This is a genomic window from Alicyclobacillus suci, from assembly GCF_017329615.1.
Taxonomy (GTDB): domain Bacteria; phylum Bacillota; class Bacilli; order Alicyclobacillales; family Alicyclobacillaceae; genus Alicyclobacillus; species Alicyclobacillus suci.
In genome coordinates, this window is the sequence record NZ_JAFMTW010000004.1 from 57,672 (window position 1) to 115,342 (window position 57,671).

The following is a 57,671-nucleotide window of genomic DNA, read 5'->3' on the forward strand; positions in this document are numbered from 1 at the left end:
CGGAACCGCTGGACTAATTCGCGGCTGGATGCCCTACGCCCGCTTATCGACAACTCAGCCCAAATGCTGAGCGTAAAAATTACAAACTGGGGATAATATGGTCAGACTTTACGGCCTTGTCCTGAAAATTTTACGATGTTCACAAAAACAGTGTCGAAGGCAGTAGGAATTGTGCCACTTTATGTCGAAACATTGACCGCTCATAAGTGGAAGTGGATGAACCAGCAAAAATCAAGATCTCACTTGTAGGGGGTAAAGGAAATGAAAAAGAAATTGTTGTCAACCGCAGCAGCAGCGATTGCCCTAACCGTCCTCGTCGCAGGTTGTGGAACCAATTCAACTGGAGGTTCGACCTCTGGAGGAAACGCAACCGGGTCTGGTGGCGCAGCAAGCGGTAACAAAAGTGATTTGAAAGTCGGTCTCGTCACCGACACCGGCGGTCTCAACGACAATAGCTTCAACCACCTGGCAGACGTCGGCCTGCAGAACGCTCAGAAGCAGTTAGGTGTGACTGGCAGCGTCGTCGAGTCAACTTCTGAATCCGACTACATCCCTAACTTGACCCGTTTTGCACAAAACGGTTACGACTTGGTCATCGCCGTCGGCTATCTGATGCACGACGCCGTTGAACAGGTCGCGAAGCAATACCCCAAGACCCATTTCTTGATTATTGACGACACCATCACGGACAGACCGAACGTTTCCAGTGCAGTATTCAAGGCCGAACAAGCAGGCTATCTCGCCGGCGCCATGGCAGGTCTGCTGGAGACGGGCAAGTCGCTTCCAAACCTCAATAGTCAAAACGTCGTGGGCGTGATTGGCGGACAGAACATTCCGCCCGTCAATGACTACATTGCCGGTTTCCAACAAGGGTTCAAGAAAGAAGACCCAAATGGCAAGGTATTACTGCAATATACGAATAGCTTTACGGACCAGGCGCTTGGCAGCCAGTACGCCCAAAACGAAATGGCACAAGGGGCAGATATCGTCTTCCCGGATGCCGGCGGTTGTGGGCTCGGTGCCATCAACGCCGTCAAGAGTGCGAATAAATACGCGATTGGCGTCGATACAGATCAGTCTTATCTGGCACCCAAGAACGTCTTGACCAGCGCGACAAAGGGTGTGGATACCGCCGTCTTTGATACCATCAAGGACCTGCAGACAAACAACTTCCACTCCGGTGTCACCAATTTCGATTTGAAAGGCAACGGCGTCGGCATCGGTAAGGTCATGAGCGGCGTGCCCCAATCGGTCATTGACCAAGTGAATTCCTTGAAACAAGACATCATCAGCGGCAAGATTCAAGTTTCGACAACGATTCAAAAGTAAGGTCTGCCGTTTTGTCGTGGGTGGACCGCGGTCACCAATGTAGTGGCGCCGCGTCCACCCTGTTTGCACGTCGGATTCGTCCAGCCACTCGTGTTTTAGGGTGGACTGCATTCGATGGCTGAACGCAAGTCCACAAAAAGGAGGTCTATCGGCATGGAAGACTTCTTGGAAGTAATTGATTTAAAAAAGTGGTTCCCCGGGGTGAAAGCCAATGACGGGGTAAACCTGACATTGCGACGTGGTGAAGTACACGCCATCCTCGGGGAAAACGGCGCTGGCAAGTCCACGTTGATGAAGATGATTTACGGCCTTTTGGAACCGACCTCGGGTGAAATTCGGCTCGCCGGACAACCCGTACACTTCCGCAGCCCGCGCGAAGCCATTCAAGCAGGTATCGGCATGGTGCACCAGCACTTCATGCTGATTCCGGCGCTGACTGTGGCCGAAAATGTCGTCCTCGGCGACGAGCCCGGCGGCGTGAATTACAATCGCCGAGAAGCCGTACGGCACGTGCGGGCGTTGTCCGAGCGGTATGGACTTGATATTGACCCGACGGCAAAAATATCGCAGCTGTCCGTTGGGCTGCAACAGCGAGTCGAAATTCTGAAGGCATTTTATCGCAAAGCCCGTTTGATTATCCTCGACGAACCCACCGCCCTGCTGACGCCGCAAGAGACGCGCGAGTTATTCAACATCGTGCGCAACCTCAAGGCCGAAGGCATCCCGGTGCTGTTCATCAGCCACAAGTTGGACGAGGTCAAGGAAATTAGTGATCGGGTGACGGTCATGCGCGCCGGCAAGACGGTTGACTCCGTTCGGACAGCGGACGCCACCCCACAAGATCTCGCAAACATGATGGTCGGGCGCGAAGTCGTCCTGCGCATCCAAAAGGAAGTTGCGAAGCCAGGCGCACCTGTCCTCCAACTCGAGGACGTGAAGGTCCGCGACAAGGCAAAAAACCTGCGCGTCAAAGGTATCACGCTCGAACTTCGCAGAGGTGAGATTTTGGGACTCGCCGGAATTGACGGGAACGGGCAATTCGAACTGGCTGACGCGATTGCCGGGCTGCTTCGCCCAGAAGACGGGCGCATCATCTTCGACGGGCACGACATCACGCACATGACGCCTGCACAGCGGACGGAGCGCGGAATTGCCTACGTGCCACAAGACAGGCACGCAGATGGACTGGTATTAGAATTTGATCTTGTGGAAAACACCATTCTTCGCGATTTTCATAAGCGCCCGTACTCGTCCGCCGGTATCCTTCGTCGCAAACCTGCAGAGGATTACACGAAGCGGTTGATTGAGGCGTTTGACGTGCGCCCACCGCAACCGGCTCGCAAAGCTGCCGAACTCTCCGGGGGCAATCAACAAAAGGTGATTCTAGCGCGCGAAGTATCTCGCGACCCAATCATGCTGATTGCCGCGCAACCGACGCGCGGCTTGGACGTCGGAGCGATTGAAGGTATCCATCGCCAGCTAGTGCGATTGCGCGACGAAGGCAAAGGGGTGTTGCTCGTGTCCCTTGAGATGGACGAAATTTTAAGTTTGTCTGACCGGATTGCGGTCATCCACGATGGTCGGATTGTCGACGTGATTCCAGGAGATACCGCCACGCGTGAACAAATCGGTTTGCTCATGACAGGGTCACGTACGAATTCGGAGGTGGCATCGAGTTGAAGGCACTGCGCTCTACCTTTCTAGGCCCTATCGTGGCGACGCTGTTGGCCATTGTCATCGGCGGCATTTTGGTTAGCGCGATGGGATACAACCCTTTTTCCGTATACGGCTCCCTCATCTCAGGCGCATTTGGCAACATCCCGAGTTTGGGGAATACCATCACCGCGAGTATCCCGTTGGTGCTCTGCGGCTTAGGTATCGCTATCGCGTTCCAATCTGGCTTATTCAATATCGGCGCCGACGGCCAATACTGGGTGGCTGCGGCCGCAAGCGTCTGGGTCGGTTACCACTTCACCAGCCTGCCAGGTTGGCTGCACATTATCTTTTGCTTGGTCGTCGGAATGCTGGTCGGTGCGATTTGGGGCGGGATTATTCCAGGCTTGACCAAGGCCTACGTCGGATCAAGTGAAGTCATCACCACGATGATGCTCAGCTACATCGGCATCTTGCTGGCACGTTATTTGATTGAAGGCGGCCCGATGCAAGAACCGGGTTCCAATCCACAGTCGCCGGAAATCGTACAAAATACGCAACTTCCTTACTTCAATCAGACGCTGATGCAATCTCAGCTGTCGCTGGTCGCCGTGGCGATTACCATCTTGGCAGCCGTCGTGGCGTGGTTCTTGCTGTATAAGACGACAATTGGGTACCAACTCCGCGCGGTAGGCTTCAATCAGCGAGCCGCCCGCTACGCAGGCATGCGCGTCACGCTGTACACGGTGATTGCATTGTGCCTGTCTGGACTGTTTGCGGGTCTAGCTGGATCCGTGCAGATGCTCGGCGTCGATCACCGCCTGATGGACGGTTTCTCGTCGAACTATGGGTACACGGCTATTGTCGTCTCCTTGCTCGCGCGCAACAACCCACTTGGCGTACTGCTAGCGGGCCTGTTCTTCGGCGCGTTGACGACAGGCGGACAAAACATGCAGATTATCTCCAACGTCCCTGCAGCCTTAACGGATGTCCTTCAGGGTCTCATTATTTTCTTTGTCGCATGTGAACGCATTGTTCCACAAATCATCCAGTGGTACCGACGCCGTCGCAGTTTGCGTTCGGGCGTCGCTGCATCCTGATGTCGGGGAGGAAGTGAGTCTGTGAGTATTTTTGCCGACGCGCAAATCTGGAATTCCACACTATCCATGGCTGTTCCCCTCGCCCTGCCAGCTATCGGCGGCACGTTCTCCGAGCGAACTGGCGTGGTCAACGTCGCGATGGAAGGTATCATGTTAATGGGTGCCTTTTTTGGGGTTGCGTTTTCCTATTGGACAGGCAGCGCCTGGATTGGACTATTGATGGCACTCATCATCGGCGGATTGACTTCAGCAGCCTTTGCCTGGGGCGCCATCCGCGTCTCCGCTGACCAAGTTGTTTTAGGAATGGCCATCAACATCTTTGCTGCGGGATTGACCGCGTTCTTGCTCGACACGGTATTTGGCTTTAGCGGAACACCGCCAACGACGCCAAAACTCCCGAATGTAAGCTTGCCGGGAATCGACAAAATCCCATATGTCGGGCAGATTTTCACCAACCAGAGTATCCTCGTCTACGTGATGATTGCCATCGTCATCTTGTCGCACTGGTTTCTGTTTCACACTCGCCTCGGACTACGTATGCGATCCGTCGGCGAAAACCCCCTAGCCGCCGACACCGTCGGTATCAACGTATGGCGTTTGCGCTATGCCGGGGTCATCATCGGCGGACTGCTATCGGCTTTAGGCGGCGCCTACTTGTCGATTGGCGTCCTCAACAGCTTCTCGGTCAACATGACCAACGGCCGTGGTTATATCGCCCTGGCCGCCATGATTTTCGGCAAGTGGACGCCGCTGGGTTCGTTCGGCGCAGCGCTTCTCTTCGGCTTCTCCACGGCGCTGGGTATTGTCCTACAGGGCAACGGCGTATCGTCAAACCTACTACAGATGATTCCGTATGCACTCACGATTATCGCGCTCACGGGACTCGTGGGCCGTTCGATTCCACCCGCAGCGGATGGTCTGCCGTATGATCCAAAACGCTGAAGAAGTGTAGCGGTTCAGTGAACATATCTCATAAATGGGACAGGGCGTGCGCAAAGATGTCAATGACGCACGCCCTGTCTATCTATGCGTCGTTTCTCGAGCAACGTACCCGCCGTCGCCCCGACCACTGCACCGAAGACCATTCCGACATTTCCGAGCTGCGCCATATCTGCCAGACAGGCGAGCAGAGCCCCGACCATGGCGGCAACGAAGTAGGACAGCGAGCGCTTCCCCGCCATTAATAGTGCGAGAAACAGTGCAGGCAAAGCGAATCCCAACGCATCGGAAACCGCGACAGGAACGCTCTTGCCAATGGTTGCCCCCACAGCGGTACCTGCCAACCACGAGCCATAACACGAATAGACAAACGGTATCTGGTAGCCGACGACAGGGCGTGCTTGCTGGACTCGGCTACTGGTCACGGCATACACCTCGTCGGTCAACCCAAACGCCATCATCCAGCGCTGGGCCTCCGACCACTTGCTGAACGCGGGCCCGAGTGACGTACCATAGAGAAAATGCCGCAAATTCACCAGTAAGGTGGTCACAATCACGGAGACGGGGGATGTGCCGGACAATGCGAGGCTGAGCAGCATAAACTGCGCACTGCCCGCGTAGACCCATGCAGAAATCAAAAAGACAATCAGCCAGGGAACACCGTTACTGGTGGCGATCACGCCGAAGGTCGCCCCGACTGGAAAGTACGCAAAAATAATCGGCAGCGCATCACGCAGGCCTTTTGCAATCGATGGTCGTGTCATCTACGAACCCCCGTGTCAGACAAACTGGCGAATGAGCGCAAAACATCCCACCCCGACGGCAACCGTCAGGAGTAGATTCCGACTCACAGCCCCGACAATCACAGTGGGCACCGCCGCCATCCAGGTTGGATTGTGGAGCAGGGGTACCCAGTGATTTCCCGACAGAAACACAAGTGGTCCGAGCAACGCCCCGAGGACTGCCGGTGCCACAAAGGACAACCAAGTCTTCGCGGCATCAGGCCAGCGAATTCGACTACCGCCACTCAATGACAACGCGCGAATCAGATAGGTTCCCGCGCCAATGGCGACGGTTTCCCAAAAAAGCCACCCCACCTGTCCACCCCCTGACGAAATCCTCGCAATCATAACATAACATATTTTTGTATGCTATAATATACTCCGAAAGAGGGGGCGCGAATGGAAGCGGAGAAGCTCACACAGCATATTGGAAATGTTCTGAGGTCGTTGCGAAAAGACCGGCGTCTCACGCTGGATGGCTTGGCCAATTTGACGGGTGTCAGCAAGCCCATGCTGAGTCAAATTGAGCGCGGAGAATCGAACCCAACCGTTGTCACACTGTGGAAGATCGCGAGTGGCTTGCAGGTTCCGTTCTCCATCTTTCTCCAAGGCCACGAGGAACCACACGCCACGATTATCCGTCACGCAGACCAACCGATTGTCCACGATGATGGCGGCAACTATATCGTCCAAAATCTGATTGCCATTCGCCATCCACAGCCGACCGATTTATTTGCTTCGCGGCTCCTCTCAGGCTGTACCCATATAGCAGCGCCACACGGTGCCGATGTCACTGAAGGCGTCTGGGTGAAACATGGGGAATTGACGCTGATCCTAGGCGATGAACGCATTGCGTTACACGAAGGAGACGCAATTCACTTCCAGGCCAATCTGGAGCACACCTATGTGAATCCCGGCAATTCCTCCTGTGAGTTCCTCGTGTTGCTGGTGTATAAAAACAGACCCGACGCGTCACCAAACCATTAACGCCGGGTCAAACCGATACTAAGCGCTTGCTCAATTTCATCCCATGTCAAGTACCGCCGGACGATGTCCTCTTCGACCAGTTTCGCACCGCGTTGCACTTCAATAAACTTCAAACCCTTGTCCGTACGAATCGCGTGCCATTGATCTGCGTACACCCGCACGACGTCGCCGGGGCCGACGACAAATCGAGTCGTATCGAGGACGACTTCCCCATGCCCTTCAATGACCGTCCACACCTCGCTGCGAAGCATATGCTTTTGGTAGCTAATGTTTTGCCCTGGATAGAGCTCAATACTCTTGGTGAGTACTTCCGTATTATCGTTCAATTTCTGATAATCAAGCACCCGATATGTACCCCAAATCCGCTCCTCGTACATGGGGCGACTCTGCAGATGAGAAACGACGTCCTTCAACTGCGTCGCCGCTGACTTATCGGCCGCCAAAATGCCATCCGGCGTCGCCACCAAGACTGCGTCGGTCAATCCCAAACTAACCACCGGGATGCCTAACTCGTTAATTATGTGGGTGTTTTCGCACGCATGCGCGATGCCCTGGCCAACGACCGGGGTCGACATCTGCTCCGATAACGAGGCCCACGTCCCCAAGTCCGTCCACGTCCCTTTGTACGGGTGTACGATGATGGATTCTGCATGCTCAACCACTTCGTAGTCGAAACTGCGCTTTGGTAGGCTGTCAAACGCCTCCAGGCATGTTTGATAGGTGGTGGGCCCTCCCCTGCGGCTCAAGTGCGCGCGCAGCCAGCCGCCGGTAAAGCAAAATACGCCGCAATTCCACAGCGCACCTCGTGCAATCAATGCTGCAGCGACTGCGGCGTCCGGTTTCTCCACGAACGATGCGACATACTTGACTCCATCAAAGCCGACTGCGGCATCTGGAACGATATATCCAAACTTACTGGTCGGTGTGGTCGGTTCTACGCCCATGAGCGCAAGCTGTGCATTTGCTCGAACCAATAGCGCGCCCAAAGCCTGAATCTCTTGGAAGTAGTGGTCGTCGACAAAGTGATCGACCGGAACAATTACAATCGGCTCATCCTCAGCCATCCGGGCAACATCGAGGAGGTACAACGTCGACAGCGCAATCGCAGGAAAGGTATCTCGGCGCGATGGTTCCTCAATGCATTCGACGCCGTCGCCGAGTTGCGCGTGAATCATCTCAATCTGCGCCTTTGACGCACAAACGAACGCATCTGACTGCAATCCACACCGTTTAAGCTGTCCCCAGACACGCTGCAGCATCGACTCAGGCTGCTTCTCGGTAGGAAGTACTCTGAGGAACTGCTTGGAACGGATATCGTTTGACATGGGCCATAATCGTTTCCCCGAGCCCCCACTCAGCAATACCAGCTTCAAACTCCATTCCCCCAAACGGCGGTACACTGCCGATGTCTACTTTCCCACGAGAAAATCACCGCTGATTCATCAACCGGTTATCACTCATCATACAGATTCGTCATCTGTCCTCTATCCACCTTCAAACCCAAACAGCCAGGTCTGTAAAAAAACAACAAACAGTCTAGCTTAGGATGGGCTGTACCGGTCTAGACATACCGTCGTGAAATGGTTTTATTTGGGGGAAAAAAGCCGCCCCTCGAATTTGCCGCCACGGGCCGTTCAAGGGGCGATGTCTTGATGGAAAATCCGAGTCAGGGGCAAATCAGTGTACAGGTGAGCTACTTTGCTCTTCCTCCTCGTGATAAACAAATCGTTGACCGCGGAAAAAGGAAGCGACCGCCCCAATGACAAGCAAAATAATGGAGATACCAAACGCTAACTCCAAACCATGGTGAAACGGCCCCGAGATCAGATTCGGGAAGAACTCTTTGCCTGTTAATGTATGTGCCTGATTGGCAGGTAACGCGTTTAACACCTTTTGACCCAGCATGCTCTCAAGCGGATTGTATCCCAACAGCGCAGCGAACAAGGAAGCTGTCGGCGGTGTGCCTGCCACCGCTTGAGCCGTCTGCGTTGGCACTTGGTGTTGCACCAGCCCTTGATACATGGCAGTTGGCAGCGTCCCTGCCAACCCGGCGATTACAAGCGAGAAAAAGATTCCCATACTCATCATCATACCGGCGTTCATAAAAGTGGCACGCATCCCGGAAGCGACGCCTCTGTACTTAGCTGGAACTGCATTCATAATCGCGGCGCTATTCGGCGATGAGAAGAGTCCCATGCCGGCGCCAATCAAGAAGATATAGAACCAAAACAGCCAATGGTTAAAATTAGATGGCAAGGTTTCTAAGCAGGCAAAACCAAGCGCTGCCAACAACAGTCCTCCCGTCGCGAAGGCGCGTGCGCCAAATTTATCAGAAAGATAGCCGCTGATAGGCCCAGCTAGTAGAAAACCGACCATCTGTGGGATGGTATAAATTCCGGCAATGAGTGGTGTATGGGCGAACGATACCCCATGAAGCGGAAGATAAATCCCCTGCAACCAAATGATTAACATAAACTGCAACCCGCCACGAGCGAGCGCTGACATAAAAGAAGCGATATTGCCAGCCGTAAAGGCACGACTACGGAAGAGGTAGAGGTGAAAGAGCGGTTGTGGTACACGTGACTCGACAACAACAAACAAAATCAGCATGACAACGCCGACGACAAGTGATCCGATGACGGTCGGACTCGTCCAGCCCATCGTGTGCCCACCATAGGGCATGATGCCATAAGTCAAGCCCATCATAATGCCAAGGATTCCGAGACCAAGTGTGAGATTCCCGAGCACATCCAACTTCTGATGTTGCTCCCGACTACTGACCTCTTTCAGCGCAAAATAGCCCCAAATGGTTCCGAATAAGCCGACGGGTACGTTAACGAGGAATACGTAACGCCAATCACCTGTCGCGGCCAGCAGTCCCCCCACGACCAATCCGACGACACTACCGCCAATGGCGGCTATCTGATTTAATCCGAGTGCGAGCCCGCGTTGATTTTCCGGGAAGGCATCTGTGAGAATCGCGGCGCTGTTCGCGAACAAAAATGCGCCGCCAATGCCTTGCACCACCCGAAACACAATCAACTGAATTTCGCCCGATAGCCCAGTTCCCCATGTGATGGCGCAAAGCACTGAACCGATGGTGAAGACGAGGAATCCCATGTTGTAGAGGCGAACGCGACCAAAAATGTCCGAGAGTCGGCCAAACGTCACGAGCAGTACAGTCGTTGCGACGTTAAATCCAAGCAATACCCACAGCAATAATCCCGTTTGACCTGGTTCCAATGGATTGACTTTCAAGCCATCGAAAATCACAGGAAGAGCAATGATAAGAATGCTACTGTTAATCGACGCCATTAAGATACCGAGCGTCGTATTCACCAGGGCAATCCATTTATAACTGCCAGATCTACCCGTCGAATCATTCATAAGGCCCCTCACTCCCACGCAGCAAATTCGGATTATCTTGACAAACGGATACCGCAATTGCGGACATCAGGCATGGTCGGTTGGTCGGTCGTCAATGCCCCGAACGGCTGTTGCCCGCCAATGATTACGCCTGAAGTGCGCGCACAACCTCTGCGGTCGACCGAATGCGCCCCATTCTCGGCATCAAGTATTTCAGAGGATGGCGATGTTGTTCTTCGGTCATCGCTGTCATGGCATCTTCCACAAAAATTTGGTGATAGCCGAGTTGATACGCCTCGCGCGCAGTTGTTTCAACGCCGATGTCCGTCGCAATCCCACATAAAACGATGGTGTCAATCCCACGGCGCCGCAGTTGCAAATCCAGTTCGGTGCCAAAGAACGCACCCCACTGCCGTTTCGTGACGAGCAAATCACCAGACTTTGGCCCTAACTCAGGTGCGATGACGCTAGCGTCCGACGACCATGCGCGGTGGGTCGCGGGTTCTTCATCCGTTATCGGGTGCAACGCGTCGCGCCCATCATGAAAATCCACATTGACCAATACCACAAAGCCCCCTCGTTCGCGAAACGCGTCTGCCAAAGATACGGTCTTTGCAAGCACATCTGTCGTCGAATACGGTGCGCAGGGAATCGCTAACACACCTTTTTGCATGTCAATCACGACCAACGCAGTCTTGGATACATCTAGTGTCATCGTTTTCACACTCCGTTTACAATCATTTCGTGTCCGAAACTTTCCACACCCGAACTATTTTACGTCTACACGTGAATGACGTCAACGCTTCCCATGTTAAACGCCTACGAAAAAAGGGCCTGGAACAGTATTCCAGGCCTCACTGTATGAACAAAACCATTTCTCGAGTGATTATGCGCTCCCCAATTCCAAGTGTTTTTCTTTACGAACGAGGAACAAGAAATAGCAAGGGTAATACGCAAACAAAATAAAGATAATACCCGATGTCCATGGGTCTCCAATGTATGGATTTTGTGCGACCGGAGAACCTGCCCCTGGATGGACGGCTGCTGTGTGATATGCGTAATAGAATGCGTACACAATGCGCGCCAAAAACATCACAATCACAATACTGCCCACCCAGACGTTCGGCCGATAGGTCCAACGCTCATTTTGATACTGAAACTGCGTCGTGCGAATGGCAAAAAAGGCGAGTACCAAACCAATACAAATCCCGATAGCGTCCGATATATAACAGATAGGATGTACAATTGTCGCAGCCAACAACAAGACGCCAATGACCATAAATATGATGGACCGCGTCATCATCTGCCGCGTGCGCAGCACCTGGAAACCGATGTTGCGGCGAATCCGTCGGTAAAAAATAAACAGAATGAGCAACGCGAAAATCAATAGACTAGCATGGTTTCCCATAATTCTCTCCTCCGAGTCAGCAGTCAAAGTGTCAGATGACGGTCTAGTACACGCGCCGCAACGCGGATGAGCAAATATGCCAAAATCCAGCTGGCTAGGAGTAGATACACCAAATTTGGCGATAGATTCAGGTATAAAGCATGTGTGTCACGCCGGTACCCAGTTTGGATAAATCGACTAATTTGTGAGAAGGCCACCCACCAAATTGCGACAAAGATAATCCAAATCAGTGGCACAGCAGGTCTGACCTTCGATGAACGAGCAATGACGAACAACATCCCGAAAGCTGACGCAAAAGGGGCCGCAGCCATTGCAAGCATTACCCATTGCACGCCAGTCAACAAGAATTGACCTGCAACATCCGTATGGAATGGTCCCTGTAATGCCATTGTATATAAACCGAGAACCCCAATTACGCAATACAAACCGCATCCAATCAGCACCACGCGAAACAACGCTGCCACAAATTTCGATGTCAGAAGCTGCAATCGTGAAATGGGAAGGCTCAGCCACCATCCAACCGTGCCATTCTTCCATTCGTGCTTGACCGACGCAATCGATGTGCCAAATGCTATCCATGGCAATGACAACACAATATACCAAGCGGCGCTAATAAGTGTATGGCCGACAAGACTGCCATAAGTCGTCAATCCCACGATGACCATGGTGATGGCAATCGCATACGCAATTCGCCACGGCCTTGACATCCGCACTCTGTCCGACTTATGCTGCCATTTAAAATCCTGTCTGACGAGTGGCCAAAAAATGTGCTTCACAGGCATTCGTCATCGCCTCCTATCGATACAACGTTTGCTGAATAGAATGGATGGCCCCATACTGGCTGCGCAGTTGCTCTGCGTCACCTCCAAGCAACACCCTACCCTCATCGAGGAAGACAGCATAATCAAACAATGCCTCTGCCTCATGAATTTCGTGAGTGCTAATGAGAACCGTCCTATCCCCGCCGCTCATGTGGTCAATCAGCCCCGCAATAATGCGCTCGCGTGAAATGGCATCAATTCCGGCGAACGGCTCATCTAGGATAATGATTGGCACATCGCGCGCAATGCAGAGAATGAGCATTAAACGTGCCTCCTGTCCCCGCGACATGCCACCCGCGCGCATATCCAGTTCGAGGTGCATTTGCTCAGCAAGGCGCTCCGCCGTCGCTCTATCGAATCCCGGCAGAAATTGCTCAGCCCAGCGAAACGCGCGCTCTACCGTATGATTCGCATACCAACGCGCCCGATCCGGTAGGTAGGCGATGTCACAATTTGTCCGCCACCCTGGTAACTTTCCCAGTACGTGGATAGACCCCTGCTCGGCCCGCGTGAGCCCGGTAATTAACCGAAACAACGTAGATTTCCCAGAGCCATTTGGCCCCAATATGCCAACCACCCGGCCCTGTGGAATCTCAAGTGTGAATTCGCTCAGTGCTCGTTTTACTCCATATTGTTTCGTTACGTTCTGACATACAATCGCGCTCTTGCTCATCGAACGCATCCCCCTTTGTACTGGGAAACGTATTGTTCAATGTCGCTCCACGTATATCCGAGACTACCCATTTTTTCGAGAAACTCCTCTATCACCTTTTTGGCCAGTTCTGTCCGGAATTGATTCACCCGCTCCTGGGAGGTTGTAATAAATGTCCCCTGCCCGCGGCGCGTCTCCGTGAGTCCCACATGCTCCATCTCCTTGTAGGCGTGCATGACGGTATTCGGGTTAATCTTGAGTGCCTGAGCCAACTCTCTTACGGACGGAATCTTTTCCCCCAAGGCAATCTCCCCTCTGGCAACGGCGCTGCTCATTTGCCGCAAAATCTGTTCGTAAAGCGGTTGGCTGAGGTCGAGGCGAAATGTCAGCGGTCCCACGTGTCGTTCCTCCACAGCCTTCCCTCCGATTCCGCCACCAGCAGGTGTGTTAAGTGAATTAAGTGTATCATATCACATAATACACTACATTCAAGCCTCTCTGTTGACGAATCAAAAAGAGGCACACTCCGTATTTAGGAGCGTGCCTCCAAATCTTTGTAAATGACCAGTATCAATGACGATGGCCTCTGGCCTCTCCTGGCGGCGCCCACGTTTGTGAACCAAATCCGTCACTGGTCGATAGACCTGAACCATCCCCACCAGTTGACGTTCCATCACCAGACGGTACACCACCGTCACCCGCGTCGCTCGACCCACCTGAATCGCCGCTTGGTGGTGAACCAGGTGTCCCCAAAGGCGGTGTTCCTGCATCGCCTTGTCCCGGACTCGTGCCAGGTCCCACACCAGGGATTGTGGTATTGTTGCCCTGTCCATTGCCGGGCGGCGTTTGAACGGCGCCCGTCTGCACGGTGACCGTGGCCGGCGTCCCCAAGGTACTTCCGGAATTCGGATCTGTGGCCTGTACAGTGTACTGATAGACCTGCCCTGGTTGCACGTCCGTATCAATCATACTCGTACCCTGTGTCTCGCCAATGGGTACTTGGTCACTTGACCCGACCGTTTGCCGTGTGACGGTGTATGTGACAGTCGTCGGGAACCCGCCTTGCCAACTCAGGCTGACTTGATTCTTCGCGGCATCGTACGAGGCGGTGAGCCCTTGAATCCCTGTCGTCGCCTTCGTCGGTGGCGCCTGGTTCTGATTGACGTAATTGATACCATCCGCCGTTCCCGTATTATATGGGTACGGCCCCTGTGCGAACTGTTGCGGCTGCTCATTTTGTAAGGCCAGCGCGATGATGTCATGGAAAATTTGCGCAGCATTTCCGGATGGGTCTTCCGGTGTCATCGTCATATGATGACTGGCATTGGTCTGGTCATAACCAATATGAATGCTGCCAACAAGCGTTGGCGTATAGCCATCGAACCAACCATCGCGAATCCAGTTGTCGTGGCTGCCATTGAGCCCCGGGTCATACTGCACAGTCCCCGTTTTACCAGCGACACCCCAGTTCGGCAACTTCGCATACTGCCCTGTGCCGTAGTCGACAACATCCTCCATGAGGCGCGTCATATCCGTCGCAGTCTGACTCGACATAATTTGCGATTGCGACGGCGATTCATGATAGAGAATCGTCCCCTCTGCATTCACAATCTTATTAATCAAGTACGGCTGCGAGCGGATCCCCTGATTCGCGAATGGGGTGTACGCACCTGCCATCTGCAGCGGTGTGACATTGACTTCGCCGCCGATTGCGATACCCAGGTGTTGACGGGCACTCGAACTCAATTGAATACCATCTTTTTCGGCAAAGTTGACACCAGTTGACAAACCAATCTGTTGTAGCAACCAGACAGAAGCGATATTTTGCGACTCCTCGAGCGCATACTGCAAGGTGACTTTCGACGGTCCGCCAACTTCCCAGTTCGACGGCTCATAGCCATCACCAAAGTCCTGCGGCGCATTGTCGAGAATCGACGTATACGACCACTTGCCCGATTGAAGCGCCGGAGCATATTCCATAATCGGCTTGATAGAACTCCCCGGTGAACTGCCACTATACACGCGATCCAGCCCAAGCGGCGTGAAATCCTGATGACGGCTGCCTGCGGCACCCAAGATGCCGCCCGTCTTCGGATCGACAAACACAGCAGCGCCCTGCACAACCGTTCCCGATGTCGGGCCTGGGAAATCTGAATCATATTTTCCGCTCCAGAACACCTCGTTGATAGCATTCTGAACCGCAGGACGAATCGTCGTATAAATTTTCAAACCGCCCTGTTCCACTTCCTCCGGCGGAATATTGTGTTTACTGAGGTAGTCTAACAAAAAGTTAGTCAAGAGCGGATTGGTATCCCACCCGTCGTCACTGTTGGCACTGCCGGACTTGACGATGCCGAGCGGCGCTTTCTCCGCTTGCTTCGCCTGACTTTCCGAGATGTATCCCCAATGCGCCATATTCTCAAGTACCTGGTTCCGCCTTGTCAGCGCAGCTTTCGGGTGCTGTATCGGGTCATACGCCGATGGGGCCTGCGGCAATCCCGCCAACAGCGCGGCATCTGCGAGTGTCAGCTTATTCGGGTTCTTTTTCAAATCGATACCGAAATACCGCTGAGCGCCTTGCTCGATACCTGTGCTCCCCTCGCCCAACGGAATCCGATTTAAGTACATAGCCAATATTTCTTGCTTCGTGAAGTTGCGTTCAATTTGGACACCGAGAACAATCTGCTCAAATTTTCGCGTAAACGTCTTTTTGTCGGTCAGATAGACCATTTTGGCCAATTGTTCCGGAATCGTGCTGGCCCCTTGCTCCAGGCTGCCAGAAAGTGTGTCGACAAAAACTGACCTCACGACAGACTTTAAGTCGACGCCAGAATTTGTCCAGAACGAATGGTCCTCAGTCGCGACAATCGCGTTTTGCACGTTCTTCGGAATCTGTCCATACGTGAGGTCCGTCGCCGGAGAACCCAGAGACATCAATTTTGTTCCATCCTCGGCGTAGACAATGGACGGTTGGTGTACTTTTTCCAACTCTGAAGCTTGAAACGGAATAAACCGAACCGCCAAATAAAACGCGAGTGCGATCAAGACGATAATGGTGATGACCAAAGCAGCAACAATTGATATCCAACGCCGCAGCAAACGCGGCACCTCCTCGCTGATAGGTCCAATTTACGCCTAGTTGCGCCCGCCTCCACCCTAGCGTGGCCTCTTGCCGTAAATATTGCCATGACGCAGACGTGTGCCATGCAGACACATGGCACACGTCTCAAAATCTACAAGATAGAATAGTTTACTTCGCAAACCGAGTGGCCCCACTTTCTAAGGGGCCGTATGATACGAAAACCGATCTCCACGGACTTACAGTCGTTTCAGTCGCCAAGCGTAACTTGGACCGTCCATCGCCTTCGTCGTCTTCAACGGAATCTTCTTGGTCTGATCTCCAACCGTGATGGTCAGCGTTCCAATCGTGGCGCCGGCATCAACATGCGTCGGAAGATTGGCGGCTTGCTGCACCGACTCGTGGATTGGCATTCCAGGCCAGCCAATCACACTCACGTTTTCACCCGCACGAACCGTCTCATCCGACGACGTCCACGGTGCGCTGAGTGTTGCAATTGGCGTATCTGCACTGACAACTTGCACGTGGCGCAAGGCAGCCTGCGCATTTTTCGACAAAGTCACCCCAGCATCCAGTGCAGTTTGTAATTCAGGCGTCTTCGTCTGTCCCAGCACAGCACCGACAATCACGACATCCTTCGCGCCAATCGTTTTTTGCGAAGCGAACACGAAACATCCGCCTGCCTGCGACGTGCTACCCGTCTTGCCACCAATAATGACACCATGACCGACTTCCGAGTCGACATTGTAGACCGTGCCTGCAACCGGCAAAGTTGCTTGGGGCTCTGCCACCACAGCCTTAAATGTCGGCAATTGCATGGCGGCGGAGAACAATTTGACTTGGTCGACCGCCGTGCTGGAACTGCCCGGGTTAAAACCGCTAGCATCGACATAGTGGGTGTTGGTCATCCCCATCGACTTCGCGGTCTTGTTCATTTCGTTGACAAAGGCGCTCTCCGTGCCATCACACCACTTCGCCAACATAGTTGCGACATTGTTTCCGGAAGGCAGCATTAACCCTTCAAGCGCTTGGCGCTCTGTGAGCTTCTCGCCGGGCTTGACCTGTAAGACGGACTCACCCTTTGCCTTATCACTTACATACGTTTGGTAGTCTTCATTTGTGACCGTGATGGACGGACCATCCTGGCCAATGCCGAGCGGATGCTTCTTCAATACCAGATACGCCGTCATCACTTTCGTGACACTAGCAATCGGCGTTGGTGTCTGCGCACCCGAATGCCCCATGTCGCCAACTCCAATGGCAGCAAGGGCAGCTTGTCCTTCACTCGGCCAATCAATTTTTGGCTTTGCTCCGGGTACGGTGTTCACTGTCGCACCACTGACTTGCAGCGACAAGTGCGGTACAGGTCGGACGAACTGGACGACGGGTATGGCAATAATGACGAGCGCGATGATAATCCACTTGATGCTGCGCACAAATGATCCTCCTACATTTTCTGCAATATACTAAGCCTTCGATTCAACAGACGGCCCAACAGAGTCACGTCCCTGCGTCAGCTTGCGATACTGCACGAACATCGCCAGACGCCAAGGAACAAGCATTCCAAACGCCAAATCGAAGAACAAAGATCCGGTTTGATAGATGTCCACATACTGCTCTACAACACTATGCAAGATCAGACGCAGTACGAGCAACCCCAAAAGAATGTAAATAAACGCCTTCGAGCGATGCAAGTACACGTGATTATCGCGAACAAACATCTTTGAGGTCGCAATCAGCGGATAGCTGAGCAAACACCCGACCACAAAGGCAATGAGCGCATAAGCCAAGCGTTCACGCGTGAACGGGAAAATGTACATCAGGAAGCCTGTACTCATCATCACTGGTGGAATCAGAATCTTCCTCGCATTGGTCGGCCTCCCAGAAGCCCGCAACCGAATAAAAATCACCGTGAGCGCAAAAACCACTGCAATCACAGTCCCAATCACTGTCGCCACAGCGTTTGGCATGTCAAACCCTCTCTTTCATGAGCGCGCTTGATTGCTACACGTTGGCAATGACGAATCACCATAGCTGTCAGTATACCATCAAATCCTTGTCGTGTTTTTGAACGGAGTCCCACAAAATTACGACATCCAAGTGGTAATTTCAAGCTGCGCAGTATCATTTTGCATATCCGCCTACTTGTTTTCCACGTTAGGCCAATCCGTCCAAGGCATAGAAACTGCGCCACGAACCATCCTAAGAAAAAAACAATGTATAATGGAGGTGCCAGTATGGCGCAAAATAACCAGTCTTCAGAAAGCTCCAGCGGCACAACGACCCAAACCATGATTCAAATCACGCCCTACCCGACCTCGTTCCCACCGCAACATCAATCCGAGCAACCCGGCCTTCAACGGTTGATGACACCCACCCCAGACAGCGACAATAAAGCATACCGTGGCAACGGCAAATTAACCGACAAAGTTGCGGTCATCACCGGCGGCGACAGCGGCATTGGGCGCGCGGTGGCCATCGCCTTTGCCAAGGAAGGCGCCGATGTCGCCATCGTCTATTACAACGAACACGAAGACGCCGACGACACCGTCCAAGCAGTTGGCGACTATGGCCGCCAGTGCATCTCGCTGCCTGTTGACGTCCGTGACCCCGCTCAGTGCAAAGACGCTATCGACGACGTTGTTAAGCGCTTCGGCAAACTCGATATCCTTATCAACAACGCCGCGGAACAACATCCGCAACAGAGCATTCTCGACATCACGCCCGAACAGTTGGAAGGCACCTTTCGCACCAACGTATTCGGCTACTTTTATATGATTCAGGCGGCACTCCCCCACATGTCGCCAGGCGCAACCATCGTCAACACCACTTCCATCACAGCCTACAAGGGCAATGAGACACTGATAGACTATTCCGCCACCAAGGGCGCCATCGTCACCTTGACGAGATCGCTTTCACTATCGCTCATCAAGCAAGGTATCCGCGTGAATGCCGTCGCCCCAGGCCCCATCTGGACGCCGCTCATTCCCTCGACGTTCGACGCCGCGCAAGTCGCAGAATTCGGCAGCAATGCGCCGATGAAACGCGCGGGACAACCCGCAGAACTCGCGCCAGCGTACGTCTACCTCGCGAGCTCCGACAGCTCCTACGTGAGCGGCCAAGTCCTGCACGTCAACGGCGGGGACATTGTCAACGGGTGACAGCCAACAGGTCGGCGCATCAACATGTGCCCGGCGGGTGTGTGACCGACAAGAGTCGCCGTCGAAACGCAAACACCTCGAATTGCAACACGCGCTGAAAGCCGTGTGCAGTTCGAGGTGTTTCACGGTGCCCCTGTGCGGCCCATCCCCACGAGCATTAATGTTGCGCGACCAACGTCACGGACCCATTCGCCGGGATGACACCCGTCATCAACGTCCCTGCAGCCGCGCCGCCCGTCGCGAGTTCTACCGCAATTTGAACAGTATAAGCTCCACCTGATGGGCTCGCGCTGTTCGCCACGACGAAATCCCCGTTATGGAGCGTCGCAATCTGTTGCGACGTGTTACTCGCGCTGTATACCGGAACGGAGGTACTCGTGCCTGTCGGATTTGCCACCTGCACCCGATAGACGTTGTTAAACGAGACATACTGGGAATCCACCCAACCGTAGCCCTGAACGTAGTACCACGGCACCACAAGGCCTCCGGCCATCCCTTGTTCGATTTGGGTGATATTCACGGTCGTCCCCGCCGGAATCGTCGGCTGACTGCTCGACGTTCCAATGTACTTCGTCCACATACTATAGCTCCAAATGCCGTCCGGGTTCGCCATGCCCATCACTTGCGACTCAAACTTTTTGACCGCAGTTTGCGTGGCTTGGCCGAACTGGCCATCGACCGTCAGTCCCGCTCCGATTTGCTGGTTGAGGAACTGCTGCACTTCCATCACGGGCTCACCGGAACTCCCGATGCTCAACTGGCCAAAGAACATTTCCTGCATCCCCGCGCCCATACTGGAGAAATACGGAACACCATTGTAATACGGGGTAGACTTGGTCGTCCCTTTGGCACCGTTCAAGTAATAGACCGGTTCCGAATTGCTCTTTGGCGCAGGTGCACTTTGCCCCGGTGTGTACTGCGTGTAGTCGCTGATGGTTGATCCCACGGAGCCCGAGAATTGCGCCATCAAGCTGCCGATACTCGATGCCCACTGCGGATCTGTCGCGTAATGGACGTTCATTCCCGTCAATGTCGGACTCACGTACTCACTGGCGCCGGGCGTCAAATAGTTCGAACGGACTTCCCACGCCTCGAAGCGAATCGCGTAATCATCGCTTGGGAACATCCCGGCGTCATCACCAGGATCGGCATCATAAGCGCCATAGCCAAATAGGTTATTCTTCGCGAGCGCAATTTGGCTTTGCCCCCACGCGCTCTCCAAAATCGCATGCGAGACCAAGTAGTTGGCATCGACGCCATACGTGTTTTGCGCCGCCATGAACGATGCGCCAAGCCCGTTCATCGGCGAGTGATTCGCCAACAAGTACTGGTCAATCGTGTTCGCGTTCACGTTCCCCGGCGCGGGAAAGCGTAAATCCACATTCGTGTAGGAGCCCGCCGAACCGCTGGATCCCGTTGATCCCGTGGTTCCGCTCGATCCGGTGGATCCTGTCGATCCGGTGGATCCTGTCGATCCGGTAGATCCGGTAGATCCGGTAGATCCGGTAGATCCGGTAGATCCGGTAGATCCGGTAGATCCGGTAGATCCTGTCGATCCGGTAGATCCGGTAGATCCGGTAGATCCGGTAGATCCGGTAGATCCGGTAGATCCGGTAGATCCGGTAGATCCGGTAGATCCACTCGAGCCGCCCGCAGGCGTCGTCGCAGGCGGCTTCATGGTCCACGTCGTGCCCTGCCATCCTGACTGAATTCCAACCCGCGTGAGTGCGTCCATGACGTACCAAATCGGGAGATAGGTCGTTGGCTGCCCCGACGCCGGATCAACGTGGATGACCGCGTCCACTCTATCGACAACCGTGCCATTGATGGCGATAGACGTGCTGCCTTTGCCGTACTTGATGTTACTGTAATCCACCTTGAAGCCGCTATTGGACGGCACGATAATGTTCCAAACGTTGTTGGACCAGGTGTGCTGGAAGCCTACTTGATCCATCGTGTTCATCACATACCAAATCGGCATGTAGGTGGTGCCTTGATATGTAAAGCCGTCCGGAGACGTAATCAGCTTTCCATTGTAGTAAATCTGCTTGGCTTCCAAGTGCGTGACGAGTGGACTGTTGGCACTCAGGTTGACCGGCTTCGACGCAAATGCCGCCATTGCGGCGTCTATCGCAGACCAAGTCTGTGGCCCCACCGCGCCGTCTGCCGTCAGGTGGTGACTCGTTTGAAACGCTTTGACCTCTGTCGTCGTCAACGGGCCGTAATCGCCATCGGCTTGTCCGACGGTAAACCCAAGCGCGTTCAAATCGTTCTGCAAGGTGACCACTGCTGCCCCGGTCGATCCCACCTGTAACACTGGTTCAGTACTGGTGGTTGCAGCATGCGCCACAATGGGCATTGCCCCCGAGGCAAGGCTTGGCAATATCATCACGGCGAGCAGACGCTGTTTCTTCACAAATTATGAACCCCCGCTTCTCAGTCATGAGCTAATATCGATGCGCTGTACGGATAGCGCGCCATTTTCTACGGCAACTTGAATTTCGCCTAGGACCACTGTTCCGCCGAGATCGGGGAGCATTTGGTTCATCGAAATCGAAATGGATGACGACGTAGGCAATTTGACGCGAATGCTGTCATCGGCCGCCAAGCCCAAGTCTCGGCTGTCGAGTACATCCGTCGTCGACCACGTCGTATCCCCCGGGCGCTCGTACTGAATTTGACCCAGCGTCGTCGTGTAACTAAACCAACTGGTCGCACCTTCGCTCGGCATGGTCAACACCCACGTACCATTCTCGTTCGTCACTTGAATACTGTCGAAGAACTGATAGGTTTGGATGATGGCGTTTTGAACGTCCTGGTTCGACGTGAAGAATGGCTGCCCGCCCGCACTGTCACCGTTAAAGGTAGCGGTCGCCTCATCACGAATGGGGTACTCGACTTGATAGGTATCGGCGTCAAGTTTGACAAAACCAGTTTGGTGATGAGCAATGTTCGACACGATTTCGGATAATTCCTGCGGACTCAACAAGTCGCTCGTCTGCACGCCCGACGGATTCAGCCCAGTGTCGTTCGCCCAGGCAAACGGAGCGCCGCCTGGCTCAAATGACGCGTCGGTCAGCCCATACGCGTTCCACAAGACCTGGTCTATACCACCGACGCTCATGGCGTCATAAGCGCCCGAATGGGTCGACGACGGCGGTGTATAGATGTGTTTGCTAATCGCCGTTTGCACCACAGCAAAATGGCTGTCTGTCGTGGCAATGTCGCTATAACTACTGGTACCCGAAGCCTTCGCAGAAATGCCAAAGGCGCTTTCCACCTGCTGCAAGACCTGCCACACAGGCACCTCGTTCGCTGGCAGTGCAGGTGGTGGCGTGACTTTGGTCGGCGCGTTCAGCGTCCACGTGGTACCGTCCCACGGCGCCGTGATGCCGACGCGCGAGAGCAGTTGCTGGGTGTACCAAATCGGGATGAAGGTGGTTGCTTTGCCCGAGGCGGGATCGACTGCGGCAATCCCGTTCACCTTGTGCATCAACTGGCCGTTGATTTCGAGTGAAATCTTCCCCGACCCCACCTGAATGTTCGATTTATCGACTGTCATCGTCGAGGGGACCTGAAGGTTCCACACGTTGTTCTTCCAGGAACTTGTAATCCCCAGTTGTGTCAGTCCCTGCTCCACATACCAAATGGGCATATAGGTCGTGTTGTTATATGTAAAGCCATAGGGTTGTGAAATCGTCTTGCCATTGAGCACAATGGTCTTTTTCTCCATCTTGTATTGCGGACTGGCCGCGGCGGCGACCGGCGTCACCATCGGTGTCAACGCCAGGCCAGCCGCCACAACAACGCCCAGGGAACTGCTTAGCACATATCGCTTCATAGCGCCCTCACTTTCCTTCGATAAACGCGGCGGTCGCGTCATACGCGGCGCGCTGTGTAGGATCCGTCGATTCGGCGGCCGTCACAAGCAATTTCGATCCGTCATAAAACGCGTGACTGACCTGGTCTTTGCCAAACCCTTCGAGGTTCAACTTGTCCAAAAAGGTGTCATACAGTTGTTGGTTGCTGGCGTCTAATCCGGTCAACTCAACTTCAATGCCCATCCCGCTCTGCTTGGCGGTCTCCATCGCGTTGCTGATGCGAATCACATCGGCATTGGCGCCCTGCTCCACATAATTCGGCTGAATCCACGCCGCATCAAAGCCAAGGGATTGCCATTGGTTCGTCCTATCGGCACCATAAAACGGGATCCAAAATAGAGGTAAGTTCAACTGGTGCACTTGCGAAACCGCATATTGCAGATAGAAGAATTCCCCTGGCGTCGTGACGTGGTACTGCTCCTCGTCCCAATAGATTCCATCGAGTTGCAGATGCTGAAAACCAGCCGCCTGCCATTTTGACATCAGCGTTTGCAAATACCATTTCATGGCCGTCTCGCGGGCCGCTAGCGCATTCGGATCAGTAGCGGAACCACCGAAGTTCACGTCTTGCCCATTCACCGAACCGAAATCGTGCGTACCATAACCGAAATACGGAATCGTCAGCACAACCTTTTCCTTATCGGTCGTACCCAGCGCCTGGTCGCGCTGAGCGACAGCCTGGTCGAGCGCGGAAAGCTGTTGATTCGGCGCAAACAAATCGTTGATATAGTTGGTGAGTCCTGTCACTGTGTTGCTCACGTTCCCATAGGGAAGAAACAACATCGTATCAAACAGGGAACTCGTAATGTTGCCCGAGGTATCGACATCTGCCACCATCGGCAGGAAATCGCTCGCGGACCAGGTGCCTTCTTCCCCGTGCGCTCCCGTCTCGACGAGCAACATGTTGTGAATTCCTGCTGCACTTGCAGATGTCGGAGAAAGTGGTCCGATGTCGTCCTGCTGGCCGGGCACGTATCCGAGCGTATTCGCAGCACTGCCCACGGCAGAGGTACTGCCCTTGACATCAAGACCGCGGACGAACACCCAAACACCAACGGGGATGTACAGGCGAATGGCGTCCGCCTCGATGCCTGTGTCGCTGTCCCATGCGTAGGTTTGAGTCGTCGATTTTTGCCCACTCTGCGGGATGGCAGAATAGCGGTTTCCAGCAGAGTACCATGTGCCATCCTGCTCGAATTGAAATTGGACGTAATCCGGATAATAGACGCCCATCGACTGGTTTTGCATCGCCGTAATTTCAATATGGCGCACATCTACGGAACGTCCGAATTTCACAGTGATATATCGTCCACCCTGGTGGTTGAACCCAAGCCAGCCAGTTTTGCTGGTCACAGGTTGGCGATAGGCCGCTTCATTCTGCGAAAACGTGGAATCTGGCAGACCTGTTACGGTAGTTGAGATAGTGCCTAGTGATGTGAGGTCTTGCATCGAAGCGGGGGTTGCAGCGGACACGGAGGGACTCATCAAAGCGAGCCCAAGGGTCGTGGACGCCGCGACAGCAGCCGCCCACCGCCGGCGCAAATGGTTCATGTTTCATCCTCCATTAATGTTCTCAGTCCGCGCTTTGGGAGACAAGGAAGCCGCATGGGGGTCGTACCGTGCTGGCCATTATCAAGAAAAGACGACAAAATCAAACAGAATGTTACATCAATTGGGCAGTAAGATAGACTGCCACCAAAAGCTCATAGAGTTACCAGTTTATTATAAGGGCAGTTCCCTAAGGGGTAAACCCTTCGATCACCAGCAAGTACCGTCATTACGCAAAATCAGATATTTCATAGAACCAGTTGACGCCTCGCTAAAATTCCCCATATAATTCAAGTAACGTTTATCAACTGAACAGCATTCGGAAGAGTGGACATGATGATCCCTGCTCGTCACGTGGGCACATAAGAGCTGGGGGAGTGAGTTGTGCAACCGGCCACCTGTTTATTACAGGTGGCCTTTGCTATGTGCCGCGGAGGTCACGTGTATCCATCCTGAAAGCGAGGTGCATGGCGGTGTACGCCAGTTGCATACCAGGGTCGGATAGGTGCGGCCACGTCAGGGGTCAAGGGTTGAAAAGAAAAAAGACAGAGCAATGATGGCTGCAAAAGCCAGGCAACAACCGTTTTTGGCATGATTTATCTTTTTCCACAGAAGAGGGCCACGCGCTGCGCGGCCCTCTTCTGTATATACATCACGTTATCCATGTATTCTATGTAATGTAACCCAGCAATCGCGAAATGGCCACTCAAGCATGGTTCCCAAGCATATGTAACGGTAGATTCATCGTGACTGTCGTCCCTTCACCCACCTTGCTATCCCATTCAATACACCCGCCATGCGACTGGACAATTCGCTGGCAGACCATCACACCAAGACCGGTTCCACCAGACTTCGTGGTATAAAATGGTTCGCCGACGTGTTCAAGCGTCGTTGCGTCCATCCCAATCCCCGTATCCCGCACACGGATGTACACCTTATCCGCGTCCACCCAAGTGGACAGGTAAACTCTTCCGCCGCCAGTGACCGCATCCATCGCGTTCTTAATCAGATTGACTAACACCTGATGAATTCTATCCGCTTCGCACAATACCATGGCGCCTTCGTCCTGCAGATGCATCTCCATGACAATGCCCTGCATCAGCGCCTCGGAGTGGAAGAGGTCATATACCCGCGTCACGATTTGCTCGACGGGCGTCGACTGAAACTCGGAAAACTGGGGCCGGGCCACAGCCAACAACTCATTCGTGATGCGCGATATCCGTTCGATCTCTGTGCTCATAATGTCCGCGTACTTGGGACCTGACTCCGGTTGCTTGGCGACCAATTGCAAGAACCCCTTTAACGTCGTCAGTGGGTTTCTTATCTCGTGCGCAATGCCCGCCGCAAGTTGGCCCACCACCGACAGTTTCTCGGAACGCAGCAGCATCTCTTCCGACTGCCGCCGCAACGTGATATCCCGAAACACGAGCACAGCACCGGTCACCTGGTCTTCCTCGTAAATCGGCGAGACCACGTACTCCACAGGAAACGGCGTACCGTCCTTTCGCCAGAACTGCACATCCACAATGTGCCGCGTTTGACCGCTGTGCATGGCCTCCTGGACTGGATTTCGATGCCCGCGCTCCCTGATGTGGCTGTTGCCCGAGCACCCGAGCGTCTCATAAAAATCTCGCCCGTGGAGATTGGCCGCAGCGTATCCAGACATCCGTTCCGCAGCCGGATTGACAAAAATCACACGGCCATGTAAATCGACGCCGCAAATCCCCTCCGCAACCGATTCCAAAATAGATTTGGTCTGTATGCTGAGTTTGCGAATGGCCTCGACTGTGGCATGCTTTTCCGTCACGTCCCGACAAATCGCAAATACACCCGTCACCGTGTCATCCGCCCGAATTGGAATCACTTTTAACCGCACGCGAATCGGTCTACCTGTGCGGTGGCGAATCAGTACCTCGAGTTCCTTGATGACGCCCGCACGTGCATGTACAAAGCCGCGCAACAAATGGTAAATATCCTGCTTGGACAAAAAGACTTGGAGCGGTAACCCCAGCAGCGACGCTCGGTCGTACCCGATAAATTCCTCTGTCATCGGATTGACGTCGACAATTCTGCCTTTGAGGTCGAGTTGAACGACGAGATCAGAGTTTTCGTCGAACAGCGACCGATATCGACGCTCGCTCTCGCGCAACGCGCATTCCACCCGTTTGCGGTCGGTAATGTTCCGAATGATGCCACGCATCCCAACCGGCGCCCCGAACGAATTTCGAACCAAAGTCGCCGACGCCTCAAGCGTCAGTTCTTGTCCATCCCCACTCGTAAACTGAAACTCATGCGCCCGTCGAGGGGCTCCTGTACGCCAGACAAATGACCACAGACGATACAAACTCTTCGCCTGTGAATAGGTTAAATGTCTTCGATATGCCTTACCGATTAATTGACACTCTGGTACGCGTAAAATCTCGCACAGAGAAGAATTCAACATCACGAGGTTTGCAGATTGGTCCATCTCGTAATATCCGTCGTAGATACTCTCCAAGATCTCTTTTTGCCAGACAATGTCGCGTGTTGAATTGACTAGCGTACTCATCCGTGTACGCGCCCCTCAAACTTGATTTGTTTCCTTTGTATTGTGTCATGTGCCCAAAGGATCGTCAATTTCCAAAAAAGGCGGAAATACCCGCGTTCCACCCTGCGTAACAATATATCGATACAACCATATCGAAATACATCAATATATACGGATATAGATATCGATATACGTTCTCCGCAAATATGCTAGAATATGGGCGAAGGGAGCGTACTCTGTTGACAAGTAAAACCACCGTACTATACTTCGGCATCCAAAAAGGCGGCGCCGCGAAGAGCACCACAGCAGCGGCAACTGCGTACATATTGGCCAAGCGCGGCCAAAAGGTATTAGCAATCGATCTGGACTCGCAAGGCAACCTGACCAACCTATTGAGTGAACACGACGACATTTACGAGTACAGTGGCAGAACCGCGCTGGAAGCGATGAAAAGCGTCGAAGCAAACGGCGAAGAACTCGTCAGCAACTACGTTCATCCAGTATCGGAAGGCATTGATTTGATGCCTAGCGAGGATTTCATGGCCACCCTGTCCAGGTGGCTGTACCGCGAATTCGAGCGCAACTACCCAGGCAAAAACCCAGGTCTTGTACTCCGCGGTGCGTTGGAGAAAATCCTTCGGGTTCGGCCATATGATTTCGTCGTGATCGACAGTCCACCGAGTTTAGGGGACCAATCTATCAATGGCATGGCTGCGGCCACACACATCGTGTCCCTATTTGAACCTAGTAAATTCTGTCTCGATGCACTGCCGCGATTTTTCGAAACCGTGTATCACGTTCGGCAACAACTGAACCCAAACCTCCAAGTCGCCGGAATTCTCGCCACAATGGTCGAAAAGCGCCGGGCCGATGCGCAATTGCTGTTGGAGACCCTCGCGGAAGACGAAGAATATGGTCCACTTTTGTTCGCCCAGCGAATCTACCGCAGAGCCGCGACCGGACGTTTGAACTTGCAAGGATTTGTTGAAAACCGCGAACTGCGTCGTGCCATCCAGGAGTATGAGCAGTTTACCGAGGAGTTGTTACAGCGGCTATGAGCGAGTTAAAGGAGAAATTGCAACAGCGGCTAGCCCGGTCGCGCACCGTTCACCAGGAACTTATCCAACCTGCGCCCGCACCTCAGCCGACGCCTGAGCCCATCATCGCAAAAGCAGTCGCGCCAAATGCGATTGAGGTGGATTCGCCGCCCCGGCCTGGACGGCCGAAAAAAATCAAGCGGAAAGTCACCACCCTGTACTTTGATGAGGATTTAGATAAGGCATTGGAAATGTTTCTGCTTCGTCAATATCTGCAAACGGGGACGAAGACCAGCAAGAGCGAGTGGATTCGAGGACTCGTTGAAACCTCGCTGAAAGAGCACAACGCATGGCCACCGCAGGAATAATGCATAGCCTGCAGGCCGCACCGTACATTTAAAGTGAACAGAACACCCAAAAGATAAATTGTGGAGGAAATCTTGTGGCAGTTATCATTTTTGATCTCGACGGCACCCTCATCAACACCGGCGACATCGCGATAGACGCCTACAAATCCGCAATGGCCGAGTTCTCCGTCAAGCCTGCGGACTTACCGACAGACGAACAGATTTTAAAGACGTTTGGACTCCCGGACAGAGAAATTTGGCAGTCGCTGATGCCGAATCACACCGCAGAGGAACAGATGGCAGCCTTCCACCTGTCCTCCACGCGCATCGACGAAGCCATGCGACATCGGGATATCCTCCTGCCCCACGCGCGCGAGGTCGTCCATGAACTGCATCGTCGCGGCTATATCCTCACCACCGCCAGCAATTGCGGCGAGCGGTACCTAGACGCCGTGATGGCCACACAAGGCATTGGCCACCTGTTTGATGAACCCCTCTGTCTCGAGTCGGTCCACGGCACGCGAAAAGCCGACATCTTGCGTCAACTCGTCGCACGCTACGGGCAAGAGTCCAAATTGTACTTGGTGGGAGACCGGTATACGGATCGCGATGCCGCAGCCGAAGTCGGGATGCCATTTATCGGGTGTGACTTCGGCTTTGGCGACGCATCCGAATTGACGGGCGCCATTTACATCGTCAAAGACCTGCCTGGATTGTTGAATTACTTCACCTAATGGTCGTCCCTTCACACCGACACAGGGCAATAGGCCCTTCTCGCGAGGGCCACATGCGCCTACTGCACGAGCCCCGTCAGCGCGACTGCGTGCCGAGCACCCGCTCGCGCACGTTCTCCACGGGCACGATGGTCGTTTGTCCTGTTCGCCTGTCCATGAGTTCAACGCCACCCGCCGCAAGGGAGCGGGCACTCACGGTGATGCGCGTCGGCATCCCGAATAAGTCGGCGTCGCTAAACTTGATTCCGGGGCGCAGTGCCCGATCATCCCAGATGGCATTCTCCATCCCCAGCGCCTGGTACACGTTTTCTGCGGCGCCCACGATTGCTGCATCGTCGCCGACACTGACGATGTGTGTGGCATACGGCGCGACGCTGCGCGGCCACATCATCCCCGCCGCGTCGTGATGCTGTTCGAGAATGCAAGCCAACACGCGCGTGATACCGATGCCATAACAACCCATCACCGCCGGGATCGACCGCCCATCGGCATCCGCCACCGATGCCCCCATCGCCTGACTGTACTTTGTTCCAAGTTTAAACGTATTCCCCGCCTCAATCCCACGCACCTCCCGCAAAGCGCCCCCGCAGCGCCCACACGCCATCCCTGCGCTCACGTTCGTGATATCCGCCGTCGCCACGGTCGCACATGTGGATAGGTCGCCCAAATGCGCGGCAATCGCCGTCCAGGCCGACTTTGAATCAACCCCCTCGTCAACCACAACACGAACATCGAACGCCGCTTCGCGCGCGACGTCCGACGCCGCAGCCTCAGCCAAATCCGCAATGCCAACGGCACGCGTCAGTTTTATCGGATTCACGTCGAGGTGTCTCGGGACCACCACCACGATCACGCCACCTGCCCCATCCCGATACACCTTCACCTGCAATTCATCGCACACGAGCCCACCGCTGGATTTCTGTGCCACCGCCACTTCCCGATTCGCTGCGTATCCGCAGCTGTCACAAATCAACAGCGTATCCTCACCCATCGGAGACAAAAACATAAATTCGTGCGCCATACCGCCACCCATCATCCCGGTATCCGACTCGACGGATACGATGTCCAAGCCACAACGCTTGAAAAATCGAACATAAGCCTCAAGCACTTTTTCGTAGTGCGCGTTCAAATCGTCAACCGTTAGGTGAAAGCTGTAGGCGTCCTTCATCAAGAATTCGCGCAGTCGAATCAGCCCTCCACGCGGACGCGGCTCGTCTCGAAATTTAGTCTGTATTTGGTACATCATCAGCGGCAGTGCGCGATACGATTGCACCATGCTGCGAAAAAAATCCGTGGCAGTTTCTTCATGCGTCATCGCCAAGACCATCGCCGCCCCCGCGCGGTCTGTCAAGCGGGCTAAATCAGGGCCGATACTCGACAGCCGCCCAGACTGTTCCCACAACCCTGCCGGTTGCACCACCGGGAATAGCACCTCTTGTGCACCCAGCGCATCCATCTCCTCCCGCGCAATCGCCTCAATGTGATGCAACGCCCGCACGGCGAGCGGCCCATATGTGTAAATCCCTGCGGACACGCGCCGCACGAACCCAGCGCGAATCAGCAACTGATGGCTGGTCAATTGCGCGTCGGCCGGTACCTGACGCTCCGTTTTAAACACGAGATGGGACATTTTCATCGCAAAATCCCTCCAAAAAACAAAAATAACCCCGCCCATCAAAGGGCGAGGTTGAACTCGCGGTACCACCTTTATTCGCCGCCCACTTCGGCGGCGCTCCACTCCAATCGGCTCTGGCTTCCATCATGCACGAACCAGAACGAATCGGTGCCTTGCGATAACGGGAGGCGACCGGGCGACTCATCATCGCCAGCTCTGGGGTGGGTTCACTGGAGGTTCACAGCCTGATTTCTCACCAAGGTAATCAGGTCTCTTGTCTGCGCTCTCCGGCTACTGGCCCCTTCAACACTGATTATCGAATATATAGACACTTTCGACAGCGGATGTCAATAGGGTGGGGATGTAGGCGGGCCGGGGCGGGGTGGTGCAGGGCCAGGGCGGATCAGGCGACCATCGGCGTGAGGGCGGGATCGTCCGCTGCAGGACGTCGGAGTCATCTGGGCTGCTCGCCGGGAGTGGCCCACGGCTGTGACATAAGGCAGAATATCTGCCCTATTTTCGGGATTTGGGCGACCTCAGGGCAATTAGGGCACGCAAAATACCTTATTTACTCAAATGCCGCCCGATAAAGGCGAAAAGTCGGCCATTAGGGCAGATTTCATGTCTTATCGGCCCTCAATCACGCCCGCGCGTCTTAATAAGACATCCGGCGCCAATCGCAACGGACAAAACCGAATCACCATCCGCAGCCGGAGAGGCCCCGTCACCAGGACCTCAGTTGCTCGGCGCGTAATACGCCAACAAATTTATATCCGCCTGTGTGTGCCCGTTCTGCGGTTGCAAGTTGACGGTTGTCACGTCCAGCAGCCGTGGAGCGTCGTGCAGCCCTTCCAGAAATGCTTCGACCTGCGCACTACTGCCTTGCACCGCCAACTGAAGGCTGATATTTGGCAGCACTTGCCCGCCACCTGTTGTTCCCGTCTGGTTTGCAGAAGATGCATTCGTGGTCGTAGTAGATTCGTCCGTCGAATTCGCCGCACTTGCGGCCGCTATGCTGACGACCCTTACACCCGTCTCTGCGGCTACTTTTGCAAAGGTTGCGAGGAGGCCTGATTCATCCGCGTCACTCGGCAGTGTGATGGATTTCGCCCCCGTCCCACTTTGAGGAGCCACCGTGTTCGGCGACGGAGATGACGAAGCATGGGTACTTGAGGCGCGGTTGGCGATGGATTGCTGCAAATTCGCAACCTCGCCCCGGAGGCTTAAAAGCTTGTCCCATTGCGGACGGAACCAAAACAAGTACAGGAGGGCGATGAGTGCAAGCAGAAATACGGCGATGACCAGTTTGGTTTCCCGCGGTGTCAATTTCCGATTCACGGATTCGTGCCCCCCGTCTGTGTCGGTGCGATGGTCAGTTGGTACAGGTACTGCAGCGGAGCCTTGTTCGATCCATCCGCCGGCCCAACCATAACCGCCGTCTGGTTGGTGACGCCTAAGCTGAGGTTTTGCAGCGTGACTTGATGAACCCAGGCGTCTGAACTGAGCGCGTGTTCGAACGTCGAGACGGCGATGACGCCTGAACTTCGTCCCGAAACTTGTATTGACGATCCGCTCGCTTGAATGGTATCGACGGTCATGCCCCCTGGCAGCGCGTCGTGGATATCCTTGAGCTCTCGGGCCCAATCCGTTCGCGCTGCAGCCAGTGCCTCTGCCTGTTGTGTGATTCCTTGCGTCGAACCGCCACCCGCCTGGGCGGAATGTCCCTGCTGGTCAAGCGATTGAGTCAAATGGTTCACCTGCTCAGTATACCGCGCCTGTGTCGCGTAGAACCAAACTTGCATGGCGACCAAACACGCGACGATGACGGCAATAGGTGCTGCAATAACCAGCCATTTGCGCGATGGGCTGTGCCACTGTGATTGGGTACTCCGCGGTTTCGAGACTCTCGGAAGTAAGTTAATATCCACGCCGTTTACTCCTCACGCATCGCTAGTCCAATGGCGGCTGTGTAATCGACCGAAACGGAATCATCACCCGCAATCAAGCGCCCGCGTCGCCCAGCGATGAAGTTGGTTTCAATCACATCCTGAAATGACAGCGCCCGTACAACGACGCCTGTCCTATCCGTGATGTTTGCCTGCTGGTGCGGATTTAACAAGTGACTGCCCGTCATGATAATCTCCTGAAATTGTGCCGACCGCTGATTGAGCGTGTACTGAAAGAAATTCATGGTGCGTTCCAACTCGGACGCAATCCGCCCCACATAATCCGACAAAGACAAAACTTCAAGCGACGGATGCACGCGCGCGGGCGTGGTGACAGGCAGCGACGATTCGTCAGTGGCGGCCATCGCCGTCGCATTCATGACACGCTCGTCGACGCCTTCGCCAAACCCGCCTTCCAGCGGGCTACCCGTTTTGTCGCCTAAAATCACGGGAACATCTCTCGTCAAATAAAGTAGTCCTCCATGAAATACGTGGACACTTGTGCCATGCGTATCCATCTCCGTCAAAATAAACGTCTCCGGCAATTCAACCACCCGCCGCAATACGCGAAACTTAGCCAACGGGCGAATATCAATCGATGCCACTTTGAGTTTCCGCTTGCGCAATCGTTCCACGAGCGGGCGAATAAAAGCGCCATCGGCCGCTATCAAAATCACACTCACGTTGTCGCCCTCACTCTGATCCGGCGAAGCAGGGCATCGAACAAAATCAAATACCACCTCGGCAAACGGCAAGTGAATCGTGCTAGTCAACTCAAACTCGATAACCTCCCGCAACTCCTCGTCTGTGAAGTTGGGTAGCGTGAGTTGTCGAATCACAGTGTACACACCGGGGATGGACACGTGCACACGTTTGCCCCGCACCTTGTAACCGTGAAGTGCGTGGTCGATGAGCTGTTCCAGGCGAATCCAATCAATATCATCACCGCCGTGGAAGACACCCGCTTCCACGGGCTGCCCGCTCATCTGCTGCAGTCGCAGCGTCTGCCCCACCTGAAGTTCCACCACGCGAATGGCATCCAATCCAATATCTAATCCAATCCTACTGATGCCCTGTCCCCGCGCCATACATCTCCCACCTAAATCTCCGTTATCGACTTGAGTGTATATCCACTACCACTAGGCCGCGACGACACGGGGCAACTGGCGGATTGAACATACGGATTCGCCGCAAACGAGCCACCATTCCCGCGGGTGCCCAGTGCAATCGCCGCCTCTTGCTGGACTTTGACCGTCGTGCCTGAATTTTGATAGAGATACTGATCTACGCACAGATTCCCATCAATCAACAGGGAGCTCCCGCTGTTCATCAGGACCCATCCATCTTTCTCACTCGTCCCGTTCGTCGTAGTCGATGCCACGACTGCATCCCCTTTGACATGCAAGGTCGCCCCCGCATCTACAGTCACTGGCCCTGTTTCTATCAGACTACCATCTATCGTCAAATTGCCGTTGCTATTCACCGTGACGCCACCCTGGATGCTCGCATTTTGCGCAATCGTAAAGCCTGTATTGACCGAAAGTGCGGTTCCATCCGCCAAACTTCCTACCTGCAATTGTGATCCACTGTTAATATTCAACGTTTGACAAGACAATTGCCCAGAAATAGTCAACTTCCCGCTCACCGTCACCGTGTTGGCAATCACATCACCGTCAATGGTGGCCGTCCCACCGGAGTTCAACGTGACATTCGTCGCATCAAGTGATCCGTGAACCGTCAACGTCGCCCCGCTGTTCGCAACGACGCTACCCGTGACCAGCTCCTTCATATCCCCCGCGGTGTCGCCATAGGTCATGGTGCCACTGTTCAAGTTCAAATCCGTCGGATTGCCGTCCGCTGTACTAGAGTGGATCACGATATATGGCCCTGACCCCTTCGTCTCCTCAGCGGCATCGACTTGAGCTTGGCTGGTCGCGTTGCCATCCGCGACGTACTCACTCGAATATTGGCTGTAAGGATACGGGTTCTGCGTCTGTCGTACAGGCACGGTAGAACTGGTAGAACCAGCACCAGATGACTGGAAGGTGACGTCGAGTGTGATAGACGATCCACCCTTCGACACCCGCACAACCTCATGAATCGTCCCACTCGAATCGGTATAAGAATCCGTAATCGTGGCCGTATAGCCCTGCGCGTCCAATTGTTGCGTGGCATCCCCTGTCACTTTCGCCACCCCGTCAGCGTCCGTCAGCTCCGACTGCTCCTTGGTCGCTGTGTCACTAATAATCTCTTCGATATTCGACAAGTCATTCTGAATCTCCGTGTCACTCGTCAAGTGCCCGACCGTCTCCGTCTGCAACCCGCGCACCCCGGTGCCCCTCACATAAGACGCCGCAAACATCGCCGCACTGACAAGGGTCACCATGACGACGCCGAGCATCAGCACCCAAAGAAGCGTGTAGCCTTCTTCACCCTGATTTCGCTTTCTCCGCATTCTCCTCATCTCATCACCGCTGCTCTGCGTCATGGTAACCGGCTGTCAACACAAACGTCGCTGGTTTACCGCCCGCCGTCTGATAAGTCGTAGACAGGCGAATGATAAAACTATTGACAAACTTACATTGATAAGAAGCATCAAATGGAAACCCGGCGTCGCCGATGAATTGCGGGAAATCCCACGTCACCTGTAGGCCGCTCTGATAAAAATTAGCGTCTTGTTGGAGTGTGGCAAAATCCATCGTCGTACCACACGCCGTCGGAGACGTCTCTGGTACATTCGTTGTAAAGGCGACGCTGTATGTTCCATCGGGAAGTTGCGTAAACACCAGTGCCCCGAACCGATGCGGATGAACCAAGGCCAACGACTGATTTGCCGAATTCCCTGTATCGTTACTCACCACAGTGTTCGTATTGTACAACCATGGGATATTTCCTGTGGCATTCGCGGGCACCATGGTCGAATTTTGATCATACAACCACAACACAACCTGCTTCGTGGGGGTCTGTTGATACTGAACTTGAACATAGTGCGCCTTGTGCAGCTCTGTATTCAATAATTGATTGGTCAGTAAGACTTTTCGCTCGGCGGCGTTGTAACCAATAAGGCTGATAGCCCGCTCTGCAGAGGGCCACAGCACGGCCAATATCACTGCGCCGACAATCGTCGAAATGACGATAGCGGCAAGGAGTTCGATAAGCGTAACACCCTGATTCTCCTGCCGTAGGCGCTGCCATTGACGCATGTCTCTTCCTCCTACGACAGTTGATACGCAGGTGCCTGAACAGTGGCTTTGCGACCATTAGGATCTATGACGGTAATGGTAAAGTTGCGTGTCAACTGACTGCCCTGCGCGCCACTGACCGTGTACGTGACATCATAGGTATATCCCGTACTGCCAATCTGCCCGGAACTCGTCGCTGTACCGATACGCTGCCCCGCATCTGCGGTGAGATAGATGTTAAACACAATAGGTGACGACGCACTCGAAGTGGTCAGTTCGTTGCCGACAAGCCGCACGGGAATCGTGCTATCGGCCTGGTCAACCGCGCTTGTTCCATAGGTTTCACGCAGTGACTCGGCAATCTCGGTGGCGTAGCCCAGGGCGTGATCATACTGTGTTGTCGCCAATGTGCCCTTTTGCACCGACTGGATGGCCGCGAGAACGGCTGTCAGGAGCAACGCCAGAATTGCAACCGAAGCCAGGACCTCGATGAGCGTAAATCCACCGTCCGAATCACCACTTGAATTCACTTTGCAATGCGCTTGGCTGTTCTGTTTACGTGCTCGCATACTGAGTAGCTTCATGCCGGCCTATCTCCAACGCTCATCAACTTGCGACTCCCCCACCGCGAAAGGCGTGAGTCCCTTTTCAAAATCCCAATGGAAGATTGGCCCCCCAATACGTGAGGAGCCAATCGACGACTACGCTAGTGACTACCCTAGTGAAGATTAACTTCCTGAACTCGTGGAGCCTGCTGGATAGATATAATACGTCGTGCCGCCGCCAAATGAAAACGGCGCAGCCTCGGAGTTAGTAGACTGATCTGAGGTGGTGATGGTCCAATCTCCGTCCGTGCCCGTTTGTGCCTTCGGCACCTCGTCCAGATAACCGCCTGTCTGTCCAGTGGTTCCACTCCCGGATGTAATCCCCTTCACCAAAACATCATACATATTGTCTGTGTTACTACCAAATGTAACATTCACAGTGGTATCGGTCTCATCGGGTGCCAGCGTACCAGAATCACCTGTCCCAAAGCTTAGCGTCATCGTCCCATCGCCACTTTGCGTACTTTCGTAATCAAAGTCCGCGCGCTGCAGCGCATCGATGATAATCTTCTCATTATCCTTATCCGTATTGATTTTCGACTTATTAATCTGTCCCATAATGACGGGAATGGCTACCGCCGCAATAATCGCGAGAATGACGACCACGGCCAACAACTCAATCAGTGTGACACCCTTTTCCTCGTTTAGCCGCTGCAACCACATTTGCAGCCTTTTCACCCATGTTCTCATTCGCCCTTGTCTCTCCCCTGATTTTTTTCGTATGTCTGAGATGCCTGTCTCGCCCTTCAAACCTATGTAATCCAGGTACTAACCCGAGAATTACCTACCCTTATCACAATCTATCTATGAAAAAACTATGCCGCATACCTAGCTCATATTCCCTAAGCCCTGATAAAGAGAGAACATAGGCAATAGCGCCGCGAGGACAATACCGCCGACCACGACGGCCAGAAACGCAATCATCACGGGTTCTATCAGTTGCCGCAGTCGATCAACCATCGTCGCCACATCCGCCTCGTAGAAATCGGCAACTTTGCCGAGCATGTCGTCGAGGTTACCCGTCTGTTCACCGATGCGAATCATCTGGGTGACCATCGGGGGAAACGCGTCGTTTGCGCGCAGTGGCTCCACAATAGATTCACCACTTTGCAAATGCTCGCGAGCATCGCGCAGCGTGCTTGCAATATAGCGATTATCGACCGCATCCGCCGTGATAGAGATGGCCTCCAACGCAGGCACAGCACTTCGAAAAAGCATCGACATGGTGCGCGTCGTACGAGCGACCGCCGCCTTTTGCAACAGTGTCCCAAACACCGGGATTCGCAAAATCCACTTATCCTTGAGGTAGAGATTTTTCGGGTTGCGGGACGCGATCAGTATCGCGGCACACAAGACAACAATGATGGACAATACAATGTACCAACGATGTGTGACAAAGAAGGAGAGTGCTAAGATGATTCTCGTTGGCAGAGGTAGTGTGAGATGCTGATCTTGAAACACGGTCACGAACGTAGGAATCACTCGGACGAGCAGAAAAATCGCCACCGCAATGGAAAAGATGCTCACCGAAACCGGGTAGACCATCGCGGACTTAATTTTCTCTGTCGTCTCGTGCTGCTTCTCGACGTACGTCGCGGTACTCTCCAGCACGTCGTCCAATGTACCGGAGACTTCACCCGCGTGAACCATTTGAACGAACATTTGCGGAAAGATTTTGGGGTGCTGCGCCAAGCTCTCCGACAGCGCCGTCCCGTCCGTCACGCGCTCCATCACGCTGTCCAGCGCGAATCGGAAATCTTTGCTTCGCGCTTGCTCCGCCAACACTTGCAACGACTCCACGACGGGGATTCCGGCCCGAATCAACGTTGCAAACTGCCGACAAAACACCACAAATTCATCCGGTTTGATCTTCTTTCTACCAAACGTAATTTCCTTTGTCCATACTGAATTCTTGACCTCTTCAATTTGAACCACATGAATACCTTGTTGCGTCAACTGATACAATGCTTCGTCACGGTGCTCCGCTTCAACGCGGCCGCGTTGCCGATGACCTCGGCTGACGATGCCTTCGTATGTGAAGACAGCCATCGTGGGCGCTCCTTTCCGCGGGCGATATCAATAGCGCGCGTCCATCGCCGTGACCCGGAGAACTTCCTGGACGGTCGTCAACTGTGCACTCGCTTTTGCCAATCCGTCTGCAATCATCGCAGTCATGCCATGCGCCAAGGCGTACGCCCGATAGTCGCTGTCCGATTGCCTATTCAACACCATGCGGGCTATCTCGTCGTCCATGAGAAACAGTTCATGGACCGCCATGCGCCCCTTGTACCCCGTGTTGCCACACATTCTACAACCGCGGCCAATCACCAAATTCGCACTGGAGCAGCCATAATCGGCAAACAATTTCTCCTCAATAGGCGTTGGCTGATACGGCACGCTACACTGTCGACACACTTTGCGGACCAACCGCTGAGCCACGACGCCCGTGATGGCCGATGCGACCATGTAGGGTTCCACACCCATGTCCATCAAGCGGTTCAAGGCGCTCGCCGCATCGTTCGTGTGCAGGGTGGAGAACACCTGGTGGCCCGTCACGGCGGCACGAGCAGCAATTTCCGCGGTCTCGTCGTCACGTATCTCACCAATCATGACAATATCCGGATCCTGCCGCAAAATCGCCCGCAACCCCCGCGCGAACGTCAGGCCTGTCGCGTGATTCACCTGTACCTGATTGACCCCGTCCATCTGATACTCAATCGGATCTTCGATGGTAATGACGTTGACCTCCGGCGTCGCGCGCTCGCGCAGCGCGGCGTACAGAGTTGACGTCTTCCCTGAACCTGTCGGCCCCGTGATGAGTATCGCGCCTTGCGGACGATGGAGCATAGCGCGAAACGTCGAGAGATTCGCGTCGCTGAAGCCTAATTGCTCCAGTTGCAAGACCGTCGTTCGCAAATCAAGTACACGCAACACGACCTTCTCACCGTGCGCCGTCGGCATCGTCGAGACGCGAACGTCGATATCGTGGTTCGCCTCGTGAAGCTGAAACCGACCATCCTGCGGCAGACGCTGTTCGGCGATATTCAGGCTCGCCAACACTTTCACGCGAGCCACGAGCACGTTCTGCATACTGCGCGGCAAGGTCTGCTCTGTGCGCAGAACGCCGTCGACGCGATAGCGAATGCGTACCCCTTCGGGTTGTGGATCAAAATGAATGTCACTCGCCCGCGCCGAAACGGCCTGCAACAAAATCTGATTCATCAGGCGCACCACAGGCGAATCCACGCGGTTGGCTTCCGCTTCGTCGACCAACGCTTCGGCAGGGACACTCTGAATCGCCGCCTCCACCGACTCTTGCAAATTGTAATAGCGATGAATGGCTCGTTGAATGTCGTCCCGCGCGGCAATCGCCGGCTCAATCGCAAAGCCTGTCGTCATTCGCAAATCGTCGATGGCATAGTAATCGAGCGGATCGACCATCGCCACAAAAAGGCGGTTTCCCTCCCGGCGAAACGGGACAACTTTATACGTCTTCGCGAGGCGTTCTGGAATGAGTTTTAGTAGATTTCTGTCAATTTGATATTGGGAGAGCTGTACATGTGGAATACCCAGCTGAAATTCGAGCACCTCGACGAGCTGCTCTTGTGTAATATACCCCTTGTTGATGAGGACATCGCCCAGGCGCTCCTCCGTCTCGCGTTGTTCACGCAGTGCCTGTTGGAGCTGCTCAGGTGTCAGGATGCCGACCTCGACAAGCATTTCACCGATCCGCTTTCGCGCCATACCCAATCCCCTACGGATTCTGACGTTCTATACATGAGTTAATATAGCACAGAAGACAAAGCTTTGGACGAGCGGAATCAGGCGCCCGAACAAAACTTCGGGCGCCTGACTTGGAGGCGTTAGCTCATTTTTCTTTCATTCAGGATTGGACGGGCGCCCGACGCCACCCGGCGAATAGCCACTTTCCCGCCTGGACGAGCCCGTAGATACCCGACGGAACGCCGGAGAACATCAGCCACATCAGCGGTTCATTGTACCGTTGATACGCGAAGAACACGCTGAACAAGACCGTAAAGTACAAGAGCGTCAACAGGACCGTGAGAACCTCGCGGCGTTTGCCGTGTGCAAATAACAGCGCGAGGCCGTGGCCGATCAGCGAGATCCAAAGTAGGACAGGCTGAATCGCCTTGAGCGTGTCCGGCAATACACCGAGGATGCGAATGGGATAATACGCCCGGTTCCAAAGAATCCCCGGCTTAATCCACAGATAGCTTCGCCAAAAATCCTGCGGATGCGCGTGATGCCACTCGCGAATGCGATACATCGCCGCGTGCTGCTGAGCTTTAAACCACGCAATTTCGTGCATGGCTTGCGGCCGCAAGTCAGGGTGTACATCCAGGATGTGATGCTCGACGACGGTCGGATTGCTCGGATTCGGGAAATTCACGCCTTGGAACGTGCCGAGCAACAGCGGGTTGGCCGCATCGTCCGTCAGCGCAATAAACTGATGAAAGACCAGCAAGTTGCGAATCCACCAAGGCAACATGCAAACAACCACAATGCACGCCGCAATGACCCCATGTCCAATAAGCTTGCGCCACGGGTAACGCTTGATAATCAAATAGAATAGTACAATGACGGCCCAAAGTAGCACATTTGGCCGGAAATACACGGACACCATGAACAACACGGTGGCAATGACGACGTGGCGCAACCTGTGTGAGTCGGCGGCCTTGAACAGGTAGAACACGGTCCACGCGAAAGCGGCCATAAACGGCGTCTCCGTCAGGAACAACGTATCCGTTTCTATCCCTGGCACGTACAGCGCAAGAAACAAAGCCACGACAAACGCAGCATACCGGTTCCAAACGTAGGCTACACTCTGGTACGCCCCGAGGATACCGACAGCGCCAATCAGCGTAAACACGATTTTCCCGACATACAGCCCAACGGCACCTTGTCCAAACACGCCGAGCACGGCAGCCAAAATCAGCGTCATGCCGGGTAACATGTGAACCGTCGGCGCATCCGGGGTGTAGTATGAATATGTACCCGATTGCAAGAGCCACTCTGCACTGCGCAAATACCCTGCATCATCGCTGTGGAGGGTCACATACGGTCCGTAATGGAAAATGACACATAGACGAATGACCATCGCCAGGGCGATGGGGACTATCCATAGTGCGTGATGTAAGATTCGTTGTCGGTTCATTGATTCCCAAGCCTCACAAGTTATTTGCCAACAGTCTACACCATTCGACAGGCAGTGAATACCCGCTGACAGACGTCACCATCGACGATACAATCATCTGTGAGAGGAGCGGTTGCACGTGACGGTGACAGATGCTGCAAAAATGGAACTGCTTCGATTCAGCCGAGAAGAACTCGCCGACGGCGAATTCATTCGAGTAGCCCGGGCCTATCAGTGTGGTGGTCCAAGATTCCAACTCATCGTGGATGACACAGAGAGCAAGTTGGATGAACGAATTGTGATAGATGAGGTCACCCTCTTCGTCGACAGCGCGTGCCACCGACTGCTTAAGGACGTCACGATAGATTTTACGGACGCTGGTTTCTCATTTCATGATGCCGACAATCTGCGCTGTTAGGATACGCATCGGCGGGGTGGCGATGGAGTGATGGGGCTGCAGCGGGGTGGCTTGGGGGCTGTGGACATCAGGTACGGAACAAGCCCTATTTACTGAAAAGCTGCCCGATAAAAGCCGAAACTGACGATTCGCGCAGATTTGATGCCTTACTGACACCAAGAGACGCGCGAATGTCTGATTAAGACAGTCCAACCGCAGAGAGGTGCCGCAGGCGCACCGGATTACCGGCCCCCAATCGCGCCGCGACAGTCGCCAAAAGACCGTTCGCGCACGCTCGTTAGCTCAGGCCCACGTGCTGAATCAGCAGCAACGAGATGTAGAAGATGCCAACGCCTATCACAGCGGCAATGACACTGCCGCGATTTTGGCCTCGAACTACCGGCATGAGGTCAGTCATCGACACATAGAGGAACGTACCAGTAGCCAGCGCCATTAATATTTTGACGACATGTTGGTCAATCGCCCCAACTTCCAGAGTCAAAACGGCGCCAATGAGGGTGGAGACCGCGAGACCCACGGACGTCAGCAGCGCGCGCATCCGCGATGTGCCCGAAGCGAGCGTGATGGTGGCCATACTAAATCCCTCAGGTATTTTGTGCATAGTAATGGCGACAAAAATGAGCAATCCTGTAGCGCGGCTGATACTAAATGCGCCCGCGATAATGACACCGTCCATAAAGGTATGTAACAGCAATCCGACGAAAGAGACGAAGGCAGCCCGAGAGCTAAGTACCGCACCAGGGTGGTGCCCCATCTCGGGGGCAGCCGATTCGCGGTGGTGTGCATTCGCACTGTATCGTTCTAAAATCAACAAAATGAGATAACCAATGACAATGTATAATGGCGATGTTGCCGGCAGTTCGCTCAACGAGTCAGGCAATCGGTCTAGTACAGTGGCGCCTAATAGGAACCCCGCGCCGAGCCCCGTGACAATCATCGTCTGCTGTGGGTTCAGTCGCTTAACCACAGTGACAGCACCGCCAATCACATCAGCAAATGCTGCAATGGTGCACAAGATCAGTGCAAACCACATTGACCTACATCACTCCACGAGTCCCAGACATTTGGTGTAGCATGGTGATTGTATCAGCGTTATACTAACGTGTAAATAAGGGACGTTACGATTTGTATGTGATTCGGGCCATCTATAGGTAGTCCAATCCCGATAAAGCGTCAAATAAAGCGTCCAACTTGCGGTGTGATAAGCGTTCATCTTGTTGCAGAAGTGGACGCGCGCCCAGGCAGAAAGTGTGAGATGGATATGGAAAACCAACATGAAACACTCGTCCACGGTGTCGTTGTGCGCGGTGTAGGCGTCCAACCAGACACCAAGTGTGCCCACTACGCGTCGGAAAAAGACATTATCGCTATCAAGTTTCCATGTTGCAATACCTACTACCCTTGTCACGCGTGTCACGAGGCCGTGGCAAATCACAAAGCGACCGTTTGGCCAAACGACCAGTTTCGTGAAAAGGCGGTTCTCTGCGGCCATTGTGGACACGAACTCTCGATACAAGATTATCTTGAGGCAAACAACACCTGTCCATCCTGTTTCGCGTCATTCAACCCAGGTTGCAGCCGACACTATCATCTATATTTCTCCATGGCGTAACGTTTTAATCCTGTTAATCCAAGCGGACAGAAAATACGTCAGGCAGAGCTTGCAATTTCGAAATGACATCGTTGACATCGGCGCCGCGGCGTGTTCGCAACTGGATAGTCACCGTCAATGTTGGCGTATCCGCTGCCGCAGTCACGCTGCGAATATTCGCTTTGCGCACCTCGGAACATCCAGTCTCAAGCATATGCAGTACCGCATGTAAATCGCCTGTCTCAATCATCAGACGGCATTGGGAGGGAAGGGAGAGGCGGCGGGATCGATTCAGGACCTCTAAAGCAATCAGCACTAACAGTGTCGTCACGGTGCCAACCACGTACATCCCCGCACCAATCGCCAGCCCAATTCCAGACGTCGCCCACAAACCTGCGGCTGTCGTCAAACCCCGTACAGATTGGCGCTGGACAATAATTGTCCCCGCACCGAGAAACCCAATTCCACTGACGACCTGCGCCGCAATTCGGCTTGGGTCCAAAACGATTGAGTTCAATCCCATCAAATCCTGAAACCCGTACTTCGACACAATCATGATCAGTGCGCTACCTACACACACCACGAAATGGGTACGCAAGCCAGCCTCCTTTTCGCGACTTTTTCGTTCCCAGCCAATGAACGCACCAAGAATGCCGGAAATAATCAGCCGTAGTACCAACTCCAATTGCATGTGCATGCAGGTCACCTCGCTTGTTTCTATCACGTATACTACAAACTTGTCTGCTCCATCCATCTTACGCCGAATAGGTTTTTCCTAGTCTGAAAACTTTGCCACGCATTCCAGCAAAAGGTAATTACATTATGTAAACTAACGTGTTATAATTCATGCAGGGGTGACAAGCATCTACCTGTTTGTGTAGTTGCAAGTTACTTCTTCTCCCATATTCGACAATGGCTCGACTCTTTGAAAGAGTTCGAGCCTTTTTGCGCTATCATCAACACATATCCCTCCACAGTGAAGTGAAGCCCACGCTATCCCGCTATGAACCATGACGGCAAACAGCGGCAAGCAGATATGAAGAAGCCGGATGGGCCACCAGAAGCTCTGATGGATCCAGCCGGCATATGGGGACAACACAATCATCTGGATACAACGAGATTACTTCAGAATCGTCAAAGTGCTATCCTTTTGCGAAACGAGTAAGTCATAACCATTGTCCTGGAAAAATCCGTAGCCAAAGAGCGGGACGCCGGAATAGCTGGGATCGACAATACATGGAATATCCGGGAATTCAGTTCCCCCAATACTCAACGTAATTTTGCTGACGTACGCATCGTCTTCGCCGCCAACGCCCTCAACTTGAATATCCCCTAGATTCGGCAGGTTGAGTGCATCCGCCAAGCTTTTCGTAATCAGCGGCTCAAATGCCCCCGTGTCCAACTGCAACAAGACGTCACTTCCCCCCGCCTGCGCATTGAAGAGGACAGCATTTTGATACGTTGTGATGGGGACAGACGCGACCACCGTATCTCCGGCTGGAGGCGTCGCCATCGTGGCGCTCGCTGGTGAGAACGTCACAGACGTAGTAGTCAATTGCACATGCCCACTCGGATCTTTCCACGAAGCAGTGACCTTCACCGTCTCTGCGTGACTGTCATCAACGGCTGCAATATAGCTCCCATCCTCATCCGTGTAATCACTGAGGGTACTTTTGTCCTGGTCAGACGAAAAATAAGCGTTTCCCGTCACTGACAAGGTGATGGGCTGATGTGGAACGGATTCGTCATTGTCGCCAACCAGCACGTTAATGGGCGCCGGACTGCCAACGGGCGCCGACTGCTTATCCATATAGATTTCATAATCGTGCGGAACAGGGACAGACGTAAAATTAAAGCCGCCACCCTTCAGCTTGGTGGCCTTGATTTTCGCTCCAACTTTCGCCCATGGCAGGTATGTGTTTCCTTGATACACCACGCCTTGAACGGTACCGCCGGTAATCGCAAATTTGCCATCGCCTAGATACTCATACGGGGTTTGAAACGATTTGAGCGCTTGCCACTCGAGATACGTCTCATTGCCCACCGCAATCGCCGGGATGGATTTCCCATTGACTTCCGCCCGGACCTGACCTGTGGCCACCTTCGTCGTGGCCGCATGAGCCGTAGCGGCAATACTGGGGAGCAAGAGTGCAACGGCAGACGACGATAGCAAAATGCTCAATTTTTTGATGGGCTTCACAGAATCTTCCTGCCTTCTTTTAATAGATAATCTTCCATAGAATTCGATCCGCCCTATCCCCATTCCTGCTAATCCAATTCGACATCTCGGGGTTTTCATGCAAAACTATAAGAAAGCGTAAACATCGATTGCGAAGATACGAGGAGGTTCTGTCGTGAACTACCGCGAACTAGGCAGTACAGGACTAAAAGTCAGTGAAGTGAGCTTCGGCACATGGGCTATCGGCGGCGCTTGGGGCCATGTCGATGAACAAGCGGCGCTCGACGGTCTGGCGCGCGCTATCGACCGCGGGGTCAACTTTTTTGACACCGCCGACGTCTATGGCGACGGTCGCTCCGAACACCTGCTGTCCATCGCGACCAAGGGGCGCGAGGATGAGATTCACATCGCGACAAAATTCTGTCGGGCGGGCGATATTCACGACCCGAACACATATTCTGAGGCGTCGGTTCGTGCGTACTGTGAAGCAAGTCTCAAACGTCTCAACCGCGAAGCGATTGACCTCTATCAAATCCACTGCCCACCGCACGAAATTCTGAAGCAAGGAGCCGTCTTCGAGGTGCTAGACAAGCTCAAGCGCGAAGGCAAAGTGAAACATTACGGCGTGAGCGTCGAAACGGTTGCAGAGGGACTGACCGCCATTGAATACCCAGGCGTCGAGGCCCTGCAAGTCATCTTCAATATTTTTCGGCAAAAGCCCATTCACGAACTATTCCCGGAAACAGCCAAGCGCAATGTCGGTATTCTGGTACGGCTCCCGCTCGCCAGCGGCCTACTGACCGGAAAATTCCGCAAGACCGACGTTTTCCCAGAGGATGACCACCGCCAATTCAACCGCAATGGCGATGCCTTCAACGTCGGTGAGACATTTGCAGGCCTGCCATTTGAAACCGGAGTCACTCTCGCTCAAGACCTCACCTGGATTGCAAACAACCGCGGCACAATGGCTCGCGCCGCACTCAAATGGTGCTTGGCATTCGACGAAGTCTCTTGTGTCATCCCTGGCTTCAAATCTGTGGCACAAGTCGACGACAACCTCGCTGCACTCGACGTGCCACCGTTCTCGGCGGAAGAGCTCGCACGGCTATCCGAGTTCTACAACGAGCGCGTAAAAGCGCACATCCGCGGCGCGTACTAAAGCATCGCGCTATCGGGTTAGACCACCATGGCGCGCAAGAAAGTGAAACAATCTGTCGCCTGCTTGCGCGCCTCTTTCCCATCATCTTGAGAGAATGTCAAGTTACGCAGATACCGGAATCCTTGTCTCTTTGTTGCTACACCTTGCTCCACGAGAATAGACACCCCCATACAAGGTAATACTGCCTGCGATATCTGAATGTGCCCCAGGAGGCAGAGCTCGTGTCAAATCCAACAACGGACTACAGCAATATTTACGAGGCCACAAAAAAGCTGCAGGATCTCAGATTCCAGCACTGGCTGCACCACGACATATTTACTTGGTTCTGGTGGCTACTGTTTGCGCTCGTCATTGTCCCCTGGATTATCTGGTGGAAACTCGCCGATAAGACGAGGTTGATTGAACTGCTGCTTTTTGGCGCACTCGCCGCTGTCATTTCTGTCACACTCGATACAATCGGAACACTCAACCTCTGGTGGATGTATAAAACGGAGTTCTGCGTTCAATTCCCTGGCTTACTTGCGGCAGACATCACCGATATCCCAGTAGTCTTCATGCTGGCCCATCAATATTGCGCGACGTGGAAATCATTCGCTATTACCATCCTTTTGATTTCCGGAATAGCTGCATTCGTGATTGAGCCTCTATGTAAATGGCTAGATGTGTATAACCCGCTTTCGTGGCGGCACGTCTACTCATTCGCAATCTACTGCATTATGGCCATGTCACTCCGATTAACCGTCATCAAGCTACAGGAAACAGAATTACGATCCGCACAAAAGTAGCATCGCAAGCGCTTTTGTCCCCAATCATTTGGCGTTACGGTCTTCACACCCTAAGGTAAGGCTGGTGGGGTATACGTGGACAGCCGGGATTGAACGGAGTCATCGACAATTCGCACGTACACCGTCGGGAGATAAAGCTCGGCAACAGCGTCCGGGCTGACCCTCCGCCTGTACCATTGACGTGGCACGGCTGCATATACAGCGTCGATGTCGGCTATCAGAGACTCGACGTCGATGCCCTCGTACACTGGGCGCCCCTCATCTAGGTAGCCCCTTGCGCGCTGCCACATCGCATACCCTCCGCGAACATTCCCCCGTTGCAGATGATATAGTGTCACAGCCGCCTGAATCAGCCCCTTCAGGACCACCGGGCGCCCCCGCTCCAACCACAGATGCTCCCCGTATTCATGGCACTCGAAGTAATCTTTGGCAACATTGAAATAGTACAAGTACGACAGCAGGCGATAATCCATCTGCAGCACCCCTTGTTGATCCGACTCCGTTGTCAGACAGCTTGACGAATACAGTGGGGGCACCCCATTCTGGAGCCCACCCACTTGACGTCAATGACTTACCAAATCGGCACAAACCCATCGATTTCTTGGAGAATCTTTTCGATTTCAGCCAGCACGTCGTCACTGAGTACAACGTCGACCGCTTTGACGTTTTCCTCTACTTGCGACACGCGACTGGCACCAATAATTGCAGAACTGACGCCCGGCTGACGAAGTGTCCAGGCGATGGCCAACTGCGAGAGCGAAGCACCAATCGATTGAGCGATGTTCTCCAGTTTCTGCACGGACATAAGCACGTCATCGCGCAGGTAGCTGCTAATCCAATGATTAGTCTCACGATTGGCCGCGCGCGTCCCCTCAGGAACACCCTGCCCAGGCTTATATTTCCCCGTCAAAATGCCCTGTGCGAGCGGTGAGAACACAATTTGGCCTATGCCAAACGACGCACACGTCGGTAGAACTTCTTTTTCTATGTAACGAACAAGCATGTTATAAATCGGCTGGTTCGATACAAGAGGCCGCAGGTTGCGCTTCGCTTCGATGGCTTTCGCATTGGCGATTTGCGCAGCACTCCATTCGCTGACACCCGCGTATAGAACCTTGCCCTGGGTGATGAGATCATCGAGCGCCCACAGCGTCTCTTCGAGCGGCGTGGATTCGTCGTAACGGTGGCATTGGTAGAGATCAATATAATCAAGCCCCAGACGTTGCAGGCTGGCCTCACACTGCTCAATGATGTGCTTGCGAGACAATCCCCGATCATTCGGCCCCTCCCCCATCGGAAAGTAAACCTTGGTCGCCAGCACATAGCTGTGCCTTGGGTACTTGCGCAGCGCCTCACCGACGACTTTCTCGGCCTCGCCCTGATTGTAGGCGTTGGCCGTATCAAAAAAGTTGATACCCAGTTCATACGCCTGATCAATACAAGCCATGGCGGTCTCCCGCTCCGTCGCCGTCCCATAGGTCAACCAACTCCCGAGCGAAACCTCGCTCACTTTGACACCGCTTACGCCCAGATTCCGATATTTCACAAATATTCCTCCTTGACATGGCCTACATTCGGATACACATCGCTACGTGATGAGTGTACTGCACCCGAGCCTCAGTGGAAAGGAATATGCAAGGTGCGCACGCCGAACATATAAGGCAAGAGCTTGGGCGATGAGTTGAGGGGTGATGGGATGGGCGGATTGGGTGGCGATACGGATGATATCGCGCCACCTAAACAACCAACCCCATCACGCAGTCTGTTTTCAGATTACCGCAACTGGGTCTTGCTATCGCCCCTCACAATCTACCAGTTGACCCGCTGGATGGAATTACATAAAGGGGAAAAGTGCTCATCCGCAGAAAACTTGCTCCATCCAGCTATCATTCAAAACATTGGAGTGAACGTCTTGAAACGAAGCATAATCGCCGCCACCGCAACTTTTGTAGCCCTGACAGCCAGTGCAGGTTTTGCGACGACGTTCGCTGCAACCACCCCCACAACCAATCTCACGTACACAGTACAAACTGGGGACACGCTGTACAAAATCGCAACCGCAGAACACGTGTCACTCGCCGCACTCGAGTCTGCCAATCCACAGATTACGAATGTCGCAAGTATTTATCCCGGCGAGACAATTCATTTGCCATGCTCTATGTACACCGTCCAGCCAGGCGATACTCTGTATAAAATCGCCATTGCACATGGCGTATCCCTTGCCGCCATCCAATCGGCAAATCCACAAATCAGCAACTACAGCAATCTGAGCGTCGGACAAACTGTAAATATTCCTACCCCCTCGACCCCAGCGACAGCTACCAGCGCATCAACCACGAGTTCAACGAGTCCGAGCCAAACGGCTGCGTCACCATCCAGCAGCGCTGCAGAGCGGCAATCTATCGTCACCTACGGAGAAAGTTTGATTGGCACGCCGTACGCGTGGGGCGGCGACACGCCGAGCGCAGGTTTTGACTGCTCCGGTCTCGTCGAGTACGTCTATCAACATGCAGGTATCACACTACCGCGGGAGTCTCATGATCAGGCCACCGTCGGCACGCCCGTAAGCCAAAGCGCATTGCAACCGGGTGACCTGCTGTTCTTTCAAGACACAGACTCCAACGCGAGCCTATACGCCAATCACGTGACCCACGTAGGCATCTATCTTGGAAATGGTGCGATGCTCGAGTCGTCGTCATCCAAAGGTGTCATTATCGTGCAAAATGTGTTCTCCAACTCCTACTACACGTCGCACTACTATGGCGCGCGAAACGTCATCGGCTAATTCACACAAATTCAGCATAAACAGCAGGCGGCGCGAATGATGCGTCGCCTGCCTTCATATCGCGTAAAACCGCCAAATTCACAAATAGGGAAAATATCGAAACAGTCGATGAGCTACGCACATAACTACCCGCCCGGTTTTTCGGGGGATTTTGGACGACAGATATGACAGTCGGCCTTGTGTTCGAAGAGGCCAGGCCCCTTTTCAACCCTGAAACGGGGATAGGTTCGACTTAGGAACTCAATCGGAGAAAATCCTATCCCCCATGGGCTAAAATCACGTCCGCGGTCGGATGCGTGGCTCCCCACGCAGGCATCCCTTTCCTGACCAACTCCCCACTTTTTGTTATAGACTCCTTTAAAATCCCGGGAAAACTAGACATGGTAGGTTTACTCCATCAGCATCTCCCTATCTCCGTCCTCGAGAAGTGATTCATGAGTAATCAGCAAACATAAGTTAGTCAATACTAACTATTGACGTTAGAATTAACTAACAATATAATCGGGGGGGAAAAGTTGACTAAATTAGTCATATTCATGAAGGAGATGGAGCTATGTTTACCACGTGGTTGAGATCAAGCAGATATGCGTCTGCTGTGTTAATGCTACTTCGGGTGTACCTTGGCTGGACTTTTCTTCATGCCGGTTGGGGAAAATTGACGGATGCCAAGTCGTTTAGCGCAGCGGGATTTCTCATCCACAGTCTACAACATCCTGTTCTTGGCCCCGATAATCATCCAGCGTATCCGTGGTACAACGCATTTCTCCACGCCTTTGCCATCCCGCATGCGGATGTGTTCAACTTCTTGATTCCATGGGGTGAAGTGCTTGTAGGCGTGGGGCTTATCTTTGGCGTGTTGACGACGGCCGCTGCATTTTTCGCCATGTTGATGAACTTCATGTACATGTTCGCAGGCAGCATTTCAACCAATCCCATGGACATTCTAATTGGCATGTTTATCATTGTCGGAGGCTCCAATTCAGGATTTTTCGGAGGCGACTATTGGCTGGTTCCCTATCTCCGCAAATTCACTGGACTCGTCCAAGCAGGACAGGCAAACCGCATAGAGACTGCGTCATCACCGCGCCTCTAACGCGAATCAAGCATCCTGTCCATCCGCAGGCGGCTCCTTGTCCACCTGCATTTTTCTCTACATTACTGTATCCCAACTGTATCCCACATCCACTCAACAAATCACTTCAACAGATAATGACTTCGCTGGGCACCGCTTCGATTTAGGGCGTGCCCTTTCATCTTGGACATTTACGTACCTCGCGTAAAAAGACTTTCCCACCTTCGGTAATGCTCAGAAATTCCTAGTAGCATCGTGCCGCTGTGGATTGTACAATGGCGTCGCAATCAATTGCTAACCAATCTGACCTCTAAATGCGATCGTCCGATTTGTTTGCAGCCCATTGTGCAAATACAATACAGACAGATAGTTTGATACAGTAAAAAATAGGCTTTCAAAGCTAGAAAAAGCCCATATACTTAAAGCACGCAGAGTCCTGTCGAAATTTGCTGAAACATGTCTATTATCAATCCTATCCATCAGTTAGGAAGTTGAGGTTAACCACGTGATCCAGTTTGACTACACCATCGAAACCCTTTTGAATACATTACCTGATTTCATTGCCTTTAAAGATGGCGAGGGTCGCTGGATCCTAGCCAATCCCGTCGCGCTAGAAGTATTCCATCTCACCAATGTGGACTACGTGGGCAAGCGCGATAGCGAACTGGGCACCCATGTTCCGTTCATGATGGAGGCATTGAGACATTGTGAAGCCACCGATGAAGAAGTATGGCGGCAAGGCGAGACGGTGCGTGGCAAAGAAACGATTCCACAACCCGATGGACGTGTACGAATTTTCGATACGATAAAAATCCCGACGTTCTACCCAGACGGCCGGCGCAAAGTTCTAATTGTTGTCGGCCGTGATATCACCGATTTTGTGCACAATCGCAAAGATTTGGAGGAAAGCCGCCAACGTTACCAATCGCTATATCACAACAACCCGAATCCCACGTTCTCCGTGGATTTATCCGGGAGAATTACCACGGTGAACGCGAAAATGGAAACGCTGTTAGGGTACACGGCAAACGAGCTTGTTGGACGACCAACCTCATTTTTTGTCAGCGACGAAGACGTGTCGCGCTGTGAGGAGTTTTTTCGCGAAACGCTACTCGGAAATCGCCATGTGATTGAGATTGGCGTCGTCACGAAGAGCGGCAGACAGATTCAACTCGAAATCCACGGCGTCCCCATGATTGTGGACGGCGAGGTCGTTGGCATTTACGGCGTGGCACAGGACGTGTCGGACCGTACGCGCGCGGAGCAGATTATCTACCACCTCGCGTTTTACGATCCGCTCACCGGCCTCGCCAACCGCGCCATGCTGACGAACCGGATTAGCGACGCGATTGCCGATCTCGGCGCAGGACATGCACTCGCAGTGTTGTTCATCGACCTAGATCACTTCAAATCACTAAACGACACGCGCGGTCACTCCATGGGTGACTTGCTGCTCAAACGAGTCGCCCAGCGCCTGCAAGCGTGTGTGCCCGCGAGTGGTACCATTTGCCGGCTCGGCGGCGACGAATTTATCGTCCTGTTACCGCGACTAAAAGAGGCATGCGAAGCCGTCACCGTGGCCAAGCGCATTCTGGATACCTTTTCGGAACCATGGGATTTAGGGGGAGAATGTGTCTACATCACGGGCAGTATTGGCATTGCGATGGGAACGGACAATACCGTCGATGCAGAACAGCTCATCCGCAATGCGGACATGGCGATGTACGACGCAAAAGATAAGGGTAAAAACACGTATCGCTTATTTGACGCAAGTCTAAGCGATAAATTGCAGCGCAAAGTCAAACTGGAAACCGCATTGCGGCAAGCCCTGGCGCAGGATATGTTCACGGTTTGTTACCAGCCGCAATTTGACATGGCGACGCGCCGCATCATTGGCGCTGAGGCCCTGCTTCGCTGGAATCATCCGCAGGGCATCTATCCGACCCATGAATTGATTCAGGTGGCAGAAGAAACGGGATTAATTGTGCCCATTGGCTTATGGGTACTGCGCACCGTCTGTCGTCAAGCAAAGCAGTGGCGGGAGGCCGGACATCATCCACTGCGAATCTATGTCAATGTCTCCCCTCGACAATTTATCGATAACCGATTTGTTCATCACGTAAAACGAATTCTTGCCGAGACAGACATGGATGGACACGCGCTGGGCCTTGAAATCACGGAGGGTGTAATTATGCGAGACGTACATTACGCGCAAGAGACGCTCCAGGCACTGCGGGACATGGGCATGAAAATTGACATCGATGATTTCGGAACAGGCTACTCGTCCCTCGCGTACCTCAAGCGGTTCCCAATTGACCGAATTAAAATCGACCAGTCCTTCATTCGCGATGTCACAAATAACGAAGCCGATTTAGCGATTGTCAAAACCATCATCTCACTCGCCCATAACTTTCAAATCCCGGCGATTGCCGAGGGGGTAGAGACAGCGACGCAATTTCAACTTCTAAAACAACACGGCTGTGACGAAGCACAAGGCTATTTTCTTGGCCGTCCCGCGAACAGCAACGACTTCAACACCCATTTAGGGACGGCACACTAAGAAGGCGCGCCTGAAACCCGAAGCGCCAAACGACATCAATCACCCGCGGAACCGATGCCGTTGCCCGCCGAAACCTTGGCGGCCAACGGCAGGCGACGACAACAATCCGGTATCATTCCTTTGAAGCATTCCGCTGGCTGAACAATCTCCGAAACGCGACAGGAATGGCCGTCTCAAACGTCAATATCTCCCCTGTCACCGGATGGCGAAATGTAAGCAGTCGCGCATGCAGCCCTAGGCGACCCATCGGGTTTTGTCGAGATCCATAACGCCTATCCCCAACCACCGGATGACCGATACTTTGCATATGCACGCGAATCTGATTCTTTCTCCCCGTCTCCAAATGCAACTCCAGCAACGAAAAGGTGCCGTTCGTCTCTAATCGCTTGAAACTGGTGACCGCCTTGACACCGTCTCCCGGGCGACTGACAAACATGGTCTTTGTGCCACTCTCTTTTAACCACGTCTCAATCGTGCCCTCTGATTTCGCCACTTCCCCCTCAACCACCGCCACATACGTGCGATTGAGCACACTATCTCGCCAGGAGTTCTGTAGCGCCTGCTGAACAGATTCGCGCTTCGCGAACATCATCACACCCGAGGTCTCCCTGTCCAGCCGATGCACAATGAAAATGCGGTTGTCCTTCGACGCCGCCCGAACATGATTGGTCAAAATGCGGTACGCGGTGCGCTCGTGTTCCTGATCTGTAGCGATAGACAACAACCCTGGCGGCTTGTCGATAACCAACAAGTGCTCATCCTCAAACAATATACGAATACCGTGCAGCACCTCGCCCATGCCTGACGCCGTTCCCAACACCTTAACCGTCTGCTGCGGTTCCAGCTTGTGATCATGACGCGTAATGATTCTGCCGTCAACCATCACTTGCCCACGCGTCAACATCATTTTGACTTTATTCCGACCTTTGTTTGAGAACTGTTCCAATAAAAAAGGAAGGAGATCTTGCGGTTTTGAAACCGTCATTGTGATTTCCTTTGCCATGTCTTTACCTCCGCCCTGTCGACAACCGCGCACAGCCTGGATACAGAGACACGAATTGATTGTGGTGTTGTCCGTACTCTCCTTAGCGTTTGCACTCTGCCGTACTTCGATTCTAAGCGAAACACGGGAACCACCGCATTGCAACCAATTCCTATGAATCCACACAAAAATGTTTTGTTCTCCACCATCATACCGTATACTGTATACATGATACGATATTCAGAATAATCGTGGAGGCGGTTGAATTGGCAAAAAATTATCGAATTGGCCTCATTGTTCCGAGTTCTAACACAACCATGGAAACAGAGATTCCTGCGATGCTGGGATGGCGGATGCAGCATATGCCGGAAGAGACTTTCACCTTTCACTCCAGCCGGATGCGCATGATGCACGTCACGCCTGAACAACTAAAGGCCATGGACACGGAGAGTGACCGCTGCGCAGTTGAATTATCCGACGCCCGCTGCGACGTGTTGGCATACGCGTGTTTAGTCGCGATTATGTGCCAGGGGCCGGGCTATCACCAATCGTCAGAACGCCGGCTTTCCCACATCGCTCACGAAAACGGTGGAACGAAAAACGTAATCAGCAGCGCGGGCGCCCTCATCGACGGCATTCACACCCTAGGTGCAAAAAAAGTTGCGCTCATCGCGCCTTATATGAAACCGCTGACAAAGACAGTTATTGACTATATCGAAGCGGAAGATATCGAGGTGACGGACTCGATTAGTTTGGAAATTCCCGATAATCTTGAGGTTGGCCGACAAAATCCATTAAACTTAATCAATATCGTCAATCAACTCAATTACAGCCAGGCCGATGCTGTCGTATTATCGGCGTGTGTGCAAATGCCATCTCTGCAGGCGATTCAAAAGGTAGAAGATAAGATTGGCCTACCCGTCCTATCTGCGGCGACCTCCACCGTCTATCAAATCCTCAAGGGGTTGCAATTAAAGCCATATGTCCCGAACGCCGGCCGCTTACTAGCAGGCGCCTACTAAGTTGCGTCAGCTTTTTGATTGGAGTATTTAAGTCTTGTGGTGGAAAGAGGCTAAGCTCTCCTCTTTCCATTTTTCGATCCCGTTCGATTCCAACGAGTTCCGATGTACAAGGTAGACTTCATACTCCGACGAGTCAAAATTGTAATAAGCGTAGCCCACTTGGTGAAATCTTTCCTATCCTTGTCATACGTCATTCGCGCCAATTTCCTGAAAAAAGATTATTATTCTTTTATTTCCATTCACCCCGTCACCAACTTAAATTACCGTCGTTCGAATGCGAGTTTTAATCCAAAACCAAACAATTGCCAGGCCAGTATAAATCACACCCATCATAAAAAGCTGTTCCATTGTATTTACCCCTGGCTCCACGAACTGCGGGAGGAAGGTCAGAAAGAACACAGCGACCTTTGGATTAAGCGCATTGGATAAAAGACCTATTGTTGTTTTGGTGATTAGTGCTGTATCTACGCCTGGAGAGGTAATCACCACAATGGTCAAAATCAAAAATGGAAAAAATGGTGCGTGAGTAAACACCCCTCCCCTATGTCCACTCATTATAAACGACTATCATCGGGTAAGTTATCTAGAAAGTTCTGCAGGTTCTGCTGGAGATGCGCTTGCATCAACTGCTCTGCCGCTTCGCCGTCTCCACGAAGAATCGCCTCATAGATTTCATGGTGTTCGTGTGGCAGCTCTGCGCGGTTCTTTACAATATCTTTGCGACACAGCAAAATGATGCTCTGCATGCGGTCGATAAGTTGGGTGATTTGGTCATTGCCGCAGGATCGGACAATAGTATTGTGAAACAACGTATTCGTTTTCATCACGGTCTCAAAGTCAGCTGTGTGTGACGACTCAGTCAACGTGCGCAAAAAATCCTTGTCCTGTTGACTCATCTGAGTGGCGGCCACTTTTGCTGCGTGTCCCTCTAAAAGGATGCGAATTTCGTAACTGTCCTTAATTTCCTTTGGCGTGAATTGCACCACAGATTTATTTCGCAGCAATCCCTCGTGTTCAAGGCGGATAATCGCTTCCCGAATTGGCGTCCGGCTAATGTTGAGTTCCGCTGCCAAACGTTCTTCGGATAACTTTATACCAGGCGGTAAATCGCCCTCGATAATCTGCTTAAATAAATAGTCATACACCTGCTGGTATGCGGGTTGTGGTTTTTGGATTTCCATTAGCCCCATCCTTGCTCGTTGTATTCAGTATGACGTCGAATCTTGTATACAATATCCAGTGCGCATCTATCGTATCAGAAAAA

Annotated in this window: 52 protein-coding genes, 1 pseudogene and 1 riboswitch (1 of these 54 only partly in view); of the genes and pseudogenes, 18 read left to right on the forward strand and 35 right to left on the reverse strand. The window is 53.3% G+C overall.

All coding sequences use genetic code 11. From position 1 onward, the window contains the following. From J3482_RS03470 to J3482_RS03490, 5 genes are all read left to right on the forward strand, one after another. Positions 1–17, forward strand: the 3' portion of a protein-coding gene (locus J3482_RS03470; RefSeq protein WP_146821548.1) for a thioredoxin family protein. The gene continues 316 nt to the left of window position 1, outside the view; the window shows 17 of its 333 coding nt (coding positions 317–333); its start codon lies off the left edge, out of view; it ends in the stop codon at positions 15–17. 244 nt (positions 18–261) lie between these two features. Next, entirely contained in the window at positions 262–1,329 is a 1,068-nt protein-coding gene (locus J3482_RS03475; protein WP_146821549.1) for a BMP family lipoprotein, read from the forward strand. 153 nt (positions 1,330–1,482) lie between these two features. Further along, a complete protein-coding gene (locus tag J3482_RS03480) occupies positions 1,483–3,009 on the forward strand; it encodes an ABC transporter ATP-binding protein (protein WP_206922067.1) in 1,527 nt (508 codons plus the stop codon). After that, a complete protein-coding gene (locus tag J3482_RS03485; protein ID WP_146821551.1) occupies positions 3,006–4,082 on the forward strand; it encodes an ABC transporter permease in 1,077 nt (358 codons plus the stop codon). The genes J3482_RS03480 and J3482_RS03485 overlap by 4 nt, the downstream gene beginning before the upstream one ends. 21 nt (positions 4,083–4,103) lie before the next feature. Then, positions 4,104–5,024, forward strand: coding sequence for an ABC transporter permease (locus J3482_RS03490; protein WP_223203985.1), 921 nt, complete (start codon positions 4,104–4,106; stop codon positions 5,022–5,024). Positions 5,025–5,083: 59 nt separating this feature from the next. Here J3482_RS03490 and J3482_RS03495 read toward each other — a convergent pair whose 3' ends face one another. Together J3482_RS03495 and J3482_RS03500 are read right to left on the reverse strand one after the other, a co-directional pair. Continuing rightward, the gene (locus J3482_RS03495) at positions 5,084–5,785 is read right to left on the reverse strand and encodes an AzlC family ABC transporter permease (RefSeq protein ID WP_146821552.1); all 702 of its coding nucleotides are present in this window, start codon (positions 5,783–5,785) and stop codon (positions 5,084–5,086) included. Between the two features lie 15 nt (positions 5,786–5,800). After that, entirely contained in the window at positions 5,801–6,118 is a 318-nt protein-coding gene (locus J3482_RS03500; RefSeq protein WP_223203986.1) for an AzlD domain-containing protein, read from the reverse strand. Positions 6,119–6,202: 84 nt separating this feature from the next. Here J3482_RS03500 and J3482_RS03505 point away from each other — a divergent pair, with 84 nt between their 5' ends. Further along, positions 6,203–6,790: a helix-turn-helix domain-containing protein gene (locus tag J3482_RS03505; RefSeq protein WP_146821554.1), complete on the forward strand. Its 588-nt coding sequence runs from the start codon at positions 6,203–6,205 to the stop codon at positions 6,788–6,790. Here the strand turns inward: J3482_RS03505 and J3482_RS03510 are convergent. From J3482_RS03510 to J3482_RS03555, 10 genes are all read right to left on the reverse strand, one after another. Then, positions 6,787–8,163 (reverse strand): sugar phosphate nucleotidyltransferase, encoded by a 1,377-nt coding sequence (locus J3482_RS03510; RefSeq protein WP_146821555.1) that lies wholly within the window; start codon positions 8,161–8,163, stop codon positions 6,787–6,789. The genes J3482_RS03505 and J3482_RS03510 overlap by 4 nt on opposite strands. 304 nt (positions 8,164–8,467) lie before the next feature. Continuing rightward, positions 8,468–10,177, reverse strand: coding sequence for an MFS transporter (locus tag J3482_RS03515; RefSeq protein WP_146821556.1), 1,710 nt, complete (start codon positions 10,175–10,177; stop codon positions 8,468–8,470). 124 nt (positions 10,178–10,301) lie between these two features. After that, the gene (locus J3482_RS03520; RefSeq protein WP_188332100.1) at positions 10,302–10,871 is read right to left on the reverse strand and encodes a hydrolase; all 570 of its coding nucleotides are present in this window, start codon (positions 10,869–10,871) and stop codon (positions 10,302–10,304) included. A gap of 171 nt (positions 10,872–11,042) precedes the next feature. After that, positions 11,043–11,564, reverse strand: a complete 522-nt coding sequence (locus J3482_RS03525; RefSeq protein WP_146821558.1) for a CcdC protein domain-containing protein — start codon at positions 11,562–11,564, stop codon at positions 11,043–11,045. Positions 11,565–11,587: 23 nt separating this feature from the next. Beyond that, positions 11,588–12,346 (reverse strand): ABC transporter permease subunit, encoded by a 759-nt coding sequence (locus J3482_RS03530; protein WP_146821559.1) that lies wholly within the window; start codon positions 12,344–12,346, stop codon positions 11,588–11,590. Positions 12,347–12,359: 13 nt separating this feature from the next. Then, entirely contained in the window at positions 12,360–13,058 is a 699-nt protein-coding gene (locus J3482_RS03535) for an ABC transporter ATP-binding protein (RefSeq protein WP_146821560.1), read from the reverse strand. Further along, positions 13,055–13,450, reverse strand: coding sequence for a GntR family transcriptional regulator (locus J3482_RS03540; protein ID WP_146821561.1), 396 nt, complete (start codon positions 13,448–13,450; stop codon positions 13,055–13,057). Before J3482_RS03540 ends, J3482_RS03535 begins: the two co-directional genes overlap by 4 nt. Before the next feature lie 157 nt (positions 13,451–13,607). After that, entirely contained in the window at positions 13,608–16,145 is a 2,538-nt protein-coding gene (locus tag J3482_RS03545) for a transglycosylase domain-containing protein (RefSeq protein WP_223203987.1), read from the reverse strand. 210 nt (positions 16,146–16,355) lie between these two features. Then, complete coding sequence (locus J3482_RS03550; protein WP_146821563.1) at positions 16,356–17,552, reverse strand: D-alanyl-D-alanine carboxypeptidase family protein; 1,197 nt, start codon at positions 17,550–17,552, stop codon at positions 16,356–16,358. 30 nt (positions 17,553–17,582) lie between these two features. After that, on the reverse strand, positions 17,583–18,086 hold the full coding sequence (locus J3482_RS03555; protein ID WP_146821564.1) for a CcdC family protein: 504 nt from the start codon (positions 18,084–18,086) through the stop codon (positions 17,583–17,585). Positions 18,087–18,407: 321 nt separating this feature from the next. Here J3482_RS03555 and J3482_RS03560 point away from each other — a divergent pair, with 321 nt between their 5' ends. Continuing rightward, on the forward strand, positions 18,408–19,277 hold the full coding sequence (locus J3482_RS03560; protein ID WP_206922085.1) for an SDR family oxidoreductase: 870 nt from the start codon (positions 18,408–18,410) through the stop codon (positions 19,275–19,277). Positions 19,278–19,434: 157 nt separating this feature from the next. On the opposite strand, the gene J3482_RS03565 is transcribed toward J3482_RS03560, so the two are convergent. From J3482_RS03565 to J3482_RS03580, 4 genes are all read right to left on the reverse strand, one after another. Beyond that, a complete protein-coding gene (locus J3482_RS03565; protein WP_206922068.1) occupies positions 19,435–21,693 on the reverse strand; it encodes a peptidoglycan-binding protein in 2,259 nt (752 codons plus the stop codon). A 24-nt stretch (positions 21,694–21,717) separates the two neighbouring features. Next, positions 21,718–23,118, reverse strand: a complete 1,401-nt coding sequence (locus tag J3482_RS03570) for a hypothetical protein (RefSeq protein ID WP_021297349.1) — start codon at positions 23,116–23,118, stop codon at positions 21,718–21,720. A gap of 7 nt (positions 23,119–23,125) precedes the next feature. Beyond that, positions 23,126–24,709, reverse strand: a complete 1,584-nt coding sequence (locus J3482_RS03575) for a DUF4855 domain-containing protein (protein WP_021297348.1) — start codon at positions 24,707–24,709, stop codon at positions 23,126–23,128. A gap of 317 nt (positions 24,710–25,026) precedes the next feature. Then, positions 25,027–25,111: riboswitch (cyclic di-GMP riboswitch) on the forward strand. Between the two features lie 301 nt (positions 25,112–25,412). Beyond that, the gene (locus J3482_RS03580; RefSeq protein WP_206922069.1) at positions 25,413–27,254 is read right to left on the reverse strand and encodes a PAS domain S-box protein; all 1,842 of its coding nucleotides are present in this window, start codon (positions 27,252–27,254) and stop codon (positions 25,413–25,415) included. 218 nt (positions 27,255–27,472) lie between these two features. On the opposite strand from J3482_RS03580, the gene J3482_RS03585 reads away from it, so the two are divergent. From J3482_RS03585 to J3482_RS03595, 3 genes are all read left to right on the forward strand, one after another. Continuing rightward, positions 27,473–28,291 carry a ParA family protein gene (locus J3482_RS03585; protein ID WP_206922070.1) on the forward strand — a complete coding sequence of 273 codons (819 nt, stop codon included), beginning with the start codon at positions 27,473–27,475 and terminating at the stop codon, positions 28,289–28,291. After that, a complete protein-coding gene (locus J3482_RS03590) occupies positions 28,288–28,638 on the forward strand; it encodes a hypothetical protein (protein ID WP_021297345.1) in 351 nt (116 codons plus the stop codon). Before J3482_RS03585 ends, J3482_RS03590 begins: the two co-directional genes overlap by 4 nt. Before the next feature lie 74 nt (positions 28,639–28,712). Further along, positions 28,713–29,351 carry an HAD family hydrolase gene (locus J3482_RS03595; RefSeq protein WP_021297344.1) on the forward strand — a complete coding sequence of 213 codons (639 nt, stop codon included), beginning with the start codon at positions 28,713–28,715 and terminating at the stop codon, positions 29,349–29,351. Between the two features lie 76 nt (positions 29,352–29,427). On the opposite strand, the gene proS is transcribed toward J3482_RS03595, so the two are convergent. The 11 genes from proS to J3482_RS03650 form a co-directional block, all read right to left on the reverse strand. Further along, positions 29,428–30,987 carry a proline--tRNA ligase gene (gene proS, locus J3482_RS03600; protein WP_021297343.1) on the reverse strand — a complete coding sequence of 520 codons (1,560 nt, stop codon included), beginning with the start codon at positions 30,985–30,987 and terminating at the stop codon, positions 29,428–29,430. A 714-nt stretch (positions 30,988–31,701) separates the two neighbouring features. Further along, a complete protein-coding gene (locus tag J3482_RS03605) occupies positions 31,702–32,304 on the reverse strand; it encodes a hypothetical protein (protein ID WP_021297342.1) in 603 nt (200 codons plus the stop codon). Beyond that, a complete protein-coding gene (locus tag J3482_RS21225; RefSeq protein WP_206922071.1) occupies positions 32,301–32,894 on the reverse strand; it encodes a PilN domain-containing protein in 594 nt (197 codons plus the stop codon). Before J3482_RS21225 ends, J3482_RS03605 begins: the two co-directional genes overlap by 4 nt. A gap of 5 nt (positions 32,895–32,899) precedes the next feature. Further along, on the reverse strand, positions 32,900–34,000 hold the full coding sequence (pilM, locus tag J3482_RS03615; protein ID WP_146821575.1) for a type IV pilus biogenesis protein PilM: 1,101 nt from the start codon (positions 33,998–34,000) through the stop codon (positions 32,900–32,902). An 11-nt stretch (positions 34,001–34,011) separates the two neighbouring features. Then, positions 34,012–35,367, reverse strand: coding sequence for a hypothetical protein (locus J3482_RS03620; RefSeq protein ID WP_206922072.1), 1,356 nt, complete (start codon positions 35,365–35,367; stop codon positions 34,012–34,014). 13 nt (positions 35,368–35,380) lie between these two features. Then, positions 35,381–36,115 (reverse strand): type II secretion system protein, encoded by a 735-nt coding sequence (locus tag J3482_RS03625; protein WP_206915993.1) that lies wholly within the window; start codon positions 36,113–36,115, stop codon positions 35,381–35,383. Positions 36,116–36,126: 11 nt separating this feature from the next. Beyond that, positions 36,127–36,678 carry a prepilin-type N-terminal cleavage/methylation domain-containing protein gene (locus J3482_RS03630; protein ID WP_146821578.1) on the reverse strand — a complete coding sequence of 184 codons (552 nt, stop codon included), beginning with the start codon at positions 36,676–36,678 and terminating at the stop codon, positions 36,127–36,129. Positions 36,679–36,822: 144 nt separating this feature from the next. Further along, positions 36,823–37,377, reverse strand: a complete 555-nt coding sequence (locus J3482_RS03635) for a prepilin-type N-terminal cleavage/methylation domain-containing protein (RefSeq protein ID WP_223203988.1) — start codon at positions 37,375–37,377, stop codon at positions 36,823–36,825. Positions 37,378–37,527: 150 nt separating this feature from the next. Beyond that, positions 37,528–38,748, reverse strand: a complete 1,221-nt coding sequence (locus J3482_RS03640; protein ID WP_021297335.1) for a type II secretion system F family protein — start codon at positions 38,746–38,748, stop codon at positions 37,528–37,530. Positions 38,749–38,775: 27 nt separating this feature from the next. Then, complete coding sequence (locus J3482_RS03645; protein ID WP_206922073.1) at positions 38,776–40,443, reverse strand: GspE/PulE family protein; 1,668 nt, start codon at positions 40,441–40,443, stop codon at positions 38,776–38,778. Positions 40,444–40,582: 139 nt separating this feature from the next. Further along, complete coding sequence (locus J3482_RS03650; protein ID WP_021297333.1) at positions 40,583–41,875, reverse strand: glycosyltransferase family 39 protein; 1,293 nt, start codon at positions 41,873–41,875, stop codon at positions 40,583–40,585. 118 nt (positions 41,876–41,993) lie between these two features. Here J3482_RS03650 and J3482_RS03655 point away from each other — a divergent pair, with 118 nt between their 5' ends. Next, positions 41,994–42,272 carry an iron-sulfur cluster assembly accessory protein gene (locus J3482_RS03655; protein WP_021297332.1) on the forward strand — a complete coding sequence of 93 codons (279 nt, stop codon included), beginning with the start codon at positions 41,994–41,996 and terminating at the stop codon, positions 42,270–42,272. Positions 42,273–42,549: 277 nt separating this feature from the next. Here J3482_RS03655 and J3482_RS03660 read toward each other — a convergent pair whose 3' ends face one another. Further along, entirely contained in the window at positions 42,550–43,305 is a 756-nt protein-coding gene (locus tag J3482_RS03660; protein ID WP_146821584.1) for a ZIP family metal transporter, read from the reverse strand. Positions 43,306–43,533: 228 nt separating this feature from the next. Here J3482_RS03660 and J3482_RS03665 point away from each other — a divergent pair, with 228 nt between their 5' ends. Next, positions 43,534–43,884: a CHY zinc finger protein gene (locus J3482_RS03665; RefSeq protein WP_146821585.1), complete on the forward strand. Its 351-nt coding sequence runs from the start codon at positions 43,534–43,536 to the stop codon at positions 43,882–43,884. 13 nt (positions 43,885–43,897) lie between these two features. Here J3482_RS03665 and J3482_RS03670 read toward each other — a convergent pair whose 3' ends face one another. Together J3482_RS03670 and J3482_RS03675 are read right to left on the reverse strand one after the other, a co-directional pair. Further along, the gene (locus J3482_RS03670) at positions 43,898–44,560 is read right to left on the reverse strand and encodes an MgtC/SapB family protein (protein ID WP_188332105.1); all 663 of its coding nucleotides are present in this window, start codon (positions 44,558–44,560) and stop codon (positions 43,898–43,900) included. 423 nt (positions 44,561–44,983) lie between these two features. Further along, complete coding sequence (locus J3482_RS03675; RefSeq protein ID WP_328702650.1) at positions 44,984–46,063, reverse strand: retroviral-like aspartic protease family protein; 1,080 nt, start codon at positions 46,061–46,063, stop codon at positions 44,984–44,986. A gap of 154 nt (positions 46,064–46,217) precedes the next feature. On the opposite strand from J3482_RS03675, the gene J3482_RS03680 reads away from it, so the two are divergent. After that, positions 46,218–47,201 (forward strand): aldo/keto reductase, encoded by a 984-nt coding sequence (locus J3482_RS03680; protein ID WP_206922075.1) that lies wholly within the window; start codon positions 46,218–46,220, stop codon positions 47,199–47,201. Between the two features lie 221 nt (positions 47,202–47,422). Next, positions 47,423–47,986: a CBO0543 family protein gene (locus J3482_RS03685; RefSeq protein WP_146821588.1), complete on the forward strand. Its 564-nt coding sequence runs from the start codon at positions 47,423–47,425 to the stop codon at positions 47,984–47,986. Positions 47,987–48,036: 50 nt separating this feature from the next. Here J3482_RS03685 and J3482_RS03690 read toward each other — a convergent pair whose 3' ends face one another. Both J3482_RS03690 and J3482_RS03695 read right to left on the reverse strand, forming a co-directional pair. Then, positions 48,037–48,459: a DUF309 domain-containing protein gene (locus J3482_RS03690; protein ID WP_146821589.1), complete on the reverse strand. Its 423-nt coding sequence runs from the start codon at positions 48,457–48,459 to the stop codon at positions 48,037–48,039. Positions 48,460–48,557: 98 nt separating this feature from the next. After that, positions 48,558–49,532: an aldo/keto reductase family protein gene (locus J3482_RS03695; protein ID WP_146821590.1), complete on the reverse strand. Its 975-nt coding sequence runs from the start codon at positions 49,530–49,532 to the stop codon at positions 48,558–48,560. Between the two features lie 357 nt (positions 49,533–49,889). Between J3482_RS03695 and J3482_RS03700 the strand changes: the two genes are divergently transcribed. From J3482_RS03700 to J3482_RS03710, 3 genes are all read left to right on the forward strand, one after another. Then, positions 49,890–50,771, forward strand: coding sequence for an NlpC/P60 family protein (locus J3482_RS03700; protein ID WP_438938605.1), 882 nt, complete (start codon positions 49,890–49,892; stop codon positions 50,769–50,771). 553 nt (positions 50,772–51,324) lie between these two features. Next, positions 51,325–51,864, forward strand: coding sequence for a DoxX family protein (locus tag J3482_RS03705; RefSeq protein ID WP_146821591.1), 540 nt, complete (start codon positions 51,325–51,327; stop codon positions 51,862–51,864). A gap of 484 nt (positions 51,865–52,348) precedes the next feature. Beyond that, positions 52,349–54,403, forward strand: a complete 2,055-nt coding sequence (locus J3482_RS03710) for a putative bifunctional diguanylate cyclase/phosphodiesterase (RefSeq protein WP_146821592.1) — start codon at positions 52,349–52,351, stop codon at positions 54,401–54,403. 112 nt (positions 54,404–54,515) lie between these two features. Here J3482_RS03710 and J3482_RS03715 read toward each other — a convergent pair whose 3' ends face one another. Beyond that, positions 54,516–55,406: an RluA family pseudouridine synthase gene (locus J3482_RS03715; protein WP_206922076.1), complete on the reverse strand. Its 891-nt coding sequence runs from the start codon at positions 55,404–55,406 to the stop codon at positions 54,516–54,518. Between the two features lie 245 nt (positions 55,407–55,651). On the opposite strand from J3482_RS03715, the gene J3482_RS03720 reads away from it, so the two are divergent. Beyond that, positions 55,652–56,407: a maleate cis-trans isomerase family protein gene (locus tag J3482_RS03720; RefSeq protein WP_146821594.1), complete on the forward strand. Its 756-nt coding sequence runs from the start codon at positions 55,652–55,654 to the stop codon at positions 56,405–56,407. Positions 56,408–56,692: 285 nt separating this feature from the next. Here J3482_RS03720 and J3482_RS20845 read toward each other — a convergent pair. Continuing rightward, a pseudogene (locus J3482_RS20845) lies at positions 56,693–56,842 on the reverse strand (LysE family translocator); the annotation flags it as partial. Positions 56,843–56,961: 119 nt separating this feature from the next. Further along, positions 56,962–57,588 (reverse strand): GntR family transcriptional regulator, encoded by a 627-nt coding sequence (locus J3482_RS03730; RefSeq protein ID WP_146821596.1) that lies wholly within the window; start codon positions 57,586–57,588, stop codon positions 56,962–56,964. Between the last annotated feature and the right edge of the window lie 83 nt (positions 57,589–57,671).

Bases quoted from the DNA above. Each gene is read 5' to 3' on its own strand.
- J3482_RS03530 (WP_146821559.1), bottom strand. From the start codon at position 12,346: ATGCCTGTGAAGCACATTTTTTGGCCACTCGTCAGACAGGATTTTAAA.
- J3482_RS03730 (WP_146821596.1), bottom strand. From the start codon at position 57,588: ATGGAAATCCAAAAACCACAACCCGCATACCAGCAGGTGTATGACTAT.
- J3482_RS03475 (WP_146821549.1), top strand. From the start codon at position 262: ATGAAAAAGAAATTGTTGTCAACCGCAGCAGCAGCGATTGCCCTAACC.
- J3482_RS03555 (WP_146821564.1), bottom strand. From the start codon at position 18,086: ATGCCAAACGCTGTGGCGACAGTGATTGGGACTGTGATTGCAGTGGTT.
- J3482_RS03575 (WP_021297348.1), bottom strand. From the start codon at position 24,709: ATGAACCATTTGCGCCGGCGGTGGGCGGCTGCTGTCGCGGCGTCCACG.
- J3482_RS03590 (WP_021297345.1), top strand. From the start codon at position 28,288: ATGAGCGAGTTAAAGGAGAAATTGCAACAGCGGCTAGCCCGGTCGCGC.
- J3482_RS03670 (WP_188332105.1), bottom strand. From the start codon at position 44,560: ATGCACATGCAATTGGAGTTGGTACTACGGCTGATTATTTCCGGCATT.
- J3482_RS03715 (WP_206922076.1), bottom strand. From the start codon at position 55,406: ATGGCAAAGGAAATCACAATGACGGTTTCAAAACCGCAAGATCTCCTT.
- proS (WP_021297343.1), bottom strand. From the start codon at position 30,987: ATGAAAATGTCCCATCTCGTGTTTAAAACGGAGCGTCAGGTACCGGCC.
- J3482_RS03580 (WP_206922069.1), bottom strand. From the start codon at position 27,254: ATGAGTACGCTAGTCAATTCAACACGCGACATTGTCTGGCAAAAAGAG.
- J3482_RS03645 (WP_206922073.1), bottom strand. From the start codon at position 40,443: ATGGCGCGAAAGCGGATCGGTGAAATGCTTGTCGAGGTCGGCATCCTG.
- J3482_RS03640 (WP_021297335.1), bottom strand. From the start codon at position 38,748: ATGGCTGTCTTCACATACGAAGGCATCGTCAGCCGAGGTCATCGGCAA.
- J3482_RS03690 (WP_146821589.1), bottom strand. From the start codon at position 48,459: ATGGATTATCGCCTGCTGTCGTACTTGTACTATTTCAATGTTGCCAAA.
- J3482_RS03705 (WP_146821591.1), top strand. From the start codon at position 51,325: ATGTTTACCACGTGGTTGAGATCAAGCAGATATGCGTCTGCTGTGTTA.
- J3482_RS03525 (WP_146821558.1), bottom strand. From the start codon at position 11,564: ATGGGAAACCATGCTAGTCTATTGATTTTCGCGTTGCTCATTCTGTTT.
- J3482_RS03520 (WP_188332100.1), bottom strand. From the start codon at position 10,871: ATGACACTAGATGTATCCAAGACTGCGTTGGTCGTGATTGACATGCAA.
- J3482_RS03650 (WP_021297333.1), bottom strand. From the start codon at position 41,875: ATGAACCGACAACGAATCTTACATCACGCACTATGGATAGTCCCCATC.
- J3482_RS03560 (WP_206922085.1), top strand. From the start codon at position 18,408: ATGATTCAAATCACGCCCTACCCGACCTCGTTCCCACCGCAACATCAA.
- J3482_RS03535 (WP_146821560.1), bottom strand. From the start codon at position 13,058: ATGAGCAAGAGCGCGATTGTATGTCAGAACGTAACGAAACAATATGGA.
- pilM (WP_146821575.1), bottom strand. From the start codon at position 34,000: ATGGCGCGGGGACAGGGCATCAGTAGGATTGGATTAGATATTGGATTG.
- J3482_RS03570 (WP_021297349.1), bottom strand. From the start codon at position 23,118: ATGAAGCGATATGTGCTAAGCAGTTCCCTGGGCGTTGTTGTGGCGGCT.
- J3482_RS03480 (WP_206922067.1), top strand. From the start codon at position 1,483: ATGGAAGACTTCTTGGAAGTAATTGATTTAAAAAAGTGGTTCCCCGGG.
- J3482_RS03620 (WP_206922072.1), bottom strand. From the start codon at position 35,367: ATGCGGAGAAAGCGAAATCAGGGTGAAGAAGGCTACACGCTTCTTTGG.
- J3482_RS03505 (WP_146821554.1), top strand. From the start codon at position 6,203: ATGGAAGCGGAGAAGCTCACACAGCATATTGGAAATGTTCTGAGGTCG.
- J3482_RS03660 (WP_146821584.1), bottom strand. From the start codon at position 43,305: ATGTGGTTTGCACTGATCTTGTGCACCATTGCAGCATTTGCTGATGTG.
- J3482_RS03665 (WP_146821585.1), top strand. From the start codon at position 43,534: ATGGAAAACCAACATGAAACACTCGTCCACGGTGTCGTTGTGCGCGGT.
- J3482_RS03625 (WP_206915993.1), bottom strand. From the start codon at position 36,115: ATGCGTCAATGGCAGCGCCTACGGCAGGAGAATCAGGGTGTTACGCTT.
- J3482_RS03495 (WP_146821552.1), bottom strand. From the start codon at position 5,785: ATGACACGACCATCGATTGCAAAAGGCCTGCGTGATGCGCTGCCGATT.
- J3482_RS03630 (WP_146821578.1), bottom strand. From the start codon at position 36,678: ATGAAGCTACTCAGTATGCGAGCACGTAAACAGAACAGCCAAGCGCAT.
- J3482_RS03515 (WP_146821556.1), bottom strand. From the start codon at position 10,177: ATGAATGATTCGACGGGTAGATCTGGCAGTTATAAATGGATTGCCCTG.